Annotated in this window: 61 protein-coding genes and 1 pseudogene (1 of these 62 running past the window's edge); 32 read left to right on the plus strand and 30 right to left on the minus strand. The window is 65.1% G+C overall.

What is annotated here, in order from left to right:
- Positions 1–179 precede the first annotated feature (179 nt).
- From ALII_RS0116785 to ALII_RS0116800, 4 genes are all read right to left on the minus strand, one after another.
- Positions 180–1319, minus strand: coding sequence for an ABC transporter ATP-binding protein (locus ALII_RS0116785; RefSeq protein WP_024588387.1), 1140 nt, complete (start codon positions 1317–1319; stop codon positions 180–182).
- 62 nt (positions 1320–1381) lie between these two features.
- The gene (locus tag ALII_RS0116790) at positions 1382–2467 is read right to left on the minus strand and encodes a polyamine ABC transporter substrate-binding protein (protein WP_024588388.1); all 1086 of its coding nucleotides are present in this window, start codon (positions 2465–2467) and stop codon (positions 1382–1384) included.
- 108 nt (positions 2468–2575) lie between these two features.
- Positions 2576–3886 (minus strand): glutamine synthetase family protein, encoded by a 1311-nt coding sequence (locus ALII_RS0116795; RefSeq protein WP_244437461.1) that lies wholly within the window; start codon positions 3884–3886, stop codon positions 2576–2578.
- 213 nt (positions 3887–4099) lie between these two features.
- On the minus strand, positions 4100–5059 hold the full coding sequence (locus ALII_RS0116800; RefSeq protein WP_024588390.1) for a DMT family transporter: 960 nt from the start codon (positions 5057–5059) through the stop codon (positions 4100–4102).
- 101 nt (positions 5060–5160) lie between these two features.
- On the opposite strand from ALII_RS0116800, the gene ALII_RS0116805 reads away from it, so the two are divergent.
- Both ALII_RS0116805 and ALII_RS0116810 read left to right on the plus strand, forming a co-directional pair.
- Positions 5161–5748, plus strand: coding sequence for a ferric reductase-like transmembrane domain-containing protein (locus ALII_RS0116805; RefSeq protein ID WP_024588391.1), 588 nt, complete (start codon positions 5161–5163; stop codon positions 5746–5748).
- Positions 5745–6722, plus strand: coding sequence for an NADPH:quinone reductase (locus ALII_RS0116810; protein ID WP_024588392.1), 978 nt, complete (start codon positions 5745–5747; stop codon positions 6720–6722). The genes ALII_RS0116805 and ALII_RS0116810 overlap by 4 nt, the downstream gene beginning before the upstream one ends.
- Positions 6723–6728: 6 nt before the next feature.
- Here the strand turns inward: ALII_RS0116810 and ALII_RS0116815 are convergent, their stop codons facing one another.
- Genes ALII_RS0116815 through ALII_RS0116825 form a run of 3 tightly spaced genes read right to left on the minus strand, consistent with a single transcriptional unit; the run spans position 6729 to position 8779 of the window.
- Positions 6729–7016: a HigA family addiction module antitoxin gene (locus ALII_RS0116815; RefSeq protein ID WP_024588393.1), complete on the minus strand. Its 288-nt coding sequence runs from the start codon at positions 7014–7016 to the stop codon at positions 6729–6731.
- 8 nt (positions 7017–7024) lie between these two features.
- The gene (locus ALII_RS0116820) at positions 7025–7306 is read right to left on the minus strand and encodes a type II toxin-antitoxin system RelE/ParE family toxin (protein WP_024588394.1); all 282 of its coding nucleotides are present in this window, start codon (positions 7304–7306) and stop codon (positions 7025–7027) included.
- Positions 7307–7345: 39 nt separating this feature from the next.
- The gene (locus ALII_RS0116825) at positions 7346–8779 is read right to left on the minus strand and encodes an XRE family transcriptional regulator (protein WP_024588395.1); all 1434 of its coding nucleotides are present in this window, start codon (positions 8777–8779) and stop codon (positions 7346–7348) included.
- Between the two features lie 198 nt (positions 8780–8977).
- On the opposite strand from ALII_RS0116825, the gene aceA reads away from it, so the two are divergent.
- From aceA to ALII_RS0116865, 8 genes are all read left to right on the plus strand, one after another.
- Complete coding sequence (aceA, locus tag ALII_RS0116830; protein ID WP_024588396.1) at positions 8978–10267, plus strand: isocitrate lyase; 1290 nt, start codon at positions 8978–8980, stop codon at positions 10265–10267.
- Between the two features lie 57 nt (positions 10268–10324).
- On the plus strand, positions 10325–10561 hold the full coding sequence (locus ALII_RS0116835; protein ID WP_024588397.1) for a hypothetical protein: 237 nt from the start codon (positions 10325–10327) through the stop codon (positions 10559–10561).
- A 198-nt stretch (positions 10562–10759) separates the two neighbouring features.
- Positions 10760–11227: a hypothetical protein gene (locus ALII_RS0116840; RefSeq protein ID WP_024588398.1), complete on the plus strand. Its 468-nt coding sequence runs from the start codon at positions 10760–10762 to the stop codon at positions 11225–11227.
- A gap of 66 nt (positions 11228–11293) precedes the next feature.
- On the plus strand, positions 11294–12727 hold the full coding sequence (locus ALII_RS0116845; RefSeq protein ID WP_029660655.1) for a glutamine synthetase family protein: 1434 nt from the start codon (positions 11294–11296) through the stop codon (positions 12725–12727).
- A gap of 45 nt (positions 12728–12772) precedes the next feature.
- Positions 12773–13009: a ribbon-helix-helix protein, CopG family gene (locus tag ALII_RS22510; RefSeq protein WP_024588400.1), complete on the plus strand. Its 237-nt coding sequence runs from the start codon at positions 12773–12775 to the stop codon at positions 13007–13009.
- A complete protein-coding gene (locus ALII_RS22095; protein ID WP_024588401.1) occupies positions 13006–13293 on the plus strand; it encodes a type II toxin-antitoxin system RelE/ParE family toxin in 288 nt (95 codons plus the stop codon). The genes ALII_RS22510 and ALII_RS22095 overlap by 4 nt, the downstream gene beginning before the upstream one ends.
- Positions 13286–14587, plus strand: coding sequence for an FAD-binding oxidoreductase (locus ALII_RS0116860; protein ID WP_024588402.1), 1302 nt, complete (start codon positions 13286–13288; stop codon positions 14585–14587). The genes ALII_RS22095 and ALII_RS0116860 overlap by 8 nt, the downstream gene beginning before the upstream one ends.
- A gap of 88 nt (positions 14588–14675) precedes the next feature.
- Positions 14676–15311, plus strand: a complete 636-nt coding sequence (locus tag ALII_RS0116865; RefSeq protein ID WP_024588403.1) for a 3'-5' exonuclease — start codon at positions 14676–14678, stop codon at positions 15309–15311.
- A gap of 28 nt (positions 15312–15339) precedes the next feature.
- Here the strand turns inward: ALII_RS0116865 and ALII_RS0116870 are convergent, their stop codons facing one another.
- Complete coding sequence (locus tag ALII_RS0116870; RefSeq protein WP_024588404.1) at positions 15340–15594, minus strand: hypothetical protein; 255 nt, start codon at positions 15592–15594, stop codon at positions 15340–15342.
- Between the two features lie 371 nt (positions 15595–15965).
- A complete protein-coding gene (locus tag ALII_RS0116875) occupies positions 15966–17093 on the minus strand; it encodes a beta-ketoacyl-ACP synthase III (protein WP_024588405.1) in 1128 nt (375 codons plus the stop codon).
- 157 nt (positions 17094–17250) lie between these two features.
- Between ALII_RS0116875 and zwf the strand changes: the two genes are divergently transcribed.
- Genes zwf through edd form a run of 3 tightly spaced genes read left to right on the plus strand, consistent with a single transcriptional unit; the run spans position 17251 to position 21304 of the window.
- Positions 17251–18720 carry a glucose-6-phosphate dehydrogenase gene (gene zwf, locus ALII_RS0116880; RefSeq protein ID WP_024588406.1) on the plus strand — a complete coding sequence of 490 codons (1470 nt, stop codon included), beginning with the start codon at positions 17251–17253 and terminating at the stop codon, positions 18718–18720.
- Positions 18720–19475, plus strand: coding sequence for a 6-phosphogluconolactonase (gene pgl / locus ALII_RS0116885; protein ID WP_024588407.1), 756 nt, complete (start codon positions 18720–18722; stop codon positions 19473–19475). The genes zwf and pgl overlap by 1 nt, the downstream gene beginning before the upstream one ends.
- 14 nt (positions 19476–19489) lie before the next feature.
- Positions 19490–21304 carry a phosphogluconate dehydratase gene (edd, locus tag ALII_RS0116890; RefSeq protein WP_024588408.1) on the plus strand — a complete coding sequence of 605 codons (1815 nt, stop codon included), beginning with the start codon at positions 19490–19492 and terminating at the stop codon, positions 21302–21304.
- A gap of 248 nt (positions 21305–21552) precedes the next feature.
- Here edd and ALII_RS0116895 read toward each other — a convergent pair whose 3' ends face one another.
- Positions 21553–22323 (minus strand): class I SAM-dependent methyltransferase, encoded by a 771-nt coding sequence (locus ALII_RS0116895; RefSeq protein WP_024588409.1) that lies wholly within the window; start codon positions 22321–22323, stop codon positions 21553–21555.
- Positions 22324–22401: 78 nt separating this feature from the next.
- Here ALII_RS0116895 and gloB point away from each other — a divergent pair, with 78 nt between their 5' ends.
- A complete protein-coding gene (gene gloB, locus ALII_RS0116900) occupies positions 22402–23169 on the plus strand; it encodes a hydroxyacylglutathione hydrolase (protein ID WP_024588410.1) in 768 nt (255 codons plus the stop codon).
- A gap of 64 nt (positions 23170–23233) precedes the next feature.
- Here gloB and ALII_RS0116905 read toward each other — a convergent pair whose 3' ends face one another.
- The 3 genes from ALII_RS0116905 to ALII_RS0116915 form a co-directional block, all read right to left on the minus strand.
- Positions 23234–23905 (minus strand): lysoplasmalogenase, encoded by a 672-nt coding sequence (locus ALII_RS0116905; RefSeq protein ID WP_244437457.1) that lies wholly within the window; start codon positions 23903–23905, stop codon positions 23234–23236.
- The gene (locus tag ALII_RS0116910) at positions 23905–24780 is read right to left on the minus strand and encodes an EamA family transporter (protein WP_024588412.1); all 876 of its coding nucleotides are present in this window, start codon (positions 24778–24780) and stop codon (positions 23905–23907) included. The genes ALII_RS0116905 and ALII_RS0116910 overlap by 1 nt, the downstream gene beginning before the upstream one ends.
- A 214-nt stretch (positions 24781–24994) precedes the next feature.
- Entirely contained in the window at positions 24995–25747 is a 753-nt protein-coding gene (locus ALII_RS0116915; protein WP_051375934.1) for a DUF3108 domain-containing protein, read from the minus strand.
- Between the two features lie 249 nt (positions 25748–25996).
- Between ALII_RS0116915 and rpmB the strand changes: the two genes are divergently transcribed.
- Positions 25997–26293, plus strand: a complete 297-nt coding sequence (gene rpmB / locus ALII_RS0116920; protein ID WP_024588414.1) for a 50S ribosomal protein L28 — start codon at positions 25997–25999, stop codon at positions 26291–26293.
- 83 nt (positions 26294–26376) lie between these two features.
- A pseudogene (locus ALII_RS0116925) lies at positions 26377–26973 on the plus strand (queuosine precursor transporter); the annotation flags it as partial.
- Between the two features lie 43 nt (positions 26974–27016).
- Here the strand turns inward: ALII_RS0116925 and ALII_RS0116930 are convergent.
- The 4 genes from ALII_RS0116930 to ALII_RS0116945 all read right to left on the minus strand — a co-directional run bounded on the left by ALII_RS0116930 (position 27017) and on the right by ALII_RS0116945 (position 31596).
- Positions 27017–28012, minus strand: coding sequence for an esterase-like activity of phytase family protein (locus tag ALII_RS0116930; protein WP_024588416.1), 996 nt, complete (start codon positions 28010–28012; stop codon positions 27017–27019).
- On the minus strand, positions 28009–29904 hold the full coding sequence (gene cobT, locus ALII_RS0116935) for a cobaltochelatase subunit CobT (RefSeq protein WP_024588417.1): 1896 nt from the start codon (positions 29902–29904) through the stop codon (positions 28009–28011). Before cobT ends, ALII_RS0116930 begins: the two co-directional genes overlap by 4 nt.
- A 9-nt stretch (positions 29905–29913) precedes the next feature.
- Positions 29914–30900, minus strand: a complete 987-nt coding sequence (gene cobS / locus ALII_RS0116940; RefSeq protein ID WP_024588418.1) for a cobaltochelatase subunit CobS — start codon at positions 30898–30900, stop codon at positions 29914–29916.
- A gap of 75 nt (positions 30901–30975) precedes the next feature.
- On the minus strand, positions 30976–31596 hold the full coding sequence (locus ALII_RS0116945; protein WP_024588419.1) for a J domain-containing protein: 621 nt from the start codon (positions 31594–31596) through the stop codon (positions 30976–30978).
- 134 nt (positions 31597–31730) lie between these two features.
- Here ALII_RS0116945 and ALII_RS0116950 point away from each other — a divergent pair, with 134 nt between their 5' ends.
- Positions 31731–32033 carry a BolA family transcriptional regulator gene (locus ALII_RS0116950; protein WP_024588420.1) on the plus strand — a complete coding sequence of 101 codons (303 nt, stop codon included), beginning with the start codon at positions 31731–31733 and terminating at the stop codon, positions 32031–32033.
- A 3-nt stretch (positions 32034–32036) separates the two neighbouring features.
- Here ALII_RS0116950 and ALII_RS0116955 read toward each other — a convergent pair whose 3' ends face one another.
- The 3 genes from ALII_RS0116955 to ALII_RS0116965 are packed head-to-tail and all read right to left on the minus strand — an operon-like array spanning position 32037 to position 35087.
- Positions 32037–33392, minus strand: coding sequence for an HlyC/CorC family transporter (locus tag ALII_RS0116955; protein ID WP_024588421.1), 1356 nt, complete (start codon positions 33390–33392; stop codon positions 32037–32039).
- Positions 33389–34498, minus strand: a complete 1110-nt coding sequence (aroB, locus tag ALII_RS0116960) for a 3-dehydroquinate synthase (RefSeq protein WP_024588422.1) — start codon at positions 34496–34498, stop codon at positions 33389–33391. Before aroB ends, ALII_RS0116955 begins: the two co-directional genes overlap by 4 nt.
- Position 34499: 1 nt before the next feature.
- Complete coding sequence (locus ALII_RS0116965) at positions 34500–35087, minus strand: shikimate kinase (protein WP_024588423.1); 588 nt, start codon at positions 35085–35087, stop codon at positions 34500–34502.
- Between the two features lie 134 nt (positions 35088–35221).
- Here ALII_RS0116965 and ALII_RS0116970 point away from each other — a divergent pair, with 134 nt between their 5' ends.
- Complete coding sequence (locus tag ALII_RS0116970; protein ID WP_024588424.1) at positions 35222–35371, plus strand: hypothetical protein; 150 nt, start codon at positions 35222–35224, stop codon at positions 35369–35371.
- Between the two features lie 9 nt (positions 35372–35380).
- On the opposite strand, the gene ALII_RS0116975 is transcribed toward ALII_RS0116970, so the two are convergent.
- The 4 genes from ALII_RS0116975 to ALII_RS0116990 form a co-directional block, all read right to left on the minus strand.
- Entirely contained in the window at positions 35381–35563 is a 183-nt protein-coding gene (locus ALII_RS0116975) for a hypothetical protein (protein WP_024588425.1), read from the minus strand.
- A 281-nt stretch (positions 35564–35844) separates the two neighbouring features.
- A complete protein-coding gene (locus ALII_RS0116980) occupies positions 35845–36792 on the minus strand; it encodes a PAS domain-containing sensor histidine kinase (protein ID WP_244437458.1) in 948 nt (315 codons plus the stop codon).
- 103 nt (positions 36793–36895) lie between these two features.
- Complete coding sequence (locus ALII_RS22100; RefSeq protein WP_024588427.1) at positions 36896–37063, minus strand: DUF1328 domain-containing protein; 168 nt, start codon at positions 37061–37063, stop codon at positions 36896–36898.
- A gap of 202 nt (positions 37064–37265) precedes the next feature.
- Positions 37266–38060 (minus strand): response regulator, encoded by a 795-nt coding sequence (locus ALII_RS0116990; protein WP_024588428.1) that lies wholly within the window; start codon positions 38058–38060, stop codon positions 37266–37268.
- Between the two features lie 247 nt (positions 38061–38307).
- Here ALII_RS0116990 and ALII_RS0116995 point away from each other — a divergent pair, with 247 nt between their 5' ends.
- Entirely contained in the window at positions 38308–38499 is a 192-nt protein-coding gene (locus ALII_RS0116995) for a NepR family anti-sigma factor (RefSeq protein ID WP_024588429.1), read from the plus strand.
- Positions 38500–38501: 2 nt separating this feature from the next.
- Positions 38502–39050 carry a sigma-70 family RNA polymerase sigma factor gene (locus ALII_RS0117000; protein ID WP_024588430.1) on the plus strand — a complete coding sequence of 183 codons (549 nt, stop codon included), beginning with the start codon at positions 38502–38504 and terminating at the stop codon, positions 39048–39050.
- Here the strand turns inward: ALII_RS0117000 and ALII_RS0117005 are convergent.
- Positions 39036–39440: a response regulator gene (locus tag ALII_RS0117005; protein ID WP_244437459.1), complete on the minus strand. Its 405-nt coding sequence runs from the start codon at positions 39438–39440 to the stop codon at positions 39036–39038. The genes ALII_RS0117000 and ALII_RS0117005 overlap by 15 nt on opposite strands.
- A 235-nt stretch (positions 39441–39675) precedes the next feature.
- On the opposite strand from ALII_RS0117005, the gene ALII_RS0117010 reads away from it, so the two are divergent.
- Positions 39676–40383 (plus strand): Crp/Fnr family transcriptional regulator, encoded by a 708-nt coding sequence (locus ALII_RS0117010; RefSeq protein WP_024588432.1) that lies wholly within the window; start codon positions 39676–39678, stop codon positions 40381–40383.
- A 146-nt stretch (positions 40384–40529) separates the two neighbouring features.
- Here the strand turns inward: ALII_RS0117010 and ALII_RS0117015 are convergent, their stop codons facing one another.
- The gene (locus ALII_RS0117015) at positions 40530–41633 is read right to left on the minus strand and encodes an AI-2E family transporter (protein WP_024588433.1); all 1104 of its coding nucleotides are present in this window, start codon (positions 41631–41633) and stop codon (positions 40530–40532) included.
- A gap of 124 nt (positions 41634–41757) precedes the next feature.
- Here ALII_RS0117015 and ALII_RS0117020 point away from each other — a divergent pair, with 124 nt between their 5' ends.
- Genes ALII_RS0117020 through ALII_RS0117030 form a run of 3 tightly spaced genes read left to right on the plus strand, consistent with a single transcriptional unit; the run spans position 41758 to position 42818 of the window.
- Entirely contained in the window at positions 41758–42093 is a 336-nt protein-coding gene (locus ALII_RS0117020; RefSeq protein ID WP_024588434.1) for a DUF883 family protein, read from the plus strand.
- Positions 42094–42101: 8 nt separating this feature from the next.
- A complete protein-coding gene (locus tag ALII_RS0117025; protein WP_024588435.1) occupies positions 42102–42566 on the plus strand; it encodes a hypothetical protein in 465 nt (154 codons plus the stop codon).
- A gap of 18 nt (positions 42567–42584) precedes the next feature.
- The gene (locus ALII_RS0117030) at positions 42585–42818 is read left to right on the plus strand and encodes a hypothetical protein (RefSeq protein WP_024588436.1); all 234 of its coding nucleotides are present in this window, start codon (positions 42585–42587) and stop codon (positions 42816–42818) included.
- A 75-nt stretch (positions 42819–42893) separates the two neighbouring features.
- Here ALII_RS0117030 and ALII_RS0117035 read toward each other — a convergent pair whose 3' ends face one another.
- Positions 42894–43808 (minus strand): diacylglycerol kinase family protein, encoded by a 915-nt coding sequence (locus ALII_RS0117035; RefSeq protein ID WP_024588437.1) that lies wholly within the window; start codon positions 43806–43808, stop codon positions 42894–42896.
- A 226-nt stretch (positions 43809–44034) separates the two neighbouring features.
- Here ALII_RS0117035 and ALII_RS0117040 point away from each other — a divergent pair, with 226 nt between their 5' ends.
- Positions 44035–45114, plus strand: coding sequence for a PRC-barrel domain-containing protein (locus ALII_RS0117040; protein ID WP_024588438.1), 1080 nt, complete (start codon positions 44035–44037; stop codon positions 45112–45114).
- Between the two features lie 76 nt (positions 45115–45190).
- Here the strand turns inward: ALII_RS0117040 and ALII_RS0117045 are convergent, their stop codons facing one another.
- Positions 45191–46732: a sulfatase-like hydrolase/transferase gene (locus ALII_RS0117045; RefSeq protein ID WP_024588439.1), complete on the minus strand. Its 1542-nt coding sequence runs from the start codon at positions 46730–46732 to the stop codon at positions 45191–45193.
- A 156-nt stretch (positions 46733–46888) separates the two neighbouring features.
- Between ALII_RS0117045 and ALII_RS0117050 the strand changes: the two genes are divergently transcribed.
- From ALII_RS0117050 to ALII_RS0117065, 4 genes are all read left to right on the plus strand, one after another.
- Positions 46889–47821 (plus strand): VOC family protein, encoded by a 933-nt coding sequence (locus ALII_RS0117050; protein ID WP_024588440.1) that lies wholly within the window; start codon positions 46889–46891, stop codon positions 47819–47821.
- A gap of 5 nt (positions 47822–47826) precedes the next feature.
- Positions 47827–48447 carry an alpha/beta hydrolase gene (locus tag ALII_RS0117055; protein ID WP_024588441.1) on the plus strand — a complete coding sequence of 207 codons (621 nt, stop codon included), beginning with the start codon at positions 47827–47829 and terminating at the stop codon, positions 48445–48447.
- On the plus strand, positions 48429–48731 hold the full coding sequence (locus tag ALII_RS0117060) for a GNAT family N-acetyltransferase (protein ID WP_024588442.1): 303 nt from the start codon (positions 48429–48431) through the stop codon (positions 48729–48731). Before ALII_RS0117055 ends, ALII_RS0117060 begins: the two co-directional genes overlap by 19 nt.
- A gap of 64 nt (positions 48732–48795) precedes the next feature.
- Positions 48796–48999, plus strand: coding sequence for a dodecin (locus tag ALII_RS0117065; protein ID WP_024588443.1), 204 nt, complete (start codon positions 48796–48798; stop codon positions 48997–48999).
- 1 nt (position 49000) lies between these two features.
- Here the strand turns inward: ALII_RS0117065 and ALII_RS0117070 are convergent, their stop codons facing one another.
- Positions 49001–50383 (minus strand): S8 family serine peptidase, encoded by a 1383-nt coding sequence (locus tag ALII_RS0117070; protein ID WP_244437460.1) that lies wholly within the window; start codon positions 50381–50383, stop codon positions 49001–49003.
- Between the two features lie 128 nt (positions 50384–50511).
- On the opposite strand from ALII_RS0117070, the gene ALII_RS0117075 reads away from it, so the two are divergent.
- Positions 50512–51045 (plus strand): RNA polymerase sigma factor, encoded by a 534-nt coding sequence (locus ALII_RS0117075; RefSeq protein WP_024588445.1) that lies wholly within the window; start codon positions 50512–50514, stop codon positions 51043–51045.
- A gap of 4 nt (positions 51046–51049) precedes the next feature.
- Positions 51050–51826 (plus strand): hypothetical protein, encoded by a 777-nt coding sequence (locus ALII_RS0117080; protein ID WP_024588446.1) that lies wholly within the window; start codon positions 51050–51052, stop codon positions 51824–51826.
- Here the strand turns inward: ALII_RS0117080 and ALII_RS21710 are convergent.
- Positions 51823–53016: a PqqD family protein gene (locus ALII_RS21710; protein ID WP_024588447.1), complete on the minus strand. Its 1194-nt coding sequence runs from the start codon at positions 53014–53016 to the stop codon at positions 51823–51825. The two genes, ALII_RS0117080 and ALII_RS21710, sit on opposite strands and share 4 nt — an antisense overlap.
- Positions 53017–53696: 680 nt before the next feature.
- On the opposite strand from ALII_RS21710, the gene ALII_RS0117095 reads away from it, so the two are divergent.
- On the plus strand, positions 53697–54539 hold the 5' portion of the coding sequence (locus ALII_RS0117095) for an SLC13 family permease (protein ID WP_024588448.1). 576 nt of this gene lie beyond the right edge of the window; 843 of the gene's 1419 nt are visible here — the first part of the coding sequence; its start codon is at positions 53697–53699; its stop codon lies beyond the right edge, outside the window.

Here is a 54539-nt window from a genome sequence, read left to right on the forward strand (position 1 = left end):
GGGGAGATCAGTCTCGTCGTCGTTCCGCTGAGACTTCGGCGATCGTGGCGCGGAAAATGGGGTGCGTGATCTCCCCCCTTGAGGGGGGTCCGAAGGACGGGCCGAGACCCGTGGCTCGGGCCAGGGCGGCCGGCAGGCCAGAGGGGGGGGTGACGGAGCGCAACCATTGCCATTTTGCCCTACCGCGTCAGCACGACGCCGGCGTCGGCGGGGAAGGTGAGCCAGGCGCGGTCGTTCCAGGTGAGTGGGTCTTCGCTGGTGCGGTGGCGGTTGAGTTCGCTCGAGCGGACGATCTGGCCGCCTGCGAGCTTGACATTGTAGACCGTCATGTCGCCGAGATAGCCGATATCCCAGACCTCGCCCTCTATTGCGTTGAGCGCCGGGTTTTCCGGCTTTTTCGACGAAATGCGGATCTTTTCGGGGCGGACGGCGTACCAGACGGTGCCCTCGCCTGCCGCATTTGCATCGTCGGCGCGGATGGTGACGCCGTCGGCGGTGGCGATTTCGATGCGGCCTTCATCGCGGCCGGCGATGCGGCCCTCGAAGATGTTCACCGAACCGACGAAATCAGCGACGAAGCGGGAGGCCGGGGCCTCGTAGACTTCGGCCGGGGTCGCGACCTGCATCACCTCGCCCTTGTCCATGATGGCGATGCGGTCGGCCATGGTCATCGCCTCCTCCTGATCGTGGGTGACGACCATGAAGGTGAGGCCGAGCTGCTGCTGCAAATCCATCAGCTCGAACTGGGTTTCCTCGCGCAGTTTCTTGTCGAGCGCGCCGAGCGGCTCGTCGAGCAGCAGCACCTTCGGGCGCTTGGCGACCGAGCGGGCGAGCGCGACGCGCTGGCGCTGGCCGCCGGAGAGCTGGTGCGGCTTGCGCTTGGCGAACTGCTCGAGCTTGACCAGCTTCAGCATCTCGGCGACGCGCTTTTCGATGTCGGCCTTCGCCATGCCGTCCTGCTTCAGGCCATAGGCGATGTTCTTCTCCACCGTCATGTGCGGGAAGAGCGCGTAGGACTGGAACATCATGTTGACGGGGCGACGATAGGGCGGGATGCCGGCAAGGTCCTGCCCGTCGAGCAGGATGCGTCCCGCGCTCGGCTCCTCGAAGCCGGCCAGCATTCTGAGCAGCGTGGACTTGCCGCAGCCCGACGCGCCGAGCAGCGCGAAGAACTCGCGCTCGTAGACATTCAGCGACAGATTGTCGACGGCGGTGAAATCGCCGAAACGCTTGGTGACGTTCTCGAAGGCGATGAACGGTTTCGCGGTCGGATCGGTCCAGGGCGCAAAGCTGCGGCGGATGCTTCCCAGCGATTTCATTCGGGGCCCTCTGGGTCGGTCGGGAATGAAGAGGCCCGGATGAACCGGGCCTCTCGGATGGTTTACTGGCCGGTGACGATGCGGGTCCAGCTTCGGGTGACGAGGCGCTGGAAGCGGGGCTCGTAGGGCATGACCGTGAACATTTTCTCCAGCGTCGCATCGTCCGGATAGATCGCCGTGTCCTCGATGATCTCGGGCTCGATGAACTCCTTCGCCGCCTCGTTGCCATTGGCGAAGTAGACGTAGTTGGTCGCCCGCGCGATGACTTCCGGCTCCATGATGAAATTCAGGAATTCATGCGCTTCCTCGACATTCTGCGCGTCGGCGGGGATCGCCATCTGGTCGAACCAGAGCTGGGCGCCCTCTTCCGGCACCGAATAGGCGACTTCGACGTTGTTGTTGGCCTCGGCCGCACGGTCGGCCGCCTGGAAGACGTCGCCGGACCAGCCGATGGCCATGCAGATGTCGCCGTTTGCGAGCGCGTTGATGTATTCGGACGAGTGGAAGCGGCGGATGTGCGGGCGCACGGCCAGCATGACCTCTTCGGCGGCTTCGAGATCTGCCGGTTCGGTCGAGTTCGGGTCCTTGCCGAGCCAGAGCAGGACGGTTGGCAGGATGTCCGTCGGGCTGTCGAGGAAATAGACGCCGCAATCGGCGAGCTTGGCGAGGTTTTCCGGATCGAAGGCGATGTCCCAGCTATCGATTTCGGCGGTGCCGAGACGTTCCTCGACCATGGCGGGATTGTAGCCGATGCCGACCGTGCCCCACATGTAGTTGATCGAATAGGCGTTGCCGGGATCATATTTCTCGGTCTGGCCTTCGACGAAGTCCCACATGTTTTCGAGGTTCGGCAGCTTGGACTTGTCGAGTTCCTGGAAGACGCCGGCCTCGATCTGGCGCGACAGGAACAGGCCCGTCGGCACCACCACGTCATAGCCCGAGCCGCCAGCCAGAAGGCGCGTCTCGAGGATTTCGTTGGAATCGAACACGTCGTAGACGACGCGGATGCCGGTTTTCTCGGTGAACTCGGCGATCAGCGAATCGTCGATATAGTCCGACCAGTTATAGACGTTGACGACCCGGTCCTGCGCGGCGGCCCCGCCGGCGAGGACGGCGGCAATGGCCGAAGCGGCTGCGCCGAGCAACATGTTGCGTGACTTCATTCGATGGCTCCTCTGTCGGTTTCTTGGGGCTTGCGAAAGCCCGGATATGCTTACGATATTTTTGTTTTTGCACTGCGGCAAGCCGCAAAGGCTTCACAGATAGGTGGTGCGCTCCAAAGGCGTGATCTCGGCCCAGAAGGCGATGATCTCCGCCCGCTTCAGATCGCGGTAGACCTTGGCGAGGAACGGCCCGAGCGCGCGGTCGGCGAACTTGCTCCGGGCCATCAGTTGCAGCGCGTCGTCCATGTCGTCGGGCAGCATCAGCCCGTCCTCGTCATAGGCGTTGCCATCGACGGGCGGCGGCGGAACGGCTTTCGCCTCGATGCCCTCGACCATGCCCTGAATGATGGCGGCGAGGACGAGGTAGGGGTTGGCGTCGGCGCCGGCGATGCGATGTTCGACTCGGCGGTTGGTGTCGTTCGAAACGGGGATGCGCAGCGCGACCGAGCGGTTGTTCTCGCCCCAGACGGCCCGCGTCGGCGCGTAGGAGCCGGGCGTGATGCGGCGGAAGCCGTTCCATGTGTTGATGAAGATCAGGAGCGATTCCGGCATCGAGGTCAAAAGCCCCGCGACAGCGGATTCCAGCACCTTGCGCCCTGCCGGACCGCCGAAGATGTTCGATCCCGACCCATCCAGCATGGACGCGTGGACGTGCATGCCGTTGCCGGCATATTCGAGGAACGGCTTGGCCATGAAGGTTGCCGTGAGCCCATGCGCGCGGGCGCAGCCGAGCACGATGCGGCGCAGCATGATGACGTCGTCGGCCGCCTTCAGCGGATCGGCGCGGTGCTTCAGATTGACCTCGAACTGGCCGGGCGCGGCCTCCTTGATGATCGTGTCGATCGGCAGGCCTTGAGCGTCGGCCGCGTCGCGGATCATGTCGAAGAGGTCGGCATGTTCGGCCAGATCGTCGAGCCCGTACATGCGCAGCCGGTCGGGACCGGCAGTGGCGCCGACGGGGCCGGGCATCCCGTCGTGCCAGGCGGTGTTCGGGTCGAGCAGGTAGAATTCGAGTTCGAAGGCGACGACGGGGAAGAAGCCCTTCGCGTTGACCTCGGCGATCTTCTTCTTCAGTACCTGTCGCGGGTCGGCCATGTAGGGCTCGCCCTCGGGGGTGAAGGTCTGGAGCAGGACCTGCGCGGTCTTGCGCTTGGCCCAGGGCACGATGGAGAGCGTGCCGCGCGTGGCGCGGCAGTAGCCGTCCTGGTCGCCTGTCTCGATGTGGATGCCGGTCTCGGTGACCTCGCGGCCCCAGACGTCGAGGCCGTGCAGCGACATCGGAAAATTGACGCCTTCCTCGAAGGCCTTCTTCAGCGCATCGCCGGGCGCCCATTTGCCGCGCATGACGCCGTTCGGGTCGACCAGCAGGAACTCGACGGCTTCGATATCGGGATGTTCCTCGATGAAGGCGCGGTATTCGCGCTCGTGATCCGCGGAGACGAATTTGGACGCTGACTGTCCGCTCTGGGGCGGGGAGGTCGGATGGTCCGCGGATGTTTCAGGATGCGTTTCGAGGATGCCCGTTGCCGTGGGTTGCAAGATAAACCTGTCTGACTGTTGCCGATCCGCGAAGGGTGCCCCTCGCCTCGACCGGAGTCAAGCTTGGTTCAGGGACTGCTAATTCGGCTGCTGGACCCCGGTGACGCCGGGTTTGAGCGGGCGGCGCTGGCGGCGGAACTCGAGCCCGATATGGACGAGGAGCGCGGCGAAGACGACCGCGCCGCCGAGGATGGTTCGCGCCGAGGGCACCTCGGCATGGACGAGCCACACCCAGACCGGGCCGAGCAGCGTTTCGAACGTGCCGAGAAGCGCGGCGAAGGCGGCCGGGATGAGCCGCGCGCCGGTGGCGAAGAAGGCGAGGCCGAGGCCGAGATTGAGCGCGCCGAAGGCGAAGAGGAACGCCATGTCGGGGGCAGTCACCGCGAAGGTCGAGGTTTGCGTCGCGGCGAACGTACCGGCGATGAGCGTGCCGAGGCACGTCGCCGGCGTCATGCGGACATGGGCATAACGGCGCGTGATGACGGTGGCGCAGGCGAAAACCAGCGCGATCAGCACCGCAAGGCCGTCGCCGATGGGCGAGACGTTTCCGGTGAGCGAATCCGAGACCATGATGGCGACGCCGATGATGACGGCGGCAATGGCGCACCATGTGGCCAGCGAGACGCGCTCGCGGAAAAGGACGAACGCGATGAGCGCGGCGATGAGCGGCACGCCGGCCTGCATCAGGAGAACGTTGGCGACCGTCGTGTAGGAGAGCGCGACGACGAAGGAGGTCGACGCCGTGGCGAAGCAGTGGCCGACCGCGACGCCGGGCAAACCCATCTGGCGAAAGAGCGCCTTCGTGCCGGCAAAGCCGTCGCGCCAGACCATGTAGCCGATGAGAAAGGCGGCCGCCCAGAGCGAGCGCCAGAAGACGACCGTCCAGGAATCCGGCGCCTCGATGAAGCGGGCGATGGCGCCGCCGAAACTCCAGAACAGGGCGGAGAGGAAGACGAGCAGCAGCCCGACGCGCTCCTCGCGCGGGGAGACCGCCGGAACGGCGGCAGGGACGGCGGTGACGGGCGCGACCTGCGACATGCTCGGTTTCCACGGAACGCCGCAACCTTGCGGCCCTGCCATCTACTTCGGTCGATCTGCCAATGGCGTGATCCAGCCAGTTCAGCTAATTGGGGCAATTCATGCTGCTCCAATCGCGCCCCTTCCTGTTCAGCCTTCTCATGCTGCCCGCGCTCGCCATGCTGGCGCCGCTGGTGCTCGGCGCGCCGTGGCGCGTCTCGATCCGCCCGACCGGCGAGGCGGCCGCGGTGCTCCTGATCCTCGCGCTGGCGATCTCGCCGCTGAAAGCGCTGTTCGGCGCGACGGCGTGGACACGCTGGCTGTTGCGCCAGCGGCGGGCGATCGGGCTTGCCGCGTTCGGCTATGCGGCGATCCATATGGTGGTGTTCGCGCTGTCGATCGGCAGTCTCGCCGACATCGTCGCGGGGATGGCGTGGGCTTCGATGTGGACGGGCTGGGCGGCATTTGCCGCGCTTCTCGTCATGGCGGCGATTTCCAACGACCGGGCGGTGCGCGCGATGGGACGCGGATGGAAGGCGGTGCAGCGCCTTGCCTATCCCGCAGCCCTGCTGACGCTGGCGCACTGGCTGCTGCTCACCCGCGACTGGAGCGAGGCGATCATCTGGTTCGCACCGCTCGGGCTCTTGCAATTGGCGCGTCTGGCAACGAGTTTGCGGCGCAGAGTTTCGAACGGGAGGACGGGACGATGAAGGCTGGCTGGTATGAGAAGAATGGCGAGGCGAAAGATGTGCTCGTCGTTGGTGAAATGGAAACGCCGAAGCCGGCCGCAGGCGAAGTCCTTGTCAGACTGATGGCCTCGGGCGTCAATCCATCCGACGTGAAGAGCAGGCGCGGCCGGCCGCTGATCGCGCCGCGCATCATTCCGCATTCGGACGGCGCCGGGGTCATAGAGGCGGTGGGCGACGGCGTCGATCCGAGCCGCATTGGCGAGCGGGTCTGGACCTGGAACGGCCAATGGAAGCGGCCCTTCGGCACGGCGGCGCAGTTCATCGCGCTGCCGGCCGTGCAGGCTGTGCGGCTGCCGGACGGCATCGATTTCGACGCCGGCGCGTGCATGGGCATTCCGGGGCTGACGGCGCTCCATGCTGTCAAGCTGCACGGCGACATCGCAGGCAAGACGCTTCTTGTGACGGGTGCCGCGGCGGCCGTCGGTCACTATGCGGTGCAGATGGCGAAAGCTGCCGGCGCGCAGGTGATCGGCACCGCCTCGCCTGCCCGATGCGACCATGCGCTCGACGCGGGATGCGACGCGGTGATCGACTATCGCAGCGAGGACGTCGCGGCCCGGGTGAAGGAACTGACTGGCGGCAGGGGCGCCGACGGCATCATCGACATGGATTTTTCTTCGACCGCAGGGCTGCTGCCGGGCGGCGTCTTGGCCCAACACGGCAGGTTCGTCTGCTACGGCTCGAACGTCGCCGGCGACGTGCCAATGTCGTTCCCGGCGCTGCTCTGGGGGAGCCTGTCGCTGCAGGTCTTCGTCGTCTACGAACTGACTGCAGAGGAGCGCGCTGTGCGGCTGCCGGAGTTGAACGAGATGCTGGAAGCGGCAACGCTGAAGCACACGATCGGCGCGACGTACGGGCTGGACGAGATCGTCGCCGCGCATGAGGCGGTGGAAGGCGGCAAGGTGACGGGGAACGTGGTGTTGCGACTGGGGTGAGCGACGCTAAGCGACCCGCCGCTCGACCTCGGACAACTCGCGCTCATCGACCAGCGCAAGATCGCAGTTGGACTGCAGGTTCATCCAGAACTGCGGTGTCGTACCGAAATATTTCGCAAGGCGCGCCGCCGTATCTGCCGTGATGGCGCGCGTTTCCCGAACGAGTTTCTCGATCCTGTCACGAGGAACGTGCAAGGCATTCGCCAGAGCGCCTGCCGACAGATCGTACTCGACGAGAAACTCTTCCCGAAGGATTTCGCCGGGATGAACCGGCCGGGGCTTCAACTCAGACATCGTAGGCCTCAATGATAGTCGACGATTTCAACGTCGTATGCATTTCCGTCCCGCCAAACGAAGCAGAGCCGCCACTGGTCGTTGATCCGCACCGAATATTGACCGATGCGGTCTCCCTTCAGTGGTTCCAGATTGTTCGACGGCGGTACACTCATGTCGGACAATGACGACGCAGCATCCAACTGCGCCAACTTGCGTTGTGCCCGCGCCATCAGATCAGCGGGAAAGCCCTTCACCGACTTGCCGGCCCGGATCGCGGGAATGCGTTTGTCGCGAATTGAACCGATCATCTAATTTGTATCCTGTGAAGATACATTTTTCAATCCCCCCTACTGAAAATCGAACGCACTCAGTCCCGTCACCATCTCGTCCAACCCCAATGGACGTGTGACGGGAGGTTCGGCGCGGGCTAGGCAGCCGGTGCGTTCGCAGAGGCGACAGGCGGGGCCGATGGGGACGGCGGCGAGCGTCTGCTTGCCGGCGCGGGGTTCGGCCGGGAGAGCGGAGGCGTAGACGAGGTCGTCCTTGAAGGCGATGTCGCAGCCGATGAGGATCGCCGTGCGGCGGGGGCGTTCGGCGAAGGCGCCTTGCGGGCCTTCGAGCGTGCGGCAGATCGTCAGAAATTCGGCGCCGTCGGGCATTTCGACCGCTTCGACGAAGATCTGGCCGGGTTGGCCGAAGGCGGCGTGGACGGCGAGTTTGGGACAGGCGCCGCCGAACCGCGCCTGCGGGAACCCTTGCGCGCCCGCGCGCCGGAAGCGGTTTCCGGCGTGGTCGACTTCCAGCATGAAGAACGGCACGCCGGGCTGCGTGGCGCGGCCGAGCATCGTCAGGCGATTTGCGGCCTGCTCGAAGGAGACGCCGAAGCGCGAGCGCAGGACGTCGATGTCGTAGCGGGCGCGGACGGCGGCGGCGTGGAAGGCCTGATAGGGCATCATCAGCGCGTGGGCGGCGTAGCGGGCGAGCTCGAAGCGAGCGAGGCGGCGGGCCTCGTCGGTGGAGAGCTTCAGCGCCTGGATTTCGGCGGCGATCGCCACGTTCATGCGGATGAGACAGGCCTCCATCGCGACTTCGCGCAACTGGTCGAAGGGCGAGAGGCGCTCGGAGATGAACAGGCGCTGCGAATGGCGGTCGTAGCGGCGGCGCCAGTTGGGCATGGTCGCGACCGGCAGCACCTTGACCACGATGCCGTATTCGCGGCGCAGCCATTCCTTCAGCGCAGCCAGAAGTTCCTCGCCGCCGAGGAGCTTGTTGAAGGCTTCGGCCTCGTCCTCGATCCTTGCGAAATGGTTCGGGCGGCGCTCCAGCACCTCGCGCACCTCGTCGATCGGCAGGCGGGCGGCGGAGATCGTCGCCCTGCCCTCGCGCGCGAGCAGGTGCGACAGATCCGACAGGCGTTCGGCCTGCTCGCGATAGGCGCGGTAGAGCTTGATGACGGCGGCCGATGCGTTGGGGGCGCCTTCGGCGAGTTCGATCAGTTCCTGGTCGCCGGGAAGTTCGCCGGCGAGTAGCGGATCGGCGAAGGCCTCGCGCAATGCCGTCACGGCGCCTGCGCCCTCACCCTGCAACTCGTCCGGCTCGATCTTGAAGACGGAGGCGAGCTTGAGGATGAGTTGGACCGTCAGCGGGCGCTGGTTGCGCTCGATGAGGTTCAGATAGGAGGGCGAGATGCCGAGCGCCTCGGCCATCGCCGTCTGGGTCAGGCCCTTGCCGTTGCGGATGCGGCGGATGCGCGGTCCGGCGAAGATCTTCTGGTCGGCCATTGACAGCGCCTTTACAAGGACGACGGTTGACAATCTTTACAGATTTACACGCCTCGTCGGTCAAGATCAACACAGCATGACCCGATTGGAACGCAGCTTTTGCGCAATTTCCTCGTTGTCTTTCGCAGCGCAATGTAAATCCGAAACAGCGCCGCAGCCGAAAGGTCCGGCAGAGGATTTACAAGAGTGGAGAACGACATGACCGATTTTTACAACCTCGTCCCGTCCGCCCCCGAAGGCCGTTTCGACGGCATCGAGCGCCCCTACACCGCCGAGGACGTGAAGCGCCTGCGCGGGTCGGTCCAGATGAAGCACACGCTGGCCGAAAACGGCGCCAACCGCTTGTGGAAGCTCATCCACGAGGAAGATTTCGTCAACGCGCTCGGCGCGCTTTCCGGCAACCAGGCGATGCAGATGGTTCGCGCCGGGCTGAAGGCGATCTACCTTTCCGGATGGCAGGTCGCGGCCGACGCCAACACAGCCTCGTCGATGTATCCCGACCAGTCGCTCTACCCGGCCAACGCTGCGCCGGAGCTTGCCAAGCGCATCAACAAAACGCTGCAGCGCGCCGACCAGATCGAGACGTCCGAAGGCAATGGTCTGTCGGTCGACACTTGGTTCGCGCCGATCGTCGCCGACGCGGAAGCCGGTTTCGGGGGACCGCTCAACGCGTTCGAGATCATGAAGGCCTTCATCGAGGCTGGCGTCGCGGGCGTCCACTTCGAGGACCAGCTCGCTTCGGAAAAGAAGTGCGGTCACCTTGGCGGCAAGGTCCTGATCCCGACCGCCGCGCATATCCGCAACTTGAATGCCGCACGGCTTGCCGCCGACGTGATGGGCACGCCGACGCTGATCGTCGCGCGCACCGATGCCGAGGCCGCCAAGCTGCTCACCTCCGACATCGACGAGCGCGACCAGCCTTTCGTCGACCACGACAAGGGCCGCACGGTGGAAGGCTTCTACCAGGTGAAGAACGGCATCGAGCCGTGCATCGCGCGCGCCATCGCCTATGCGCCGCATTGCGATCTGATCTGGATGGAGACCGGCAAGCCGGACCTCGCCCAGGCGAAGAAGTTCGCCGAGGCCGTACACAAGGCGCATCCGGGCAAGAAGCTCGCCTATAACTGCTCGCCTTCCTTCAACTGGAAGAAGAACCTCGACGACGCGACGATCGCCAAGTTCCAGCGCGAACTCGGTGCGATGGGCTACAAGTTCCAGTTCATCACGCTCGCCGGCTTCCACCAGTTGAATTTCGGCATGTTCGAGCTCGCCCGCGGCTACAAGGAGCGCCAGATGGCGGCCTATTCGGAGTTGCAGGAAGCCGAATTCGCGGCGGAAGTGAACGGCTACACTGCGACCAAGCACCAGCGCGAAGTCGGCACCGGCTATTTCGATGCCGTGTCGATGGCGATCACCGGCGGCCAGTCGTCCACCACCGCGATGCACGAATCGACCGAGCACGAACAGTTCAAGCCGGCGGCCGAATAACCAATAGCGGGCGGCGGATCATCGCCGCCCTGCCCTTCTCACCCAGGAGACACGGACATGACACCCAATACACGCGTCAAGGAACGGGCCGAGGAACAGTCGTCGGCGATGAATGCAGACCAGCAGGCGGTCATCCGCATGGTGGCGAACGACCTCCACCGTCTCAACCAGTCGGTGATGAAGGCGGTCGAGGCCGGCGTCTCCGTCGAGCTGGTGCGCTCCGCGCGTCACCATGGCGGCGAAGGGAACTGGGGTGACCTCCTGATCCCGGTCGTCGTGACGAAGGGCAACTGAACCCTCATTTGAAAGTCTTGCGCGCGGGCGAAGCGTCCGCGCGCCGTTTCCGTTTAAGGAAATCTTTTCCAAACGGAATTTTGTAACCTGAAATTGTACACGCGCTAAACGCAACCCGTTGACATACAACCTCAATGATCCACTATCCCCGTTGCCGGTTGTAGCCGGCGGGGGTTGGTTCGAACGGGGCGGTGGCGGATGCAGGGGACGGACGGCAATAATCTTCCTCCCGAACGGACAGGCTACTCGCCGGCGCTGATGGGCCAGGGGCTCGACGGGGCTCTCGTGCAGATCGTCAGTTCCGCCCGCGTCAACGCGCTCGTCGTCTCCAAGATCGTGGAACGCTGCGGATTGAAGGCCTTCGCCACCGGAGTCGGCGATGCGATGGCGCAGTACAGGGATCGCCTGCCCGGCACCGTTATTCTCGACGGCGGCGCGACCAACCGGGAATGCGACGATCTTCTGGATGCCCTCCTGACCAGCGCCTGCGCGCTCAAGGGACGACCCGGCATCCTGTTCGTCGCCAGCCGGCATCTCACCGAGGATGAAGAGGCCGAGTTCGGCCCGCCGGATGCGGTGGTGGCAAAGCCGATCACGCCCGAATCGCTGCAGCCCGCCATCCGGCATCTCGTAGCGCGGCTTTCAGCGGCTGCCGCGCGAAGCTGACCGCCCTTCCAATCGCGGCGCTCCGGTGGCTATAATGCGGCCACTTTCAACGACTTCTGGTGATTGATGCCTGCCCCCAAAAAGCAAGACCGCGCGGCCCCCAAGGCATCGCGGACGCGCACTCCCCAATTCATGCAGAACCTTCGCGGCGTGAAGAACTGGAAAGAGGCGGGCGGCTGGCTCGAATGGCGCGGCATCGAGGACATCGAGTGCATCACGCCCGACCAGGCGGGCGTGGCGCGCGGCAAGATGATGCCGTCGAAGAAATTCACGTCCAACACCTCGCTCGCCCTGCCCTCGGCCGTCTTCATGACGACGATCTCGGGCCGCTATCCGGAGGACGGCAACGGCTTCGTCTATCCCGAGGACGATGGCGATTTGAAGCTTTTGCCCGACCTTTCGACGCTGTCCGTCGTGCCGTGGGAGAGCGACCCGACGGCGCAGGTGATCTGCGACCTCGTCCACCAGGACGGGCGTATGGTCGAGTTCACGCCGCGCAATGTGCTGCGCCGCGTGGTCGAAGCCTATGAGCGCAACGGGCTGAAGCCGGTGGTCGCGCCGGAGATCGAATTCTATCTCGTGCGCAAGAACCCGGACCCGGACTATCCCCTGGTCCCGCCGATCGGCCGGTCGGGCCGCGCGATCGCGGGCGGACAGGGCTATTCGATCGCTGGCGTCAACGAATTCGACGAATTGATCGACGACATCTACCACTTCTCGGAGGTGCAGGGCCTCGAGATCGACACGCTGATCCACGAGGAAGGCGCGGGACAGCTCGAGATCAACCTGCGCCATGGCGACCCGGTGGAACTCGCCGACCAGGTCTTCCTCTTCAAGCGCACGATCCGTGAGGCGGCGCTGAAGCACGAGACTTATGCGACCTTCATGGCCAAGCCCATCCAGGGTCAGCCGGGCTCGGCCATGCACATCCACCAGTCGATCATCGACACGAAGACGGGCAAGAACGTCTTCACCAACGACGACGGCTCGGAAACGGAAACGTTCTACAATTTCATCGGCGGATTGCAGCGGCACATGCCAAGCGCGCTCGTCATGCTGGCGCCCTACGTCAATTCGTATCGCCGGCTGACGCAGGCATCGGCAGCGCCGGTCAATACGCGCTGGGGCTATGACAACCGCACGACTGCATTCCGCGTGCCGCGCTCGGATTCGGCTTCGCGGCGCGTCGAAAACCGCATCCCCTCCTCGGACGCCAACCCCTATCTCGCGCTTGCCGCCTCGCTTGCCTGCGGCCTCATCGGCATCCTGCGCGAGACGAAATGCGATGCGCCGACGGGGTCGAGCGTCAACGAGGACGAGATCGAACTGCCGCGCGGGCTGCTCGAAGCCGTCGAACTGTTCGAGGGCGACGACGATCTTCAGGGCATTCTCGGCACGCAATTCATCTCGACCTATGCGGCGATCAAGAAGGCCGAGTTCGAGACGTTCATGGAAGTGATCAGCCCGTGGGAGCGGGAGTATCTGTTGTTGAATGTGTAGGGGCGGCGTGGCACGTTTGGTCGTCTGCAAGGTGAAGACGGTTCGATGAATATCGAGGTCGAGATCAAAGCCGATACGAGGCGACGCGTGGCGGCGATCGCGAAGCGGACCGGGCTGTCCGAGTCGGAAATCATCGCCGAGGCACTGGAGCACGGCCATTCACTCGAATGGCAGGAGCGTTTCGCCGACAAGATCGCCGCCGGAATCAAGGCCGCGGACAGTGGGGAGTTCGCCTCGGAAGTGGATATCGAGCGTATTCGCACCAAGTATCGCGACGCGTGAAGACCGTTCAATGGACCCTACCCGCGCTTGCAGACCTCGATGCCATGCAGGACTACGTTGCGGAGCGAAATCCGGCGGCAGCCTTCAGGCTCGTCAACGCCATTCTCGATCGAGCCGCCCATCTTTCGCAGACGCCGGAAATCGGGCGGCCTGGACGGGTTCAGGGCACGCGTGAGCTGGTCCTGGCGGATATCGGATACGTCGTCGCCTACAGGTTGCGCGACGGAGTGGAAATTTTGGCCGTGATGCACGGCGCTCGCGAATGGCCCGAAGAATTTGACTGAACACGCCAGGCAATACCAATCCCCCATCTCCCCCGGCATCTCCTGGTATGAGGCGACGGTCGGCGCGCGGCCGGAATATGCGCCGCTCGACGGGAACGCTTGGGCCGATGTCGCGATCATCGGCGGTGGGTTTACCGGGCTGTCGGCGGCCGCGCATCTGGCGAAGGCAGGCACGAATGTCGTGCTGATCGACCAGCATCGCTTCGGCGACGGCGCGTCGGGGAGGAATGGCGGGCAGCTCGGGACCGGGCAGCGGGCCTGGGCGGAGGAATATGAGGCCGAGCTTGGCTTCACGCGGGCGAAGGCGCTGTTCGACCTCGCCGAGGAGGCGAAAGCGCATCTTCTGGAATTCGCCGAGACGAACGGGATCGACATCGATTATCGGCCCGGTCAGATGTCGGTGGTGCACAAGAAGCGCTATCTGAAGGACTATCAGGCGCACCCGGCGCTGATGGCCGAGCGGTTCGGCTATCCGCACATCAGCTACATGGACGCGGACGAGACGGCGCGGCGGTTGGGGTCGACGCATTATCTCGGCGGCATTCGCGACACCGGGACGGGTCACATTCATCCGCTGAAACTCGTCGTCGGCACGGCCCGCGTGGCCGCTGCGGCGGGCGCTGGCCTTCACGAGAACACCCCCGCGACGAAGATCGAGAGCAGCGGCGGCAAGGTGAGGATCACCACACCGCGCGGTACGATCACGGCCGCCAAGGCGCTCATCGCCGTCAATGCCTATGGCGGCAACCTCGAGGAAAAGAGCGCGGCGCATATCATGCCGATCGGCTCGTTCATCGGCGCGACCGTGCCGCTCGGAGATGACAGTCCGGTGCTGCCGGGCGGCGAAAGCGTCGACGATTCGCGCTTCGTGGTGCGCTATTTCCGCAAGTCGGCCGACGGGCGACTGCTCTTCGGCGGACGGGAGATTTATTCGACCGGCGATCCGAAGGGCATCGCCGACCACATTCGGCGGCAGATCGCCGAGGTCTATCCGGCGCTCAAGGACGTCGAGATCACGCATCAATGGGGCGGCTATGTCGGCATCACCATGCCGCGCAAGCCTTACGTCCGCGAGGTCATGCCGAACGTGATCTCGGCCGGCGGCTATTCGGGCCACGGCGTGATGCTGTCGAACTTCATGGGCAAGCTCTACGCCGAGACGGTGGCGGGAAACCGCGACCGGCTGAAGCTGTTCGAGGAACTGAGGATTCCTGCATTCCCGGGCGGGCGGGCGCTGCGGGCGCCGCTGATGTTTCTGGCGCTGAACTGGTATGCGTTGAGGGATCGGCTCTAGCTTCCTAGCACAATCGAGCCTTCTTTGGTTTGCTCACCTATGGTTGTATGTATCCCGTCTCGCTCGCGTGATTAGGGAGCTATCAACAATGCGAACTGCAATCGTCTTTGACTGCGAGTTTTTGTGTATCGAAGGTTCTCAGCGGCGCTTCTGGTGTGGTCCTCACGATCCCGATCCAGTCATCGCTCAAATTGGTGCCGTCAAGCTGGGCCTGAGCGCTGACTTCCCAATTCTCGATACGCATCGGACATATGTTCGTCCGGTCGACCGTTTTGGTCGGCGATATCCGATAGACCCGTTTTTCACGCGCCTGACCGGCATCACAGAAGACGCAATTGAGGCTGATGGCGAGTCATTGGACCGCGCCCTGACTAGTGTCAACGAATTCTCAGGCGGGTCCAGATTTTGGTCTTGGGGCAAGGACGAGTTCAATATGATTGCGATCAGTTGCTACGTCGCGGGAATTGAACCAGTGATCCCAGCAACGCGCTTCGACAATGCGGTCAGGCTGCTGCTCGCTGCCGGTATGCCGCTGGAAGACCTCGTGAAAACGCCGAGCAACAAGCTGGCCGCCTACTACCACATTGACCATCCCCCACTTCGGGGCCATGACGCGGTGGATGACGCCCTGTCGGTGGCATATACGCTGCAATACTTACTGCGCGCTGGAAAACTCGAACCGACCGCCTTCGACGACGCCAGTCAGCGAAAAGCCGCCCGTTGAACGGGCGGCTTTGAAACGGTGCTGATGCTTAGCGGCCGCTCTTGTCCTCGAAGATCAGTTCGCTGCGGGTCTCCGGTGTTGCCATCGCGGCTTCCTCGGCGATCGAGGCGGTCGTCATCGTGTCGCGGGTGCCGAATGTGAACGGGCCCTGATATTCGGTGTTGTAGTCGAATTGGCTTTCGACGCTGGCGTCGTAGTTGCCGACATTGACCGGGCCCTGCTGCATGGCGAATGCCGAGCCGGAGAAGAGGATGGCGGCGGTGGCGATCAGAACGGTTTTCATGGCGTAGTCCCTTCGTTTTCTCTGTTTCAATTTCGGGCTGGGTTTTTGTCCCAGTCGCGAACAGTCACGAAGGTTTTGGCGGGGAAGTTTCGGAGGTTTCAGTCACAAGGAGTTTAGCGAGTCGTGATGAACCTAAGGGCGGGTTCTGCGTTCGTGCGCGACCGTTGGGAGGAGTCTTTGATGGTCGGGCGGGCCCGACGACCCCCACCCTTTATCCCTCCCCACAAGGGGGAGGGAATTCGTCGGCGCTGTTTCTCACCCTTCGATGCACCACCCAGTTTCAGGAAGGTGGCGCGAGGCTCACGCCCTCCCTCCCCCTTGTGGGGAGGGATACAGGGTGGGGGTCAATGAGCGGAAACAGGCCGACGCCGCTACGCGACCTTCCGCACGATCACACTGCCCGCCGAATAGCCCGCGCCGAAGGAACAGATGACGCCAAGGCTGCCCGCCGGCAAATCGGCCGAATGGCGGGAGAAGGCGATGATGGAGCCGGCGGAGGAGGTGTTGGCGAACTCCTGGAGGACGTTGGGCTGCTCGTCGCGGGTCGGTTCGCGGCCCATGACCTTCGCGCCGATCATGTCGTTCATGCCCTTGTTGGCCTGGTGCAGCCACAGGCGCGAAAGGTCTTTAGGCGCGATGCCCTCGTCGGCGAGGTGGTTGAGCATCAGTTCGGCGACCATCGGCACGACCTGCTTGAAGACCTTTCGGCCTTCCTGGCGGAACTGCATGTCGCGCCGGTCTTCCATATGGCCTTCGCGCGTGCGGCGCAGGAAGCCGTTATTGTTGCGGATGTTGTTGGAGAACTCGGTCAGACAGCGGGTCGACAGGATTTCGTAGGCGTTCTTCGATGTTGCATCGTCGAGGCGCTGGAGGATGACCGCCGTGCAGACGTCGCCGAAGATGAAATGGCAGTCGCGGTCGCGCCATTCCTGATGGCCGGACGTGATCTCCGGATTGACCATGAGGATCGCGCGGGCGGAACCGGAGCGGATCATGTCGGCGGCGGCCTGGATGCCGAAGGTGGCCGACGAACAGGCGACGTTCATGTCGAAGGCGAAGCCCTTGATGCCGAGCGCTTCCTGCACCTCGATCGCGATCGCCGGATAGGCGCGCTCGTGGTTGGAGGCGGCGCAGATGACGGCGTCGATGTCGGCGGCGGTCAGGCCCGCCTCGTCCATCGCCTTCTTCGCCGCGTCGAGCGCGATCTCGGCCATGATCGAGATGTCTTCGTCGGCGCGCTCGGTCAGGCGCGGGTGCATGGTTTCGGGGTCGAGGATGCCCGCCTTGTCCATCACGTAGCGGCTCTCGATGCCGGACGCCTTGACGATGAATTCCTCGCTCGACATCGGCATCGCCGCGCGTGTACCGGCCTCGATCTCGCCGGCATGGGCCGCGTTCTGCCGCGTCGCGTAATCGTTGTAGGAAGCGACCAGTTCGGCATTGGTGATGGTCTCTTGCGGCGTGAAGATGCCCGTGCCCGTAATGGCGACCTTGTGCATGATTTCTCCCGTACCAGCGGCAGGCTGCGTGCTGCCTTTGGCTGACAGATAGGCCAAAATGGGAAAAGGGCAAAGCGGGAAGGTTTCGCGCGGGGGCTGGCCAATCTAAATCGATTAGAGTATACGAAACGGAACGACAGCAGCGAGCCTTGAACGCATGACCAGCACGACCATTCCCGTCGAGCCCTTCGATTTCGTCGTCTTCGGCGGCACCGGCGACCTTGCCGAGCGCAAGCTTCTGCCCGCGCTCTACCAGCGGCAGAAGGCGGGGCAGTTTTCCGAGCCGACACGCATTTTCGGCGCCTCGCGCTCCGAGCTATCCGACGACGAATTTCGCGAATTCGCGCGAAAAGCGATCGCCGAGCACGTGCCGGCGGCGGACATCGACGACGGGCAGGTCGAGCGCTTCCTGAAGCGTATCGCCTATGTGCATGTCGATGCCAAGTCGGGCGATGGGTTCGACCGGCTGAAGGAGGCGATGGGCGAAACGGACCGCATTCGCGCCTTCTATCTGGCGGTCGCGCCAGCGCTATTCGGCGACATCGCGGCAAACCTCGAAAAGGCGGGCTTAGTGACGCCGGCAAGCCGGATCATCGTGGAAAAGCCGATCGGGCGCGACCTCGCGTCCGCCAGGGCGCTGAACGACGCGATCGGCCGCGTCTTCGACGAACAGCAGATCTTCCGCATCGACCACTATCTCGGCAAGGAGACGGTGCAGAACCTGATGGCGCTGCGCTTTGCCAATGCGCTCTACGAGCCGCTGTGGAATTCGGCCCATATCGACCACGTGCAGATCACGGTTGCCGAGGCCGTCGGGCTCGAGGGCCGCGTCTCCTATTACGACAAGGCCGGCGCGCTGCGCGACATGGTGCAGAACCACATGCTGCAGCTTCTGTGCCTCGTCGCCATGGAAGCACCCGCCGCGCTCGACGCGGATGCGGTGCGCGACGAGAAGCTGAAGGTGCTGCGTGCGCTCAAACGTGTCAATGGCAGCGATTCGCCGAAGCTGACCGTGCGCGGGCAATACAAGGCCGGCGCTTCGGCGGGCGGCGCGGTGAAATCCTATGCCGACGAACTCGGCCATGACAGCGAGACGGAGACCTTCGTCGCGATCAAGGCGGAGATCGAGAACTGGCGCTGGGCGGGCGTGCCGTTTTATCTGCGCACCGGCAAGCGGCTGGCCGAGCGCGTCTCGGAAATCGTCATCGAATTCAAGCCGATCCCGCATTCGATCTTCGAGGAAAGCGCCGGCAATGTCGTCGCCAACCAGCTCGTGATCCGGCTGCAGCCCGACGAGGGCGTCAAGCAGTTCATCATGATCAAGGACCCCGGCCCCGGCGGGATGCGGCTGCGCAACGTGGCGCTCGACATGAGCTTCGCGCAGGCCTTCGACGTGCGCAATCCCGACGCCTATGAACGGCTGATCATGGACGTGGTGCGCGGCAACCAGACCCTGTTCATGCGCCGCGACGAGGTGGAAGCGGCGTGGCGCTGGATCGACCCGATCGTTGAGGCCTGGGATGAAAACCAGCAGGGCGTGCAGGGCTATACGTCGGGGACGTGGGGGCCTTCGGGCTCGATCGCGCTGATCGAGCGCGACGGGCGGACGTGGCACGAGAGCATTTGATGCGCGAATTTGCGGATTCGGATGCGGTGGCGAAGGGGCTGGCGGGGGATGTCGCGGGTCGGTTGGCGGAGGCGATCGCCGCGCGCGGACGGGCGGTGCTGGCGGTTTCGGGCGGGACGACGCCGGTTCGGTTTTTCGGCGAATTGTCGAAGGCGGCGATCGATTGGGGCAAGGTGATCGTGACGCTGGTCGACGAGCGGTTCGTGCCGCCGACGCATGAGCGGTCGAACGAGAGGCTGGTGCGGGAGAATCTGCTGGTCGGACGGGCGGCGGAGGCGCGGTTCGTGGGGATGTATTTCGATGCGGGGAGCGTTGAAGAGGCTGCGCGGCGGGCGAGTGAAGCGGTTTCCGGGTTGATGCCGGTGGATGTGCTGGTGCTGGGCATGGGGACGGATGGGCATACGGCTTCGCTGTTTCCGGATGCGGTGGGGATTGCGGAGATGTTGAAGGCCCCCTCTCCGTCTCGGGCTGCGCCCGAGCCACCTCTCCCCCCGGAGGGGGGCGAGGAAAGGCTAACCGGAGAGGGCGAGGAACGGACAAGCGGAAAGGTCGTATTGCCTGTCCACGCGCCGAGTGCGGGAGAGGCGCGGTTGACGTTGTCGCTTGCGGCCATCTGCAAAGCGCGCGCGGTTTTCCTACATATCGAGGGGGTGCAGAAGCGGGGCGTGCTGGAGCGCGCGGCCGCCGAGAAGCTTCCCGTCGCGGCCGTTCTTGCCGCTACCGAGACACCTGTCGTCACCTACTGGGCGCCATAGAAAGTCGAGCGATCATGAGCCTCCACCAGACCGTCGCCGCAGTCACCGACCGCATCCGGGAGCGCTCTCGGGGCGCGCGGGAAACCTATCTGGAACGCGTCGAGGCGCAGATTTCGCGCGGGGTGCATCGCTCGACCTTGTCGTGCGGCAATCTCGCCCACGGTTTTGCCGCCTGCGCGCCGTCCGACAAGGCGGCGCTGGCTGGCGACGTCGTGCCCAATCTCGGCATCATCACCTCCTACAACGACATGCTGTCGGCGCATCAGCCTTTCGAGACCTATCCGCAACTGATCAAGGATGCCGCGCGCGCGGCCGGCGGCGTGGCGCAGGTGGCGGGCGGCGTGCCGGCGATGTGCGATGGCGTCACGCAGGGCCAGCCGGGCATGGAACTGTCGCTGTTTTCGCGCGACGTGATCGCCATGTCGGCGGCAATCGGGCTGTCGCACAACATGTTCGACGCGGCGCTTTATCTCGGCGTGTGCGACAAGATCGTGCCCGGGCTGACCATCGCCGCCTTCACCTTCGGCCACCTGCCGGCGATCTTCGTGCCGGCCGGGCCAATGACGACGGGCCTGCCCAACGACGAGAAGGCGCGCGTGCGCCAGCTTTACGCCGAAGGAAAGGTCGGGCGCGCCGAACTCCTCGAGGCGGAATCGAAGTCCTATCACGGGCCGGGGACGTGCACCTTCTACGGCACGGCGAACTCGAACCAGATGCTGATGGAGATGATGGGGCTGCACACGCCCGGCTCCTCCTTCGTCAACCCCGGCACGCCATTGCGCGACGCGCTGACGCGCGAGGCTGCCAAGCGCGCCCTGGCGATCACTGCGCTCGGCAATGAATTCACGCCGGTCGGGCGGATGATCGACGAGCGCTCGATCGTCAACGGCGTCGTCGGGCTGCACGCGACGGGCGGGTCGACCAACCATACGATCCATTTGATCGCGATGGCGGCGGCTGCGGGCATCAAGCTGACCTGGCAGGACATTTCGGAGCTTTCCGACGTGGTGCCGCTGCTCGCGCGCGTCTATCCGAACGGGCTTGCCGACGTGAACCATTTCCACGCGGCGGGCGGGCTTGGTTTCCTCATCCGCGAACTTCTGGACGCCGGCCTTGCGCATGAAGACGTGCAGACCGTCTGGGGCGAAGGGCTGCGGCCCTATGCCGTTGAGGCCAAACTGAATGCGGACGGCACCGTTGCCCGCGAGCCAGCGCCGGCCGTCAGCGGCAACGACAAGGTGCTCGCCCCCTTCCCCAAGGCGTTCCAGCCGACGGGCGGGTTGAAGGTGCTGAAGGGCAATCTCGGCGCCGCGATCATCAAGACCTCCGCCGTCAAGCCGGAGCGCCGCGTCATCGAGGCGCCGGCAAAGGTATTCGACAGCCAGGAGGCGCTCAACGCCGCCTTCAAGGCGGGCGAACTCGACCGCGATTTCGTCGCGGTGGTGCGCTTCCAGGGGCCGAAGGCGAACGGGATGCCGGAGCTTCACCGCCTGACGACCGTGCTCGGCGTCCTGCAGGACCGCGGCCACAAGGTCGCGCTCGTCACCGACGGGCGCATGTCGGGTGCATCAGGCAAGGTTCCGGCGGCGATCCACGTGACGCCCGAGGCGCTGGACGGCGGGACGATCGGCAAGATCAGGGATGGCGACATCGTGCTGGTCGATGGCGAGGCCGGTGCGCTGCAGGTCGAGGTGGATGCGGCGGAGTTGGCGGCGCGGGTGGTGGAACTGCCGGATCTATCTGGGAACGGGTTCGGGCTCGGGCGGGAATTGTTCGAGAATTTCCGGCAGGTGGCCGGACGGGCAGATCAGGGCGCGGCGGTGTTTTGAGGATGAGTTTTTCCTGAAGGAGACCTCCGCCCTTTATCGGCGGGGTGCCCATTTCTTCGGTATCGGCGCCAGGCGGAAGCGTCGTTACCCCCACCCATTATCCCTCCCCACAAGGGGGAGGGAGGGCATCCACGTCGCACCTCATCGTTCAATCGAGGCGCAACTCTGACGAATACAGCACAGCGCCCGCGACCTCCCTCCCCCTTGTGGGGAGGGATAAAGGGTGGGGGTAGCCTCGCGCTGGCGGATCAGAATTCCGAGATGTCCCTGCCCTTGTCCCGCCGCAGCCTTGCCGCTCCCGCACCTTGCGGCGACAGGACCGGCACGAACACGCGGCGGGAGGCGCGCTGGGTTACGGGGAGGCCCTGGTAGACGCGTTTTTGCGCTTCGACCACCAGAACGCCGGCGAAGACCGGCCAGAATCTGCGGCCGGTGCGCTCCAAAAGCGAATAGAGCCGCATCATGAAGCGGCGTTCCATCGGCGGGAAGTGCAGCGCGTCGGACCATGGGCCGGGGGTGAAGTTGGCGTCGCGCAGGAGGCTCGATAGCTGCCCCTTCGAGAACGGTCGGCCGGTGCCGAAGGGCGTGTGTTCCATGCGCGCCCAGACGCCGCGTCGGTTCGGCACGACCAGCACCAGACGGCCGCCGGGCGCCAGCACGCGCCACATCTCGACCAGCATCTCGCGCGGGTTTTCCGCGTGTTCGAGCGCGTGGACGAGGAGGATGCGGTCGACGGAGGAATCGTGCAGCGGCAGTTCCTCCTCGAAGACCAGCGCGGTGGTGCACGGCTTGCCGGCCGGCCATGGAACGGAGCCCTGCTGCGCCGGCATGAAGGCGAAGACGCGGTCGGCGTCGGTGCCGAAGCGCTCCAGCCAGGGCAGCGCGTAGCCGAGGCCGACAAGGCGCTCGCGGCTCAGATTCGCCCAGACCGACGAGATGCCCATGGCAATCGACCGCTCGGCGAGCTTGCCGAGCATGGTGGCATAGAAGGCGCGCAGGTCGACGATGTCGTTTCTCATGGCGACAAGGTAACTGGCGGAAGTGACATTGCAAATGCGCGGCCTTATCGTTCCCCCAACTGGAAAGGGACGATCTTCATGGGACTGCAAGTCGAGCAATTCATGTGCCGCACCGACAATTTCGGCATCCTGATCCGCGACGAGGCGACGGGGACGGTCGGGCTGATCGACGCGCCTGAGGAGGGGCCGATCCTCGAGGCGATCGAACGAACGGGCTGGACGCCGAGCATCCTTTTCGTGACGCATCACCATCCCGACCATGTCGAGGCCAACCAGGCGCTGAAGGCGCGGTTCAAGCTGAAGATCGTCGGGCCGAAGGCCGAGGCGGCGAAGATACCGGGCATCGACGAGACGGTGGAGGAAGGCTCCGACCTCGCCTTCGGGGAGGAGCGCGTGCGGGTGATCGAGACGCCGGGGCATACGGCGGGGCATGTCTCCTACGTGTTCGAAAAGTCCGGCGTGGCGTTCACCGCCGACACCCTCTTCGCGCTTGGCTGCGGGCGGCTGTTCGAAGGGTCGGCGGCGACGATGCACGCTTCGCTCAACAAGCTGGCCGCCCTGCCCGCCGATACGCGGGTCTATTGCGGCCACGAATACACGCTCTCCAATGCGCGCTTCGCGATGACCATCGATCCGACCAACCCGGCGCTGAAGGCGCGGGTGGCGAAGATCGAGGCGCTGCGGGCGCAGGGCAAGCCGACGCTGCCGACGACGATCGGAGAGGAACTGTCGACCAACCCGTTCCTGCGCCCGCACGACCCTGCGATCCGCAAGGGGCTGGGAATGGAGACGGCGAGCGATGCGGAGGTGTTCGCGGAGATCAGGAAGCGGAAGGACGTTTCGTAAGGCGGGCGCCCCCTCCGTCGCTTCGCGCCACCTCCCCCGTGAACGGGGGAGGATTTCGGCCGAGCTACACCAGCACGCCGAGCACGATCGCGATCTGCGCGGCGATGTAGGTAATCCAGATGGCCGGGCCGGTGACGGTGCGCTGCGGCGCGTCGGGCGCGAGCAGGAAGCGTTCGGTGGCGAGGATGGCGTCGGATGCGATGAAGAGCACGGCGCCGGCCATCACGGCAGGCGACTGCGTGGTGAAGGCGGTGACGCCCATGGCGACGATGGCGAGCATGTAGGCAAGGACGGCCGGGCGCATGGCGGTGTCGAGGGCAGGCCAGAGTCGCGTCAGCATGAATATGCCGAAGGCGCAGATTGCGAGCGCGGCTGCGAGGCGCCACGGTTCGGCCGTGAGGATCGCGAAGCCGGCGCTGCCGGTCGCGAACAGAGCGACATAGGCAATGTGGGCGGCGAGGAACGCGCCGAGGCCGGCGAGGAAGAAACGGTCGTCATCTTCCTGCGCGAGCGCCAGGTCGCCGAGCGCACTCAAGGCCAAAGCGGCGGTGAGGAGCGACGGTCCGCCTTCGCCGAAGCTCAGCCAGGCGAGCGCGGCGAGCGGGATGGTCTTGACCACGCTGCGCCGCCACGAGACCGGCAGGTTGCGGGCGTAGAGGTAGATGATCGCGGCGAGGATCGCGAGGATGAGCGCGCCGTTCGCCTGCGCTTCGAGGCCTCCGGGAAAGGGCAGCATCAGGCTTCAACCGTGCGGCGGCGGGTGAACATGTTCTTCGCCGCCAATGCGGCGCCGGCCGTGATCAGCAGGCAGGCGGCGAGGATGTGCGTGGTAGCGGCGGCCGCGCCGGCGGCGATCAGCACCAGCGTCGACAAAAGCGGCGCGGCATAGCTCGCCGCCCCCAGGACTTGGATGTTGCCGTGCTTGACGCCGTGGTCCCAGGTGTAGAACGCCGCGCCGACCGGCATCAGGCCGAGGCCGAGGACGGCGAGCCATTGCCCCGTCCCTTGCGGCCAGACCGTCTCTTCCAGCGCCACATGGGAGGCGAAGGAGAGGAGCGCGGTGGCGAGGCAGAACCATGTGACCATGGAGGTCGGCACGGCCGCGAAACGGCGCGACAAAAGCGAATAGCCGGCCCAGAAGACGGCGCAGATTGCGGCCATCGCATAGCCGAAAGCGTATGTCGCGTCGAAGGCGAGATTACCGCCATTGGTGACGATCAGGAATGTGCCTGCGAGCCCCATCAGCGCCCCGGCGACATGGTGCCAACCGAGGCGTTCGCCGGGCATCAGCGCCGAGCCAAGGACGATTAGCAGCGGCCACAGATAGGCGATGAGGCTCGCCTCGACGGCCGGCGCGTTGCGCAGGGCGGTGAAGTAGAAGAAGTGGTAGCCGAAGAGCCCGCCGATGCCGACGAGCCAGACGATGGGCGGGATGTTCACCCGTTCGCTCGGCGGGGCGGCGATGCGCATGGCAAGGCCGACGAGGGTGCCGATGGTGAAGGTGAGGCCGGAGAGCAGGAAGGGTGGGACATTGCCGGACGCAGCGGTGAAAAGCGCAAGCAGCGCCCACATGATGACCGCCGTAAAGCCGATTGCCGTTGCCCGCGCCATGGTGTGTTCCCGTTTGGTGGTGGCGTAGCGCGGGTGGGGGATTGAGACAAGTCGGTTGGTTGAGAGGGTCGCGAAGACCCCCACTCCGGCCCTTCGGGCCACCTCTCCCCCTCAAAGGGGGAGAGGAAAGTCTGCCGCAGCGGCAGCGCTATTCCAGCTTGGGTTCCTCGGAGAGGTGGCGCGCGAAGCGCGACGGAGTGGGGGTCTGCGCGAGCTACTGCGTCCGCATGGTCTGCGCGACGATGCGCACCGTGCCGACCTGGGTGCCGATCGAGGCGTCGACGGGGGCGTAGAAGCCGGTGTCGGCGAGCGGGGCGAAGGCGATGGTGATGCGGGCGCGGTCGCGCAGATATTTCAAGGCGGAGCGGCTGGGGCGGTAGCCCGCGACCGGCTCGAACCTGGCCGTGCAGGTGACCTGACCGCCTTGCGGCGAGCCTGCCGGCGACAGGCGCAAATTGGCGCGCATCTCGCCGTCATAGATTCGAATCGTGCGATTGCACACCTCCGCCGGGCTGTCGGCGCGCACGAGGGTCGAGGAGATGGGGTCGACCACGGAGGTCAGGTGACCATCCTCGAGATGGACCCAATCGCCCCTGCGGGGGCGCGAGGGCGGCACGTTTTCGGTCGTCGTCACATTGCCGTTCGAAAACCGGATCGCGGTGCGCTGCGTCTTCTTGTCGGAGCGATAGTTGAGGTCATAGCTGCGCGGCGTGGTGCCGGTCTGCGACAAGGCGCCCGAGACCGAAGTGGTGCCCTGGGTGCTGTCGAACAGGCGCGCCATGCCGGCGCTGGCGAGCGATCCTTCGATGCGAAAGGTCTCGTTGCCGATGACGCTGGTGAAGGACGCCTTGCCGACGGGGATGCCCATCAGCGTGATCGAATAATCCGTCTGGAAGGTCTGGGCGGCATTGGCGGAGCCGGCAATGGCAAGAAGGGACAAAAGGGCGGCGGACATGGTGCGGACCATGCGAATTCTCCATGAAATCTGCGGCAGACCGCCCCTTCCCGACTGCCTGTTCGTCGATTCCCCTTTGAACGTGCGAATTCGGCGAATATATGTTGCCTTCAGCCGCGCCCCGCACGCTTGACCGGAACGGGAAATGCAACTAAGGAACGGCAACTTTTCCATGAGGCCGCCCGACATGACCCCGCGCGCCGACCATCTGGTGCGGGTTCGGGTCGTTGGCCGGTTTTGAGAAACTGAAGGTTTGAGACTATGTCCCGCGCATGTGAATTGACCGGCAAGGCCGTGATGACCGGCAACAATGTCAGCCACGCCAACAACAAGACCCGTCGTCGCTTCCTGCCGAATCTCGTCAATGTGACGCTGATGTCGGAAGCGCTGAACCAGAATGTGCGCCTGCGCATTTCGGCCAACGCGCTGCGTTCGGTCGAGCACCGCGGCGGCCTCGACGCCTTCCTGCTCAAGGCCGGCGTGAGCGATCTTTCGCAGCGCGCGCGCCTGCTCAAGAAGCAGATCGCCAAGAAGACGCAGGAACAGGCGACCGCCTGATTTTTCCGAGCTGAGCGTATCGACGGCGGGCGTTCCTTCATCGAAGGCGCCCGCCGACTGGTTCCATAACCCAGGTTAAAAAAATGCAGACCCAGAACGTTACCGTTTGGCCCTTCGTGGCCGCGATGTCGGCCATCGTCGTCGCCTCCAATATCCTCGTCCAGTTCCCCTTCCCGCATTTCGGCCTTCAGGACCTTCTGACCTGGGGTGCGTTCACCTATCCGATCGCGTTTCTCGTCACGGACCTGACCAATCGCCGCTTCGGCCCTGCCGCCGCGCGCAAGGTCGTGCTCGTCGGCTTCGCCATCGCGATCGTCTTGTCGGTGTGGCTCGCGACACCGCGCATCGCCATCGCCTCGGGCTCGGCCTTCCTCGTCGCGCAACTGCTCGACGTCGCGATCTTCGACCGCCTGCGCCGGAACGCCTGGTGGCAGGCGCCGCTGATCTCGACAGTCATCGGCTCGCTCGTCGACACGGCGATGTTCTTCTCGCTCGCCTTTGCGGCACGCTTCGCCGTGCTGGATACGGGTTTCGGGCTCGAGGACGGCTCGCTCGGCTTTCCGGTGCCGTTCCTGGGCGCCGAAGTGCCGTTGTGGCTGTCGCTGGCGCTTGGCGACCTCGTCGTGAAGATCGGGATCGGCGTCGCGATGCTCGGACCTTACGGAGCGCTGCTGTCGGTGCTGCGGCCGGCGCCGGAGGGGGGGGGTGTTCAGGCGCGAGCGCTCAATCCTCCGCCAGTTCAAACTCCAGATAGAGATTGCGCTGAATCCAGGACTGGTTGTCATCCGACATGAGGGCGACGATCAGGCGGCCGTCATTGCGGCGGAAGAGGTCGAGCGCTTCCATGTTGTCGACGTGGTAGGCCATGTTGGCGTCGAGCAGGATTTCGCCGTCGACGAGCGCGCCGGGGCGGATGTCGCGCGCCGCGATCTGGCGCAGGCGCATGGCGACGCCGCGGGCGTAGGAGAAGCGGCGCTCGAGCAGCAGAAGGTCGCCATCGGGCAGGAAGACGCCGTCGGTGACGTCGAACTCGTCGGTGCGGCGGATCTTGAAGACGCCCTTTTGCGGCCCTTCAAGAACAGCGGCGAAGATGTTGCCCTGGCGGTCGATCGACTTTTCGGCGACGACGATACGGGCACCGGCCAGCGGGCCGTCGGCACTTGATCTTGCGACGGTTTCGAGGCCCGCATTGTAACGCAGTTCGGCGCGCGGGATCAGGAAGTCGAGGTCGCGAATCGGGCCGGACATGCCGGCGGCATCGATCGCATATTCGGAAACGCGGGCGCGACGCTCGAAGGAGACCGTCGCGATGCCGTCATGGATCGAGATGCCCTCGGCGTCGACGCGCTCCTTGTCGTCGATGGGGCGGCCTGCCTCATCCACCATCTGCTGCATCGAAAAGTCGCCGAGGCCGACAGGGACGCCATCCTCGTCGCGCCGGACCGTGCCGGAAAACCAGAAGCCGTGGTCGGCGACGCCGATGAAATCGCCGCCGGGCGTCAGGAAACGGAAGCCGGACAATTGGCCGAATTCGCGTCGGTCGGCGGTCATCGAGAACCCGCCGACGAAGGTCAGCCGGCCATAGTCGCCTTCGGCGCCGGCGATGCGGAATTTTTCGATGGGACGGAATTCGAGCGCCACCGGAAAGCGTTCGGCGGCAAAGGTCGGGCCGGCAAGCGCCAGAAGCGCAAGCGATGCCGTCAGCAGGCGCGCGATCATCCCGCCCGACGCTTGAGCCCGCGCGACGACCGGGCGTTTTCTTCCTCGAAGAGACCCGCCAGTTGCTCGGTCATCGCGCCGGCCAGTTCCTCGGCGTCGACGATGGTGACGGCGCGGCGGTAATAGCGCGTGACGTCGTGGCCGATGCCGATGGCGAGGAGCTCGACCGGCGAGCGGGTCTCGATCAGGTCGATCGCCGCGCGCAGATGGCGCTCCAGATAGTTGCCCGGATTGACCGACAGCGTCGAATCGTCGACCGGCGCGCCGTCCGAGATCATCATCAGGATCTTGCGCTGCTCGGGCCGAGCGATCAGGCGCTGGTGCGCCCAAAGCAGGGCCTCGCCGTCGATGTTTTCCTTCAGCAGACCCTCGCGCATCATCAGGCCGAGATTGCGGCGCGCGCGGCGCCACGGCTCGTCGGCGGACTTGTAGATGATGTGGCGCAGGTCGTTGAGGCGGCCGGGATTGGCGGGCTTGCCGCCCTTCAGCCACTTCTCGCGCGCCTGCCCGCCCTTCCACGCGCGCGTGGTGAAGCCGAGGATTTCGACCGAGACGCCGCAGCGTTCCAGCGTGCGGGCGAGGATGTCCGCGCAGGTGGCGGCGACAGTGATCGGGCGGCCGCGCATGGAGCCGGAATTGTCCAGCACCAGCGTGACGACCGTGTCGCGGAAATTGGTGTCGCGCTCGCGCTTGAAGGAGAGCGGCTGCATCGGGTCGATGACGACGCGCACGAGGCGGGCCGGATCGAGCGAGCCTTCCTCGAGGTCGAACTCCCACGAGCGGTTCTGCTGCGCCATCAGGCGGCGCTGGAGGCGGTTCGCCAGACGCCCGACGACGCCCTGGAGGTTGGCGAGCTGCTTGTCGAGGAAGGCGCGCAGGCGCTCCAACTCCTCTTCGTCGCACAGTTCGGCGGCGCTGACCGTCTCATCGAACTCGCGGGTGAAGACCTTGTAGTCGATCTCCTTCGGCAGATTGGCGAAGGGGTCATTGGTGCGGCGCGTCTCGCCCGGCGTTTCGGCGTCGAGCTCATCGTCGTCGGCCATGTCGTCGGCAGAGGCGTCGGTGGCTTCCGTCTCGCCGGCCTCCTGGTCGTCGCTCGTCTCCTGCGAATCGTCGGCCTGGGACTGGTCGGAGCCCGAATCGTCCTCGCCGCCATCGTCGGCCGAATCCTCGCCTTCGGGCTGGTCGTCGTCATTGTCCTCGGTGTCGTCGGACTGCTCGTCCTCGGCAAGGTCCTCGGCCATATCCATCGAGGCGAGCATGTCTCGCATGACGCGCGCGAAGGCCTGCTGGTCGTCGACATTGGTCGTCAGGCCGTCGAGCGTGTCGCCGGCCTTTTCCTCGATCCAATCACGCCAGAGCGAGACGACGCGCTCGCCGCTCTTCGGCGCGGCACGGCCGGTCAGGCGCTCGCGGACCATCAGCGCGACGGCTTCCTCGAGCGGGGCCTCCGACTGCTGGGTGACGGCAGCGAGATTGGCCTTGGAGTATTTGTCCTCCAGCATCGAGCCGATATTGTCGCCGACGCCGGTCATGGCGCGCGAGCCGATCGCCTCGACGCGGGCCTGCTCGACCGCGTCGAAGATGGCGCGGGCCTGCTTGCCCTGCGGCGCGAGCTTCGAGTGGACGGCATTGTCGTGACAGGCGCGGCGCAGCGCCATGGAATCGCCGATGCCGCGCGTAACCGCGATGTCGCTCAGGCTCGGCTTGCGCGGCAGGTCCGGCAGGCGGGCGCGGTTGCCGGTCAGCGCCGGCTTTTCCTTCGCGAAGGTGACTTCCATCTCGGCATCGCCGGAGATGGCGCGCACGCACAGGGACAGCGCACGCTTGAAGGCGTCGGTGTCGGCGCCCTTGCCGTTCTTCGCCCTCGAATTGTCGCCCGGTCCGGCCATCTTTTTCCGTTACGCCAGTACGACGTTTGCGGCGGATTCGGGCAGTTCCTGGCCGAAGGCGCGCTGGTAGAACTCGGCGACGACGGAGCGCTCCAGTTCGTCGCACTTGTTGAGGAAGGTCAGGCGGAAGGCGAAGCCGACATCCTTGAAGATTTCGGCATTTTCCGCCCACATGATGACCGTGCGCGGGCTCATCACGGTGGACAGGTCGCCATTGATGAAGGCCGAACGCGTCATGTCGGCGACGCGGACCATCTTGCCCACGGTATCGCGGCCCTTGTCGTTGCGGAAGTGCTTGGCCTTGGCCAGCACGATGTTCACCTCGTCGTCATGCGGCAGGTAGTTCAGCGTCGTGACGATGGACCAGCGGTCCATCTGCGCCTGGTTGATCTGCTGCGTGCCGTGATAAAGGCCCGTCGTGTCGCCGAGGCCGACCGTATTTGCGGTGGCGAAGATGCGGAAGGCGGGGTGCGGGCGGATGACGCGGCTCTGGTCGAGCAGCGTCAGGCGGCCGGAGGATTCCAGCACACGCTGGATGACGAACATCACGTCCGGGCGGCCGGCATCGTATTCGTCGAAGACGAGCGCGACATTGTGCTGGTAGGCCCAGGGCAGGATGCCGTCCTTGAACTCGGTGACCTGCATGCCCTCGCGCACGACGATCGCGTCCTTGCCGACGAGATCGATACGGGAGACGTGGCTGTCGAGATTGATGCGCACGCAGGGCCAGTTGAGACGGGCGGCGACCTGCTCGATATGGGTCGACTTGCCGGTGCCGTGATAGCCCGAGACCATGACGCGGCGGTTGTAGGTGAAGCCGGCGAGGATGGCGAGCGTCGTCTGCTTGTCGAACAGATAGTCGGGATCGATGTCCGGCACATGGCTGTCCGCCACCGAATAGGCCGGCACAACCATCTCGGATTCGAAGCCGAACGTCTCGGCGACCGGCACGGTCGTGTCGGGCAGGTTTGCGATGTCGCGGTCAACCTTGTTCATCATGTCTCCACACACGGCAGCCGGGCCGCCGCTCGTCAAATCTCGTTGCTGGCCATCGTTTACCAGACGGCGCGATCAACACAAACCGGCTTGTTTGAGCATCCGGTATGCCTGGATGACATCGCGAAACCGGTCTTCGGACGCGCGGTCGCCACCATTGGCATCGGGGTGATGCCGCTTCACAAGTTCCTTATAGCGCTGCTTGATCATCGTGCCAGTCGCCGAGGGGTCCAGGCCCAAGGTTTCCATGGCCTTGGCCTCAAGCGACTTCAGCTTGCGGGTGCGCGGGCGGTCGGACGGGTCGATGCCGTCCTTGAACATGCCGTAGGGATCGCGCATGCGGCCATTGGGTCCGGCGCGGCCCGATCGCTTCTGGGAAAAGTCGGGCGAGGCCTGCGCGCCCTTGTTGACGCCAATCTTCCAGGTCGGTCGATGGCCGGTCAGCGCCTCCTTCTGGAAGCGCGCGATGTCGCCTTCGGCAAGGCCGGAGAAGTAGTTGAAGCCCTTGTTGTACTCGCGCACATGATCGAAGCAGAATTTGAAATACTGGCCCTCCGCCATGCGGCCGACAGGCGCCCGGTGGGTGCCCGGTTCGTTGCAGCCATCCCACTGGCAAGCGGGCGCGCTCGTCGCCCGCTCTGCCTCGGGCGAGCGGCGGACCTTGATCTTCTCGAAATATTTCGAATAGGCGTTCATGGAAACTCGTTACCGTCGAACCGGGAATTATGGGTGCTTCGGCGCGCGAAACAAGAATTGACATTCGGCCGACAATGAACGTCCTGCCGGTGATTTGGTAATCAGCGGCATCGGGCCGCATGAAGGAGACGGATATGACGATGAAGACAGCCATCGAAGACAAGCTCACGGAGCGGTTTCGTCCCGACCGGCTCGCGGTCATCGACGAAAGCCATCTCCATGCCGGCCACCATCACCAGCATTCTGGCGAACATGAGACGTTCGACGGCTCGGGCGAGACGCATTTTCGCGTCCGCATCGTCGCGCCGGAATTCGCCGGCATGAGCCGGATCGCACGTCACCGTGCCGTCAACGACGCACTGGCGGGCGAACTGGCGGCGGGCGTTCATGCGCTCGCCATCGAACCGGCCGCGCCCGGAGAGGCGACGCGCTGGTGAGGCTCATTCGGCCGGCGGACGCACCGGATCGACCGCCGTCGGCTCCGGCTCGCGCGCAGGCGGGGGAAGCTGCAGCGGCGGCGGCGCGATCGCGGTTGCGGCAACGTCGCCGAGCGGGCGGATGCGCAGCCGGGTGATCCGGTTCTTCTCGCGCTTCAGGACCACGAATCGCATGCCGTGGAAGGTGAAGGCCTGCTTTTCCTCGGGAATCATCTGCGCCTCGTGGATGACGAGACCGGCGATGGTGGTGGCCTCTTCGTCCGGCAGGCTCCAGTCGAGCGCGCGGTTCAGGTCGCGGATCGGCACGAAACCCTCGACGACGACGGAGCCGTCGGCCTCCTGCTTGACGCCCTGCATCTCGACGTCGTGCTCGTCGGCGATCTCGCCGACGATCTCCTCGATGATGTCCTCCAGCGTGACAAGACCTTCGACCTCGCCATATTCGTCGACGACGATCGCGAAATGCGCCTTGCGGCGGAGGAAGGCTGTGAGCTGGTCCTGAAGTGTCGTCGTGTCCGGCACGAACCAGGGCTTCGAGGCCACCTTGAGGATTTCGATCCGCGAGAAATCGTTGCCGACCTCGTTGAGCGCGCGCAACAGATCCTTGGCGTGGATGACGCCGACGATGTTGTCGGTCGAGCCGCGCCAGAGCGGCAGGCGCGTATAGGGGCTCTGCAGGATTTCGCGAACCACCGCCTCGGGCGCCTCGTCGGCATTGACCGACCGCATCGAGGTGCGGTGGACCATGATGTCGGAGACTTCGAGTTCGTGCAGGTCGAGAAGGCCGCCGACGCGGTCGCGATCATGCTTTTCGAGCCCGCCCTCGCGCTGCAGCACCTCGACGGTGCCGCGGATTTCCTCATGCGCGGACAGGAGATTGTCGTCGCGGCCGAGATGAATGCCGAACAGGCCGAGCAGGGCGCGGACGATGAAATTCACCCCCACCGACAGATGGCCGAAGATCAGCACCACGAACTGCGCGAAACGCGACACCGTAAGGGCGAACTGCTCCGGCTTCGACAGCGCCCAGGATTTCGGCAGGATTTCGGCGAAGATGACGAGCAGGACCGTCATTCCGACGGTGGCATAGACGACGCCGGCGGAGCCGAACACCGTCAACAGAACGCTGGTGGCGAGCGAAGAGGCGAGGATGTTGACGAGATTGTTGCCGATCAGCAGCGCGCCGACCATGCGGTCCTTGCGCTCGATCAGCCGCGAGATCACTCCGGCGCGGGCATCGCCATTCTGCTCGAGCGTGTGAAGGCGCGCGCGCGAGACGGCGGTCACGCTCGTTTCGGTGCCCGAAAACAGGAAGGACAGCATGATCAGAAAGATGATGATGGCGATCGTCAGGATCATGCCGGCAGATTCTCCGTCAGGAAGGCGAGCACGTCGGCAGGCGATACGTCCCTGGCGATGAAGGACCGACCGATGCCGCGGGTGAGGATGAAGGTCAGCGCGCCGCGCGAGACCTTCTTGTCCTGCGCAATATAGGTCAAAAGCGCCTCCGCGCCAGGAAGGCCGCCGGGAACGTCGGCCATTCTGGTCGGCAGGCCGACCTCGCCCAGATGGCGCTCGACGCGATCGGCTTCGGCGGGGTCGAGAAGGCCGAGGCGGGCGGAGAAGCGGTGCGCGAGCACCATGCCGATCGCCACCGCCTCGCCATGGACGAGACGCGCGCCGTCATAGTTCGTCGCGCCTTCCAGCGCATGCGCAAAGGTGTGGCCGAGATTGAGAAGCGCCCGGTCGCCCGTCTCGCGCTCGTCGCGGGCGACGACATCGGCCTTCGACTGGCAGGAGCGGCGGATGGCCTCGACGCGGGGCTGGCCGCCGGCGAACACTTCGCGCCAGTTCTCCTCCAGCCAGGTGAAGAAATCGGGCTGGTCGATGAGGCCGTATTTGGCCATCTCGGCATAGCCGGCGCGAAATTCGCGCGGCGAGAGCGTGTCGAGCGCGGCGGTGTCGGCGATGACGAGCGCGGGCTGCTGGAAGACGCCGACGAGATTCTTGCCGCGTTTCGTGTTGATGCCCGTCTTGCCGCCGACGGACGAATCCACCTGCGCCAGAAGCGAGGTCGGCGCCTGGACGAATTCCATGCCGCGGCGCACGATACCGGCGGCAAAGCCGGTCAAATCGCCGATGACCCCTCCCCCGAGCGCGAGCACGCAGTCATTGCGCTCGAAGCGGCCGGCAAGAACGAAATCGACGACCTGTTCGAGCTTCGCGAAGCTCTTGGTCGCCTCGCCTGCCGGCAGGACGAGGATTTCGTGAGCGATGCCGGATGCCTCCAGCGACGCCTCGAGGCGCGGCCACTGGCTGGCTGCCACGTTTTCATCGGTGACGATTGCGAGGCGGGCGCGCGGCAGGCGCGCGGCGATGGCGGGACCCGCCTCCTCCAGCGCGCCTGGGCCGATCAGGATCGGATAGGATCGCGTGCCTAGCTGGACATCGACGCGGCTCGTCATCTCAGGTCACCTTCGTGATGTTTTGCGCCAGCCTGGCGTCGACGGCTTCGATGATCTCGGCCGCGATGGTGCCGTGACGTGCGTCGCGGCTGACGATGGTCACGTCGGCTTCGCCATAGACGGGATAGCGGTCCTCCATCAGCTTGCGCATCACCGCGCGCGGATCGGAGTTCTTCAGGAGCGGCCGGTTCTGGCGGCGGGCGACACGGTCCATCAACGTGTCGAGATCGGCCTTGAGCCAGATCGAGATGCCGTTGGCGCGGATCGCAGCGCGGGTGTCCGCATTCATGAAGGCACCACCGCCGGTTCCGATGACCGCCGGGCCATCGGCGATGAGACGGGTGACGACGCGCTGTTCGAGCGCGCGGAATTCGACCTCGCCATAGGCCTCGAAAAGCTCCGGCACGGTCATGCGCGAGACGCTTTCGATCTCGTGATCGCTGTCGGCGAAGGGGAGCTGGAGGATCTGCGCAAGCTTGCGGCCGACCGAGGTCTTGCCGGCGCCCATCAGGCCGACGAGAACGAGCGTCTTCGTGCCGATGCCGGCACGCACGCGCTCCACCAGTTCTGCCATATCCGTCGCGCCCATACCCTGCTCCACGCAAGGGGTATCGACAGGAACGGAGCCAACGTCAAGCTGGGATGAACACGACTTATGCTTGCACTCGCACACGCGGCGTCCCATAAAGAAACACGCAAGCGCGGCGGACTGACGGGAGACCGATGCCTACACTTTTCCGGTTTCTGATGACGCTCCTGATCCTGGCCGGTATCGCCTACGGAGCAATGTATGCGCTGGTGCTGTTCGTGGAACCCAATCGCGGCGAGATGACGGTTCGCATACCGCCGGAACGGTTGCAGCCGCCGCAGTGAAGCGAAGGCTCAGCTCAAGAGATTGAACAGCAGCGTGCCTGCGATAAGCGCAGCGAGAATCAGAACTCCCAACCGGAAATAGCCGAACGGGCCGTAATTCGGGCCGGGCGGCAAGGGCTCGGAGCCGTCGCCCTGATGGTCGCCCATCGCAAGCCGTGCCGCACGTTCCAGATTCATCATGTGAGCGACCATTACCGCCTCCCATTTTGCGCTGCCTGAAAATCAAACGGCGCACCGGAAATTCCGTTCCCGAGGGATGATCGCAAAAAAGAATGAACGTTACGGAACCCGTTCGTGTCGAAACAGTTAACAGGCACAGTGAAGTGGCCCGACGCCACCCCCCTCCAATCGCCCCCCGCGAACGGCGCTTCACTGATTGAAGGAGAGCGTATCCCCCGAACGCCTTCTTCGCCCCCTCCAAAGCCGGCCCTTCGTGGCCGGCTTTTTTTCGCCTGTCGGCAAGGTCGAGGCGGTCAGATTTCGAAATTGCCTTCGGGAATGCGCAGGCGATAGTCGAGGTGGCCGTCGGAAAATTCGAGCGAGGCCTCGCCTTCGACGGAGGCCGGCACGACGCGCTCGAGCGCAACGCTGCCGAAGCGCTTGTCGCCCATGGCGCCCTCGGCGACGCGGGTATTCTCATGCCAGTTGAGGAGGATGGTGCGCTTACCCTCCTCGTCCTCCTCCAATGTGGCAGAGAGGCCGACATAGCCGTTCGGCCGCGAAAGCGCGCCGTGGCTCATCGAATTGATGACGAGTTCGTGCAGCGCCAGGCCGATATGCAGCGCGGCATTCGGATTGAGATAGGGATCGACGCCCTTGAGACGGATCGAAAAAGCGGGGTCTTCGCAATAGCGGCTGACCTGTCCGGCGACGAGTTCGCTCAATGTCGCCCCGCGCCAGTTCGACGAGGTGACGAGATCCTGCGACGAGGCCAGCGACTGGATGCGGCCGCGAAAGCGCGTCAGGAAAACGTCGATCGATCCGGAATAGCGGCCGGTCTGGGTCGCGATGCTCTGGATAATGGCGAGAAGGTTCTTCGAGCGATGGCTGACCTCGCGCAACAGCGTGCGCAGTGTCTGCTCGCGGTGCTTCTGGCTGGTCACGTCCACGATGGTGGAGACGATGCCGCTGACGCCGCCGCCCTTTTCAAGGCGTGGATCGAGCCATACAGAGAACCACCGTCCGCCGTCGTCCGCGCCTTGCCGGAATTCGTAGTGAGCCGACTGGCCGCTTTCCAGGACCTGCCGTTTGATGGCGATGGCCGCTTCGGCGTCGGAAGCGTCGAGAAATTCACTGTCCGACTGGCCGACGATCGACGAGACGTGCCAGGAAGACGGGAGGTTGTGAGCCCAAAGGACCTTGAGATGGATGTCCTGGGCGATGACCGCCACACCGGCATTCTTCAACGCGGTCGCGAGCACGCGCTCCTCGTCGATTGTGTCAGCGGTCCCGAAACTCACCCTAAAACTGCCCCCGATAAAGCCGGCCCGGGCTGATGCCGGACCAAAAAATGCTCACTCGTGCTCAATTGGCGCGGCGCATGAAGCCGGCAACCACGGAGACGCACAAAAGAACGATGAAAATGAAAAACAGGATCTGGGCGATGCCCGCGGATGCGCCGGCAATGCCGCCGAATCCCACGGCGCCCGCGATCAATGCAACGACCAAAAATACCAGGGCCCAATAGAGCATCTGCGTTCTCCCTGGATCGCCCGCGGTCTTATGCGCGCCGAAGGACGATCCTACCACCTCTGGAGCATCGAAATCGTCGGCCCGAAGCGGGCCGGATTCCTCGCTCGAACTGCCGCCGCCATCCAGATGCTCAACGCATCTTGGGGCGCGCTTGTTCCCGTGCGGAACAGGATCGAGCCCTGCCCCGCACAAAGTCTCGCCGTCAGGCTGCCGCCTGCGACTGCCGGTCGAAGAACAAGGCCTGGCTGATGAGCGCCTTGACCATGTCCGGGTTGAACGGCTTGGTCACCAAGAAGGCCGGCTCGGGCCGCTCGCCGGTCAGGAGGCGCTCGGGGAAGGCAGTGATGAAGATCACCGGAACGCTGGCGGATGCCAGGATCTCGTTGACCGCATCGATGCCCGACGAGCCGTCGGCCAACTGGATGTCGGCCAGGACCATCTTTGCATTGCTGGTCTTGAACAGCGCTGTCGCTTCCTTGTGGGTGCGGGCCGTGCCGACGACGCGGTGGCCGAGGCTTTCGACCATCTGCTCGATGTCCATCGCGATCAGCGGCTCGTCCTCGATGATGAGGATGTCGGTCGCGACCTGACGGGAAATCTCGTCGCTCGCCTGACCGAGGAGACGGGAGAATTCCGTCTGCTCGACATCGAGGACTTCAGCCGCCTCGCGTTCGCCGAAACCTTCGACGGCGACCAGCAGGAACGCCTGACGCGGGAGGGGCGCCAGCGAGGACAGGTTGGCGACGGCGCGGCTTTCCCACGGATTTGCGGGCATCTCGTCGGGGACGCGGACCGCGACCGAGGAAAACAGCTTGGTGAAGATGCGATAGAGCGCGATGCGGTCGGTGGACGCGGCCGGGAACACGCTCGGGTCTGCGATGATTGCTTCCAGCGTGGCGGCGACAAGCGCATCGCCACTGGTCTGTGAGCCGGAGACTGCGCGGGCAAACCGGCGCAAGAATGGCAAGTGCGGCGCTATCCTTGCGGACAAACTCATGATTGGACGTCTCCCTCAAGACATAAAGGCAGGAATTGCGGATCAGTAGCGCCCTTCAAACTCACCCGCAGCAAAAAAGTTCCGCAACAAGGAACGAATCGCGAGGTCTTAACGTTTGATATCGATTTTGCGTGCCAGCGGGGCGGTCCGGGCGCAAAAATAAAGGCAACGAAAGACAGGGAAGCGACGCATGGCAATTGCCGCACGTTGGGCAGACCACGACAATTCAGGGGGCACCGAGGCAGACATGAAGCCGAACAAGGAACAGCCGGCAGTGACAGAGCGCACGGAGCCGCTGGGCTCGAATTCCGAAATCGGACGAAAGCTCAAACAATATTACGACGAACTCGTGACGGAAGAAGTCCCCGACCGATTCGCCGATCTCCTGAGGCAACTCGAAGATCGCGAAGCAGGCGCCAGCGCTCGCAAGGGAGACTGACCATGGCTGCCGAAATCGACTTCAAGACCGGACTTCTCAGTGCGGTCCCGAGCCTTCGCGCGTTCGCCGTTTCGCTTTCGCAGAATTCGGACCGTGCGGACGATCTCGTCCAGGAGACGCTGGTCAAGGCATGGGACAAGCAGTCCTCGTTCCAGCCGGGCACCAATCTCAAGGCATGGCTCTTCACCATCCTGCGCAACGAATTCTATTCGCAGATGCGCAAGCGCGGGCGCGAAGTGCAGGACAGCGACGGCGCGATGACCGCAAGGCTCGCGGTGCATCCGAGCCAGCACGGTTCGATGGACCTCGAAGACTTCCGCAATGCGCTGGAGCGCCTGCCGGAAGACCAGCGCGAGGCGATCATCCTGATCGGTGCCTCGGGCTTTTCCTACGAGGAAGCGGCCGAAATCTGCGAATGTGCCGTGGGCACGATCAAGAGCCGTGTCAGCCGCGCGCGTACGCGGTTGCAGGAGCTTTTGAAGGTTTCCGGAGAATCCGACTACGGGCCGGATTCGATCGCAGCGCAGGTGATGGGCTCAAACGCCGCCTGATACCGGCTGGCCCTGCCCCTGGTTCACCGCTTCGACGATGGCGGTGATCAGGGTGGGGCCGGCATAGGGCTTGCCCACCACGCGGATACCTGGAAACGCTTCGAACAGGTTCTCGTTTTCCGCATAGCCGGTGGCGAAAACGAACGGAACGTTGTTGTCCTGAAGGGTCTTGGCGAATTCCACGGTGGATTCGCCGGCCAGCATCACGTCGACGACGGCGACGTTGATGCCGCGGTCCCCGACGGGCTGGTCGCCCAGTTCCTTGAGCGTGCGCAGGATGATGACCTCTTCGGCACCATGATCCTGACACAACTGCTCGACATCCATTGCGATGAGGAATTCGTCCTCCATCACGAGAATGCGCAGATCCTTGAGGGGCTTCTCCGCCAAATTCACTACTCCCGACATCGGGGCAATTGGCCTGCCGGATGGCGACGTGTCATTTAACTATGACATGTGCATCAGCTTTTGCGAATATATTTGATGGTCTAGGCCGTGGCCGCTGACAAGCGCCGCGCACCTCACTATAGATCGCAAAGGGACTTTTTTCTTTACCTCCTGGAGCCCGCCGGTGGCCGAGATCGCGATCCGTTCTGCAAGGAAATATCCTTGCGAGAAATGCCCGTTGCACGCGCGAGAAATCTTCCGGCCTTTCACCAAGCCAGAGCTCGAATTCATCAGCCGTTTCAAGAAGGGCGAGCTGACCGTGGACCGTGGCGCGACGGTGCTGGCGGAGGGCACGCGCAACCCGCATCTCTATACCGTCCTGCAAGGCTGGAGCTTTCGCTACAAGATGCTGCCGGACGGGCGCCGGCAGATCGTCAACTATGCGATGCCGGGCGATCTCCTCGGCCTGCAGGGCACGGTGACGGGCGAGATGGAGCATTCCGTCGAGGCGCTGTCGCCGATGATCCTGTGCGTCTTCGAGCGCGACGAACTGCTGACGCTCTACCGCGAGCATCCCGAGCTCGCCTACGACATCACCTGGCTCTCCTCGCGCGAGGAGTGCATGCTCGACGAGAACATGCTCAGCGTCGGGCGGCGCAACGCTTCGGAGCGGCTCGCCTATCTGATCGCCTTCATCGTGCGCCGGTCGCAAGGGACCGGGCTCAATACGAACAAGACGCCGATCGAAATTCCGATCACCCAGCAGCATGTCGCCGATACGCTCGGCCTGTCACTCGTCCATACCAACAAGACGGTCCGCAAGCTGGCCGAACGTCAGTTGCTGCAATGGCGCGACCGGGGCTGCGTCGTCCTCGACCTCGAAGGCCTCGAGCGGCTGGCCGAGTGGTCGACCGACATGCATCTGAAGCCGCGCCCCTTCATTTAGGGTGTGCCGATATTCAGGCCTGAGCGGCCTGCAAATAGCGGAGTTCTGCGCTTCCGGTGCTCATGTACGCAAACGTACACTCCGCTCCGGTTCTCGAAATCCGCCATTTTCGGCTCGCACAGCCCTGAATCTCAACACACCGAAGCTCACCCCGGCAGATTGGGTCCCTGCGGGCCCCAGCCGGGGATGAGGTTGCGGGCGATCGCATAGCCGACGAGCAAGGCGGGAATGGCGACGAAGCCGCCGATCGGACCCCAGATCCAGATCCAGAAAGTCAGCGCGATCAGGACGACGAACGGGTTGAGCGTCATCATCCGGCCGATGACCATCGGCGTGACGAACTGCGCCTCCAACAGATTGACGGCGAGGTAGACGAGCGGCGGCATGAGGCTGCCCGAGATCGTGTCGAAGGTGACGAGGCCGACGGCGAACAGGATCGCCGCCATGATCGCCGGGCCGATATACATGACGAAGTTCAACAGGCCGGCGAGAATGCCCCACAGGGCGGGCGACGGCACGCCGGCCAGCCACAAGGCGCATGTAACGGCGACCGCCAGGGCCATGTTGATCGCGGTGATCGACAGAAGATAGCGCGAGACCAGCATCTCTACGTCGCGGAAGATGTGCGCGGTGCGCCAGCGCAGGCGGCGGCCGACGCACAGCTTGAGCACGGCAAGACGCGTCGAATGGCGCGTGGCGATGAAGAAATAGAGGGTCGCCATGAAGATCAGCACCTGCGCGCCGATCGCCGGCGCGACGGTGATGAGGCTGTCCATCGGCGAGCCTTCCTCGACCGACACCGTCAGGCCGGTGTCGCCCGTCGCATCGCGCAAGCCGCCCTGGATGTCGCGCAGCGCCTCCATCGGCTCGCGCAGTTGCGACAGGCGCAGTTGCAGCTCCTGCCACATCTGAGGCCCTCGATCGGCCCAGTAGGATAGCGGGCCGACCAGCGCGAGCGCGATCAGGCAGACGCTGAAGACGAACAGGATGAAGACCAGGACGGCCGAGATGTAGGGCGAGATGCCCCTCGCCTCGATCCGCGCGGCGACGGGGCCGAGCATCAGTCCGATGACGAGCGCGAACGCCACCGGCGCCAGGATGTAGCGGCCGAAATAGAGTGCGAAGCAAAGCCCCAAAAGGCCGAGCACGATCAGCGCCATCTGCGAGCCCCGCTGCAGCACGATCTCGACATTCGACTTGGGCGGCAGGCGCACGATGGGCGAGCGCTTTTCGTATCTTTCTGATGGCACAGGCTTCCTCCGACACAAGCGGCAACGCGGCGCGGGATAATTTCGTTCCTGCTCATACAATGCTGGAACTGGACGAAGGCGCACACGTTGAGTGCTCGGCAACACGGAAACAGGAGAAAAATCCATGGCTTCACCCTCCACCACCGCCAAGGTTCGGGCCAACGACGCGAAGACGAAGGCCGAGCTCGAGGCCGAAATCGAGCGCCTGAAAGGCGATGTGACGAAGCTGAAGGACCAGCTCAGCGAGACCGGCCAGCGCACCTACCATTCCGCGCAGCGCGCGGCGGCGTCCGGTCTGGAGAGCGTCAAGGCGCGCAGCGAAGCCGCCATCGAAGACATTCGCGGGCAGGCCAAGGATTACGAGGCGCAGCTCGAAGAAGCCGTGCGCGAAAAGCCGATCAGCTCGCTCGCCATCGCGGCCGGCGTCGGCTTTGTGCTCGCTCTCCTGACGCGCCGCTGAGCAGACGGATGTTCGGCACGCTCATCGCATCCATCGTAGCCGGCGAGACGGCCGATATCATCGGACGCACGAAGCGTTCGGCCATCGCCTATGCGATCGCCGGACTGCTCGTCCTGTTCGGGGTGATGTTCGGGCTGATCGCGCTTTACGTCTGGATAGCGGGCCATTGGGGGCCGATCACGGCGGCACTCGCACTGGCCGGAGCCTTCGTCGTGCTAGCGATCCTGGTGGTCGTCATCCACGGTTCGACGGCCAAACGCCAGGCGCGGGAAGCTGCCAAGCGCCGCTCCGTCGATGCCAAGGCGATCGCCACGACGGCGGCAGTCGCCGCGCTGCCCGCGCTTCTGGCGCGACGCGGTTCGGCGGTGGCGCTCATCGTGCCCGTGCTCGGGATGGTCGGCTACCTGATCTACAAGGAAAATGTCGGGCCGAAAGGCGGTCGCCGTCCACGCGCCCCGCTCGATCGGCCATAACAGGAAGAGGGAAAAGCCATGGATGACAAGGTAAAGGTCAATCCCACGGAAGCCCGGCAGGGCCGCCGCGGCACGCATGTTCTGACGATCCTCATCGTCGCACTCATTCTGGCCGCCATCGTCGGCTGGGCGGTGGGCCTCTTTGGCGGCGCCATCGAGCCCGAGGAGCCCGTAGGCGGCGCGCCGACCGAACAGCCGGTCGAAGCGCCTGGCGGCGTCGACACGCCCGTCGAGGGCGAGCCGGCCCAGTAGGAGTCCGGACCAACAGACGAACGCGAAAGGGGCGCACGCAGCGCCCCTTTTTCATGCCTGCTCGCCCTGGCGCGATCAGGCCTCGTCGGCAGCAGCCGGCCGGAGAACCTTCAGCGCGCCGGGATGGATCTCGACCTCGACCTTCGGCTCCAGCTTGCACAACTCACCGTCGATCACGCATCGGAACTTCCGGTGCGACGACAGGATGTGCATCGTCACCGATTTCGTCTGGTGAATTTCGACTTGGTCGTTGGATTTCCACCTGCCCAGCGCCATCATGGCCAGGAAGGCGAACATCTCGCGGCGCGAGCGCGCCTTGGTCACGTAGATGCCGAGCGTGCCGCCATCCGGCGTGTCGGTGTACGGGATGTGGCCTTCGCCATAGAGATTGTTGGTGATGCCGATCGACGAGGTGCGGGCCTCGACCTCCGTTCCGCCCGGCATTTCGAGCCTGACGCGGATGCGGGGCGGATTGAGGACCGTATCGACGGCCGCCTGCGCCGACGCCCTGATCTTGCCGAGACGCGAGGCGAATTCGCGCTGCTCGCGCAGATGGACGAGCTTGGCGTGCATGCCGACGGAATACTGATGGACGAAGGGACGTCCGTTCGCCGTCGCGATGTCGACATCGGCGATCGGCGCAGTCGCGAGCGCGTCGAGCGCCTGGCTTAGATCGAGCGGTATCTGGAGGCTGCGGGCGAAGAGGTTCATCGTGCCGGCTGGCAGGACCGCGAGCACCTTACCGGTCTTCATTAGCTTGGCCGCGGCGCCCGACACGCTGCCGTCTCCGCCGCCGATCAGCACGCCCTCGACCGCGTCGTCCGCAACCGCCTTGTCGAGTTCAGCCTCGAGCTCCTTGCCGGGCACGAGCGCGATGTCGACGGTGTGACCGCCGGCCGCGAACTTTTCCTCGATTTCGGCCGAAAGCGCGTCGGTGTCCGCGGTGCGGAGCGTTCCGCCCTCGCTGTTCAGGATTGCCTTGAAATGCAATTCGTCACCCTTTCACGTCTGGCAAAGATGCATGCCGGCGGGGAAATGGGCGAGGTGTCGCGTGGTTCCGTTACGTGCTCGCGGAATCGTGTTCAACCATCGATTTCGGCGGAACATCTCATGGAAAGTGGCGTTGTGACAGTGTGAAAGGCCGCGACACCCGCCCCCTGCGAAAAGTTCGGACATCGCGGCCGTGCAATGGAACATGCACAAGGAGAGAATTACCATGATCCGCACCCTTTTGGCGACTACCGCAATTGCAACTCTGCTTTCGACCGGCGCCTTCGCTCAGACGACCGCTCCGGAAACCGCCACCGATCCGGCCATGGCTCCGGCCACCGAGGCTCCGGCGGATGCTGCCGAGACCCCCGGCCCGCAGCCGATCGAAGGCCATCTGGCCACCAACATCATCGGCGAGAACGTCTACAATGGCGTTGCCGACGATGCCGAGAACATCGGCTCGGTCAACGACATCGTGCTCGATGCCGAAGGTCAGGCTTCGCTGATCGTCGTGGGCGTCGGCGGCTTCCTCGGCCTCGGCCAGAAGGACGTCGCTCTCGAATACGATTCGCTCGAATGGGCCCAGCGTGAGGACGGCACGACCTGGCTGGTCGTCTCGGCGACGCGTGAGCAGCTCGAGCAGCAGGAAGCGTTCGACCGCGATGCCTATGACCCGGATGATGCCGAGGGCATGGCTGCAACGGGTGCGGCGACCGGCGCTGCAACCGGCGCCGCAGCGACCACCGACACGGCGGCCGAAGCGGTTGACGACACGGCTGACGCCGCTGGCGAAATGGCCGACGATGCCGGCGACAGCATGGCCGAGACGGCGGATGACGCCGGCGACGCGATGACGGACGACACGGCTGCGACCGACGACGCTGCCGAGACCGACGACATGGCCGCCGCTCCGGCTGAAGACGATGCCGCCACCGACGATACGGCGACTGCCGCCATCGATCGCGCCACGCTGACGGAAGTCGACGCTGCCGGTCTGTCGGCCGACGAACTCATCGGCACGACCGTCTATGGCGCCGATGACGAGAATGTCGGCTCGATCGAGGACGTCGTCCTCGAAGGCGATGCCGTCGACTTCGTCACCATCGACGTTGGTGGCTTCCTTGGCCTCGGTGCCAAGACGGTTGCCGTCGACATGGACAACCTCGCCTTCATGACGGACGAGGACGGCGAGATGTATCTCTACACCTCGTTCACGGAAGAGCAGCTCGAAGCTCAGCCGGAATATGACGAGGCGACCTTCGCCGATGCGCGTGACGAGCAGCTTCTCGTCAACCCCGCGAACTAATCGCTGGACGGCGAGCGATCGCCGGACTTCGAGACGGAAAGGCCCGGGATTTCCCGGGCCTTTTCCTTTGCGCATCTCACTGGTGCGGAAGCGGCGCGAACGGACCTCGCGGGCCATCCTCGGTCAGTTCGCCGAGCGCCAGCGACTGGTCGAGATGGACCGCGCGCCAGGAAAGCAGCCGTTCAAGCATGTCGACATGAATGTCGCGGTAGTCCGGGTCGCGCGAACGGTCGACGGTCTCGGACGGGTCGGCGTCTAGATCGAACAGCAGCGACGGCCCTGCGGCGAAGTGGACGAGCTTGTAGCGCTCGCCGCGCAGGACCGCGAGATTGGCGGTGCGCTGCGACGCCGACATGCGCTTCGACGAGCCGCCGGGACCGGTCCGGAAATCGAACTCGACATGGGCTTCGATGCGCCAATCGTCGGGCGCCTTGCCATCGAGAAACGGCGCAAGGCTGCGGCCATCGAGCCAGGGCTGGGGCGGCAGGTCCATCAGATCGAGCAGCGTGGGCAAGAGATCGACCGCCTCGGTGAAATGCGTGACCCCTGCCCTGCCCGCCTTGCGCCGTGGGTCGCGGATGACGAGCGGCACGTGGTAGCTGCCGTCGAAATAACCGCCCTTGCCGAGCAAGTGATGATCGCCCATCAGTTCGGCGTGGTCGCTGGTCAGGATGACGATCGTGTCGTCCCACTGGCAGGTCGCCTTCAGGTGATCGAAGAGCCGGCCGAGTTGCGCATCGACCTCGGAGATCATGCCGTAGTAGAGCGCCTTGATCTGCCGGAAATCGGCTTCGACGAGATCGCGCACCTTGCCCTTGCGGCCGGGAAGGAACTTGCCCGTCTTCGTCCGCTCCAATTCGGCGGCGACGAACGGGTGGACGCCTGCTTCCGACGCCGGATCGGCGGCGCGGGAGAAGCTGCCGCATTCGGCCGGGTCGTACATCGTGTCGTAGGGCGCTGGCACCGCGAATGGCGGGTGCGGGCGGATGAAGGAGAGATGGGCGAACCAGCCCGCCTCCTGCGCGCCATGCCAGCGCATGAAGGCCTCCGTCATGAACGCAGTCTCGGTCTGGTCGGCGGAATAGACGGGCGGGGACGCATCGATCGCCTTCGACCCGTTGGCGGGCCGGTGGATGTCGGGCGAGCCCATGGAGACGTCGATGCCCTGCGCGCCAAGCCAGGCGAGCCATTGGCGCTGGTGCTCGGGCAACAACTGCCCGACGGAGAACCCCGGCAAAATGCCCTCATAGCCTTTCAAGGCAGGATCGTTCGCGTCGTGCAGGCGCGGGTCGGGCGCGACGTCGGTATAGCCGAAAAGCGTCGGGTCATAGCCGGCGCGGCGGGCGGCGCGGGCGATGTTGTCATGACGATCGTCGAGCGGCGTGCCGTTGCGGCAGACGCGGTTGTTCATCTGGTAGAGGCCGGTATAGATGCAGGCGCGGGCCGGCGCGCAGGGCGCGGCATTGGCGAAATGGCGCAGGAAGACAGTGCCCTCGCCCGCCAGCCGATCGACATTGGGCGTCTTCACCACCGCATTTCCGGCGATGCCGAGCGCGTCGCCGCGCCACTGGTCGCAGGTGACGAACAGGATGTTGGGACGCGACTTCCGCCTGGCCATGAAGTTCTCCGATTGAACAATCAAGGATCGATTGTTCGATAATTGAGAACGGTCCATTCTGCCGAACGGTCTTCCAATCCGCCCCCGATGGCCGACATATGGCCCATGGATCACGCACGGCGCAATCGCCGCGCAAGCTGAGGGAAAGGAATCGACATGATCGACCAGATCAAGGGGCTCCACCACGTCACCGCGATGGCGCGCGACGCGCGCGAGAACAACCGCTTCTACACCGACACGCTCGGCCTTCGCCGGGTGAAGAAGACCGTCAATTTCGACGCGCCGGACGTCTACCACCTCTACTACGCCGACGGCGCGGGAACGCCGGGGACGGTGATGACCTATTTCCCCTTCCCCAATGCCGCGCGCGGCCGGCCGGGAACGGGCGAGGTCGGCACGACCGTCTTTGCGGTGCCGGAAGGCTCGCTTCCCTTCTGGGAAAAGCGGCTGGCGGAGAAGGGCGTCGCCGGTATCGAGCCGTCGAACCGCTTCGGCGAGAACGTCCTGCGCTTCGAAGGACCGGACGGCGATGGGCTTGCGCTGGTCGAGACCAGCGGCGACGGGCGCGCGCCGTGGACCGGCAATGGCGTTTCCGCCGACCACGCCATTCGCGGCTTCCGCTCGGTGTCGATGCGGCTGCGCGACACGGAACGGCAGGCCGAACTCCTGACCGCCATGGGCTACAAGGAGACGGCCAAGGAAGGCGCGGTGCGCCGCTTCGTCGTGGAAGGCGGCAACGAGGCCAACATCGTCGACCTCGAGGCGCATCCAATGTTGAATCCGGGCCAGCAGGGCGCGGGCTCGGTGCACCACGTCGCCTTCGCCGTCGACAATCGCGACGCGCAGCTTGCCGTGCGCAAGGCGCTGATGGAAACCGGCCAGCAGATCACGCCAGTCATCGACCGCGATTATTTCTACGCGATCTATTTCCGCACGCCGGGCGGCGTCCTGTTCGAGGTGGCGACCAACGAGCCGGGTTTCGACCGCGACGAGGATGCCGCGCATCTGGGCGAGGCGTTGAAGCTGCCCAAGCAGCACGAGCATTTGCGGCCCTATCTGGAACAGAACCTGCAACCGATCGACAGGTGAGCGACATGACCATCGAAAGCTACAAGCACCGGATCGAAGACGGGGGCGCCAATGCCCCCCTCTTCTTCACCTTCCACGGCACGGGCGGCGACGAGCACCAGTTTCCCGATCTCGCCCGCGACCTGATGCCGTCCGCCACCATCGTCTCGCCGCGTGGCGATGTTTCGGAAGGCGGCGCGCTGCGCTTCTTCCGCCGCACGGCCGAGGGCGTCTACGACATGGAGGACCTCGCCGTCCGCACCGAGCGCATGGCAGGTTTCATCGAGGCAATCGTCGCCGAGCGCCGGCCGCGCGCCGTGGTCGGGCTCGGCTATTCGAACGGGGCGAACATTCTCGCCTCGGTGATCTTCGCGCGGCCCGACCTCTTCGACGGCGCCGTGCTGATGCACCCGCTGATCCCTTTCCAGCCGCAGGTGGAGGGTTCGCTGTCCGGCAAATCGATCCTGATCACCGCCGGGCGCAAGGACCCGATCTGCCCGCCGAACCTGACCAACCGGCTGGAAAGCTATCTGCAAGGGCTCGACGCCGGTGTCGAGACGGTCTGGCATGACGGGGCGCATGAAGTGCGGCCGGTCGAAATCGAAGCGGCGCGGCAGTTTCTGCGCAAATGGGAGATCGACCGATGAGTGATGTCGAACGCGAGGACGGAAGTTCCAAGGGCCGCTACGTGTTCAGAGGCGCGGACGGCGCCGTGGCTGAGATGACCTATTCCAAGGTTGGCGCGAGCCAGATCATCATCGACCATACGGAAGTGCCGGACGCGTTTCGCGGACAGGGCGTCGGGCTAAAGCTCGTCGAGCAGGCCGTCGCGGACGCGCGGGCCGAGGGCAAGACCATCATCCCGCTCTGCCCGTTCGCCGCGGCGCAGTTCCGCAAACATGCCGAATGGGGCGACGTCCTGAAACGCTGAACGGGCTTTCCTTCGCGAACGGGCGCCATAGGTCAGTGGAAGCCCCAACGCGAAGGAGTATGTCATGGAAAATGTCTACAAGAAGATCGAGATCGTCGGTTCGTCGAAGACGTCGATCGAAGATGCGATCCAGGGTGCCGTGACCCGCGCGAGCAGCACGCTGAACAATGTCGACTGGTTCGAAGTGAGCGAGATCCGCGGTCATGTCGAAAACGGCAAGATCGCGCATTACCAGGTCGGCATGAAGATCGGCTTCAAACTCGAATAGGTCACTTGCCGGCCGTTTCCACTACCCGGGAGCAGAGGCGCGAGGCGTCGAGCAAGCCGGCGCCGTAGACCGGATCGCGCCCCGGATCGCCGAGGTCGGAAGCGTCCGCGATCAGGCGGCGCTCCAGTTCGGCCGGCGACAGATCGCCATCTGCGGCGAGCATCTTCGACAGGGCTGCGGTGACGAAGGGCGCCGCGAACGAGGTGCCCGTCTTGGTGCGGGCGCCCGAGATGGAAGCGGCCGTCCAGATGTCGACGCCGGGCGCGGCGACATCGACATGGTCGCCCTGGACCGCGCGCCGGTAGACGCGGCCGCGGCTATCGACGGCGGTGACGGCGATCACGCCGGGATATGCCGCAGGAAAGCGCGGTTCGGCGCGGGCGCCGTCATTTCCGACCGCGGCCACGATCGCGATATCGGCGCCGACCACGGCCCTCACCATTCGCTCCAGAACCCGGTTGTCCTCGCCCGCGAGGCTCAGATTGACGATGCGGACCTGCCGTTCGACCAGAAGGTCGAGCGCGCGCACGACATCATAGGCAGCGGCGCGCTCGGCCCGGCCTTCGCCGACAAAGGCATCGACGGCGACGAGGCGTGCGTCGGGCACCAGCCCACGCGCCCGCTCCGCAACGCGCCCGACGAGCAGCGCGGCGACCGCCGTGCCGTGCTGGCGACCGGACGGCGGCTCGGCCTCGCTGGAAATCCGCACGACCTCCAGATCGGCGCCCTTGAAGATCGCATGCGCCGGATTGATGCCGGTATCGACCATGCCGATCGCGACCGGCCCGGAACAGTTCCGCGCGTCGAGCGGCCAGTTAACCATTTCCAGCGGCGGGCAGGCCGGGCCCTCGCAGGCCGGCGATGAGCCAGCGGCGCTGGCGCGGTAGAAATGATTGAAGTCCGCGCTGGCCTCGTCATTGATCGCCCGGACGGCGTTGCGGGCGTCCTCGAGGCTGAGGCCGTCGGGAATGCGCAGCTTCAGGAGGGTCTGGTCCAGCGTTTCGAGGCGTTCCTGAGACAGGATCGCGTAGCCTGCCGCTTCGAGCGTGGCGCCGTCATCGGCCGTCAAGCCGATCGCGACGATCTCGCGTTCGGCTTGGGCCGGCAACGGTGCCGGCTGCGCGCGAACGCGGCGCGGCGCACGCTGACGCGCACCGCCGAAGGGGCGCAGAAACTGGCGCAGGAACCGCGGAGGGCGTGTTCCGCCGCCCCGCAGACCGGACGCCCCGCCCCCGCCTTCCCCGGCGAACGCTCCGCCGTCGTCGCCGTCATCGCCGTCGTCGGCAAAAGCGGTCGCGGCGACGAGATGCAGGCCGGCGTCCGGAACGACGGGGCTGGCAGCGAGAAGCAATGCGATCATGCAGGCCGCGAACGGCTTCGACACGCGTTTCACCTTGTCCACCTTCATTCGATTTGCCGGCATCGGCGCGCCGGAATAAGAGTCGCTCTGGAAACGTTGGCGAAGAGCACATATTCCTGTGCGTCGAAATTTGTTTTGCAGACAGGCGAGCGATGACGAGCCCTCCCAGCGATATCGGCGACCAGCTCATCGCATTCCTGCCCAACATGCGCCGGTTCGCATTGTCGCTGTCGCGTGCGCCGGACGTCGCGGACGACCTCGTGCAGCAGGCCTGCGAACGGGCGCTTGCCAGTTCGGCGAGTTTCGAGCCGGGCACCCGCTTCGACGCGTGGATGTTCCGCATCATCCGCAATCTGTGGATCGACCGGACGCGCCGGCAGAAGACCGCCGGCCCCAGCGAAGACGTCTATGAGCGGCACGATCTGATGGGCGAGGACGGGCAGCAGGTGGCCGATGCCCGCCAAGAGCTGTCATCGGTCAGGGACGCGCTCGAGGCGATGCCGGAGGATCAGCGCGCGATCATCATGCTCGTCTGCGTCGACGATCTTTCGTATCGCGATGCCGCAGAGGTGCTGAACGTGCCGATCGGCACCGTGATGAGCCGACTGGCGCGGGCGCGCAAAAGACTGGCCGAACTGACGGGAATAAACCCGGTGCCGGGTCGTTCTACCGGTGCGAGGGATTGAAACCATGATCGAACCGATGATTTTTGACGACGAGACATTGATGGCTTTCGCCGATGGCGAACTGGACGAGGCGACGACTAAGGCCGTCGAACGCGCGATGGAAACCGACGATGCGCTGGTGATGCGCGTCGCCGAATTCATCGAGACGCGCGCGACGGCACGCGAGGCCTTCACGCCCGCCGAGCCTGTTCCGGCCGCGCTCGAAGCGGCGGTGCGCGGCATGGTCGAACGTCATCGCGCGGCCGAACAGCCGGCGTCGAACGTCGTTTCGCTCGGCGCAGCACGCACGAGGCGCTTCGGCTTCGCGCAGCAATCCTGGCAATTGCCGCTCGCCGCCTCGCTGGCGACGGCGATCGCGGCCGGATTCATCGGCTACCAGCTCGGGCAGAGCCCCGGCGCGGCGCCCGTCGAACCGGGCCTCGACGGCTTTTCGAGCGCAGAAATCGCATCCGTTCTCGACAGCGCCGCTTCGGGCGACGAGGTCACCATCGCAGACGGATCGGGTCGCGTGCGGCTGATCTCCTCCTTCAACGAACAGAGCGGCGCGCTTTGCCGCGAATACGAGGTCGACCGCAGCGCCGGCGCGTCGGTCGTCGCGGTTTCGTGCCGGGACGACAGCGACTGGTCGATGCGGTTTGCGGTGGCCGCTCCGGCCGGCGGCGACGGCTATGCGCCCGCCTCCTCGCTCGATGCACTCGAGGCCTATCTCGGCGCGATCGAAGCCGGACCGGCGCTGACGGCGGAAGAAGAACGCGCTGCCCTCGACGCGGCGGCGCGCTAAACCGTCCGCGCGAGACCCTTTTCCATCAGCCGCGAAATGAGGCCGGCGAGATCGGCCTCGATGCGCGTGCGCTCGATCTCGGGATAGGCTTCGGCGAGTTCATCGGCGAGGTCGAGCGGGGCGACTGGAGCGGCGAGCGCTTCCCAGATTGCCGCGCCGAGCGCATCCAGCGCAAAGATGCCGCCGCCCGAACGGTCGGCGAGAAACGCGCCGCCATCGCCCATCGGCTGGAGAACGACGTCGCCTGTGCGGACGATGGTGTCCGAGGGGAGGCTCGCCCTTGCCGGCACATAGTCGGGCGATGCGACGCGCGGGGTGCCGGGGCGCAGTGCGGCGTGAACCGCGGCGAGGTCTGCCGAAGCCAGCCGCGTGAGCAATTTGCGGGCGTCGGCAAGGCTCTCGTAGCGCAGGAGGAATGCCGGGCACCTGGCCGCAAGCCGGTCGATGCGCCCGAGCACGATGTCGGACGGCGCGGCATTGCCGAAATTCTGGACGAGCAGGATCTTCATCGCCTGTCCGGGCGCGACGGCAAGCAGTTCGGGCCGGGCGTCGCGCGCGCGTTCCAGAAAAACGAAGGCGCTCGCGTCGCGACGTTCGCCGAAGCGGGCAAGGCGCGCCGGCGGCAGCGCGAGATAGCGGTAGTGTCCGTCGTCGGGCCCCTTGTGACGCCAGGCGTCGAAGGCGAAGCGGCGACCGAGCGCGCGCGGCAGGGGCACGCGAAGGCGCGGTGCAACGCCCGAGGCGACGAGCGCCCCGACGCCGTCCCGGCAGTCGACCGGCACGATGTCGTCGGCGATGATCCGCGCGCCGCAGAAGGCGAGCGCCGCCGTCAGCGTGCTCTTGCCGGCGCGGTGCGTGGACGGAAAGACGAAGTCGCGGCCGGCGAGCGAAACCGCGCTGGCATGCAGGCAGAGCATCGACGGATCTGGCTCGACCATGCGGTTGAGCAGGATCACGACGAGGCTGCAGGCGGCGCTGAGGGCGCTCGGTTCGGTGAAAGTCCGGCGCTCCGGTTCGTCGATGACGTAACCCCCGCCGCTTCTGCGCACTTCGAGGAAGGGGTAGCACGAATCCGACACGGCGGTCCACGACCAGCCGGAGGTGACCCGCTTCAAGATCGCCAGAACGGGCTCGGAATCGACGAAGCGCACCGGGCGGTCGACCAGCGCGCAGGAGTGATTTGCAGGCATCGTGATGTCCCTCACGCTTGCAGACCGGCCGGAAATCGTCCGGCCGGTCCGCATGTCCAGTCGGGTCAGGTTCAGTTGAAGCCGAAGGCACGGCCGATGCTGCGGCCCATGTCCTGCAGGCCGCGGCCGAAATTGTCGACCGCCTGGCCGGCGCCGCGACCGAACGAGCCGCCACGGCCAGCGCGTCCGCCCGATCCGCCGAAGCCACCCCGGCCGCCGGACCCGCGACCACCGGAACCGCGACCGGGGTGGCACCGCCACCGCCACCGGAACCGGCGCCACCGCCCGAACCGCCACCGCCGCCGCCACCACCACCGCCGGAGCCTGCGCCACCGCCCGAACCGGCGCCACCGCCGGAACCGGCGCCGGACGCATGCGCCTGGCTGAGCTGCAGAAGGGCCGGCGCGCTGTAGGCGGCGGCAGCGAGCAGGCCGATGCGGCCGAGCGCGCGGCGACGGCCGAGCGATACCGTTTCGGCTTGCGAATTCAGGTTCTTGGAAACGTCTTTCATCTTGACCTCCTGTTTCGTGAACGAGGCCGGCGGAGCCTTGCGGACTGGCCGGTCACGAGCGGCAAACGGGACGTCGGCCGGTTTATTCCAGGCCGGCTGATTTCACCGGCTGATGGAATAGAAGGCCCGTGTGAACGTTCGTCGACCAACAGAAAAACGGACGACAGCAATGACCGCAGCCATTTTGCCCCTGACCCGACCGATCCTTGCCGCCGGCCTGCGGCAATGGCTCGTGGCTGCGGCGTGCGTCGGCCTTGCCTGGGTCGCGATCGGATTTTTCCTCGCCGACCTCGCCTTCGAAGGTCGCGCGACGCTTGCCGTGTTCGTCGCCATGATGGCCGGTTGGCTGATCCTGAAGCTGCCCGAAACGCCGGTCGCCATCATCGCCTTCCTGGCGCTTGCGGCGACCGGTGCGGCCGACCAGGACGACCTCTTCGACACGTTCGACAACGAGATCATCTGGCTCCTGATCGCGGCCTTCATCCTTGCCGCCGTCATCAGGCGGACCGGTCTTGCCGAGCGCCACGCCATGCGCGCGATCGCCCTGTTCCGCTCGGTGCCCGCCATCTTCATGGCGGCGACGCTGATCATCTTCGTCACCGCCTTCTTCATTCCCTCGACCTCGGCACGCGCCGCGATCCTGCTGCCGGTCTTCGCGGCGCTCTCGGCGGCGATCGGGCGGCCCGGCGTCACCAAGGCGTTGGCGCTGCTCTTTCCGAGCGTCATCCTGCTTTCGGCCGGCGCGTCGCTGACGGGAGCGGGCGCGCATCTGATCGCGCTCGGCTTCATCGACGAGATCGACGGTCTCGTGATTTCCTATCTCGACTGGGCGCTGCTCGGTGCGCCGTTCTCGCTGGCGATGAGCCTTGCGGCGAATTTTATGATCCAGCGCCTGTTCCTGACCGATGCCGACAAGGCGCCGCTCGGGCGCGCGATTGCGACATCGGGCGGACCCAAAGCCGGCGACCGCCGCCTGACGGCGATCATCGTCGGAACGGTTGCGCTGTGGGCG

It is taken from the genome of Aliihoeflea sp. 2WW (genome assembly GCF_000497755.1).
Lineage (GTDB): Bacteria > Pseudomonadota > Alphaproteobacteria > Rhizobiales > Rhizobiaceae > Aliihoeflea.

Excerpts from the sequence above, each read along its gene's own strand:
- ALII_RS0116990 (WP_024588428.1), bottom strand. The coding sequence starts at position 38,060 with ATGAGTTTGTCCGCAAGGATAGCGCCGCACTTGCCATTCTTGCGCCGG.
- ALII_RS0116805 (WP_024588391.1), top strand. The coding sequence starts at position 5,161 with ATGCTGCTCCAATCGCGCCCCTTCCTGTTCAGCCTTCTCATGCTGCCC.
- ALII_RS0117075 (WP_024588445.1), top strand. The coding sequence starts at position 50,512 with ATGACGAGCCCTCCCAGCGATATCGGCGACCAGCTCATCGCATTCCTG.
- ALII_RS0116845 (WP_029660655.1), top strand. The coding sequence starts at position 11,294 with ATGCCTGCCCCCAAAAAGCAAGACCGCGCGGCCCCCAAGGCATCGCGG.
- edd (WP_024588408.1), top strand. The coding sequence starts at position 19,490 with ATGAGCCTCCACCAGACCGTCGCCGCAGTCACCGACCGCATCCGGGAG.
- ALII_RS0116950 (WP_024588420.1), top strand. The coding sequence starts at position 31,731 with ATGACGATGAAGACAGCCATCGAAGACAAGCTCACGGAGCGGTTTCGT.
- ALII_RS0117050 (WP_024588440.1), top strand. The coding sequence starts at position 46,889 with ATGATCGACCAGATCAAGGGGCTCCACCACGTCACCGCGATGGCGCGC.
- ALII_RS0116910 (WP_024588412.1), bottom strand. The coding sequence starts at position 24,780 with ATGGCGCGGGCAACGGCAATCGGCTTTACGGCGGTCATCATGTGGGCG.
- ALII_RS0116945 (WP_024588419.1), bottom strand. The coding sequence starts at position 31,596 with ATGAACGCCTATTCGAAATATTTCGAGAAGATCAAGGTCCGCCGCTCG.
- ALII_RS21710 (WP_024588447.1), bottom strand. The coding sequence starts at position 53,016 with ATGCCTGCAAATCACTCCTGCGCGCTGGTCGACCGCCCGGTGCGCTTC.
- ALII_RS0116895 (WP_024588409.1), bottom strand. The coding sequence starts at position 22,323 with ATGAGAAACGACATCGTCGACCTGCGCGCCTTCTATGCCACCATGCTC.
- ALII_RS0116820 (WP_024588394.1), bottom strand. The coding sequence starts at position 7,306 with ATGATCGGTTCAATTCGCGACAAACGCATTCCCGCGATCCGGGCCGGC.
- ALII_RS0117020 (WP_024588434.1), top strand. The coding sequence starts at position 41,758 with ATGGCTTCACCCTCCACCACCGCCAAGGTTCGGGCCAACGACGCGAAG.
- ALII_RS0117025 (WP_024588435.1), top strand. The coding sequence starts at position 42,102 with ATGTTCGGCACGCTCATCGCATCCATCGTAGCCGGCGAGACGGCCGAT.
- ALII_RS0117055 (WP_024588441.1), top strand. The coding sequence starts at position 47,827 with ATGACCATCGAAAGCTACAAGCACCGGATCGAAGACGGGGGCGCCAAT.
- cobT (WP_024588417.1), bottom strand. The coding sequence starts at position 29,904 with ATGGCCGGACCGGGCGACAATTCGAGGGCGAAGAACGGCAAGGGCGCC.
- ALII_RS0116800 (WP_024588390.1), bottom strand. The coding sequence starts at position 5,059 with ATGTCGCAGGTCGCGCCCGTCACCGCCGTCCCTGCCGCCGTTCCGGCG.
- zwf (WP_024588406.1), top strand. The coding sequence starts at position 17,251 with ATGACCAGCACGACCATTCCCGTCGAGCCCTTCGATTTCGTCGTCTTC.
- ALII_RS0117030 (WP_024588436.1), top strand. The coding sequence starts at position 42,585 with ATGGATGACAAGGTAAAGGTCAATCCCACGGAAGCCCGGCAGGGCCGC.
- ALII_RS0116825 (WP_024588395.1), bottom strand. The coding sequence starts at position 8,779 with ATGGCCGACCAGAAGATCTTCGCCGGACCGCGCATCCGCCGCATCCGC.
- ALII_RS0117060 (WP_024588442.1), top strand. The coding sequence starts at position 48,429 with ATGGGAGATCGACCGATGAGTGATGTCGAACGCGAGGACGGAAGTTCC.
- ALII_RS22510 (WP_024588400.1), top strand. The coding sequence starts at position 12,773 with ATGAATATCGAGGTCGAGATCAAAGCCGATACGAGGCGACGCGTGGCG.
- ALII_RS0116840 (WP_024588398.1), top strand. The coding sequence starts at position 10,760 with ATGCAGGGGACGGACGGCAATAATCTTCCTCCCGAACGGACAGGCTAC.
- ALII_RS0116815 (WP_024588393.1), bottom strand. The coding sequence starts at position 7,016 with ATGTCTGAGTTGAAGCCCCGGCCGGTTCATCCCGGCGAAATCCTTCGG.
- ALII_RS0116790 (WP_024588388.1), bottom strand. The coding sequence starts at position 2,467 with ATGTTGCTCGGCGCAGCCGCTTCGGCCATTGCCGCCGTCCTCGCCGGC.
- ALII_RS0116955 (WP_024588421.1), bottom strand. The coding sequence starts at position 33,392 with ATGATCCTGACGATCGCCATCATCATCTTTCTGATCATGCTGTCCTTC.
- ALII_RS0116875 (WP_024588405.1), bottom strand. The coding sequence starts at position 17,093 with ATGCACAAGGTCGCCATTACGGGCACGGGCATCTTCACGCCGCAAGAG.
- ALII_RS0116905 (WP_244437457.1), bottom strand. The coding sequence starts at position 23,905 with ATGCTGCCCTTTCCCGGAGGCCTCGAAGCGCAGGCGAACGGCGCGCTC.
- ALII_RS0116865 (WP_024588403.1), top strand. The coding sequence starts at position 14,676 with ATGCGAACTGCAATCGTCTTTGACTGCGAGTTTTTGTGTATCGAAGGT.
- ALII_RS0117080 (WP_024588446.1), top strand. The coding sequence starts at position 51,050 with ATGATCGAACCGATGATTTTTGACGACGAGACATTGATGGCTTTCGCC.
- ALII_RS0116970 (WP_024588424.1), top strand. The coding sequence starts at position 35,222 with ATGCCTACACTTTTCCGGTTTCTGATGACGCTCCTGATCCTGGCCGGT.
- gloB (WP_024588410.1), top strand. The coding sequence starts at position 22,402 with ATGGGACTGCAAGTCGAGCAATTCATGTGCCGCACCGACAATTTCGGC.
- aceA (WP_024588396.1), top strand. The coding sequence starts at position 8,978 with ATGACCGATTTTTACAACCTCGTCCCGTCCGCCCCCGAAGGCCGTTTC.
- ALII_RS0116870 (WP_024588404.1), bottom strand. The coding sequence starts at position 15,594 with ATGAAAACCGTTCTGATCGCCACCGCCGCCATCCTCTTCTCCGGCTCG.
- ALII_RS0116785 (WP_024588387.1), bottom strand. The coding sequence starts at position 1,319 with ATGAAATCGCTGGGAAGCATCCGCCGCAGCTTTGCGCCCTGGACCGAT.
- ALII_RS0116975 (WP_024588425.1), bottom strand. The coding sequence starts at position 35,563 with ATGGTCGCTCACATGATGAATCTGGAACGTGCGGCACGGCTTGCGATG.
- aroB (WP_024588422.1), bottom strand. The coding sequence starts at position 34,498 with ATGACGAGCCGCGTCGATGTCCAGCTAGGCACGCGATCCTATCCGATC.
- ALII_RS0116930 (WP_024588416.1), bottom strand. The coding sequence starts at position 28,012 with ATGATCGCGCGCCTGCTGACGGCATCGCTTGCGCTTCTGGCGCTTGCC.
- ALII_RS0116915 (WP_051375934.1), bottom strand. The coding sequence starts at position 25,747 with ATGGTCCGCACCATGTCCGCCGCCCTTTTGTCCCTTCTTGCCATTGCC.
- rpmB (WP_024588414.1), top strand. The coding sequence starts at position 25,997 with ATGTCCCGCGCATGTGAATTGACCGGCAAGGCCGTGATGACCGGCAAC.
- ALII_RS0116965 (WP_024588423.1), bottom strand. The coding sequence starts at position 35,087 with ATGGGCGCGACGGATATGGCAGAACTGGTGGAGCGCGTGCGTGCCGGC.
- ALII_RS22100 (WP_024588427.1), bottom strand. The coding sequence starts at position 37,063 with ATGCTCTATTGGGCCCTGGTATTTTTGGTCGTTGCATTGATCGCGGGC.
- pgl (WP_024588407.1), top strand. The coding sequence starts at position 18,720 with ATGCGCGAATTTGCGGATTCGGATGCGGTGGCGAAGGGGCTGGCGGGG.
- ALII_RS0117045 (WP_024588439.1), bottom strand. The coding sequence starts at position 46,732 with ATGGCCAGGCGGAAGTCGCGTCCCAACATCCTGTTCGTCACCTGCGAC.
- ALII_RS0117000 (WP_024588430.1), top strand. The coding sequence starts at position 38,502 with ATGGCTGCCGAAATCGACTTCAAGACCGGACTTCTCAGTGCGGTCCCG.
- ALII_RS0116835 (WP_024588397.1), top strand. The coding sequence starts at position 10,325 with ATGACACCCAATACACGCGTCAAGGAACGGGCCGAGGAACAGTCGTCG.
- ALII_RS0117040 (WP_024588438.1), top strand. The coding sequence starts at position 44,035 with ATGATCCGCACCCTTTTGGCGACTACCGCAATTGCAACTCTGCTTTCG.
- cobS (WP_024588418.1), bottom strand. The coding sequence starts at position 30,900 with ATGAACAAGGTTGACCGCGACATCGCAAACCTGCCCGACACGACCGTG.
- ALII_RS0117065 (WP_024588443.1), top strand. The coding sequence starts at position 48,796 with ATGGAAAATGTCTACAAGAAGATCGAGATCGTCGGTTCGTCGAAGACG.
- ALII_RS0116810 (WP_024588392.1), top strand. The coding sequence starts at position 5,745 with ATGAAGGCTGGCTGGTATGAGAAGAATGGCGAGGCGAAAGATGTGCTC.
- ALII_RS0116995 (WP_024588429.1), top strand. The coding sequence starts at position 38,308 with ATGAAGCCGAACAAGGAACAGCCGGCAGTGACAGAGCGCACGGAGCCG.